Genomic DNA, 57,671 nt, shown 5'->3' with positions numbered 1-57,671 from the left:
TTATGCAGCGTAAAGGTATTCCATCTGAATTACTAATTTATCCAGATGAAAACCACTGGATCTTAAACCCTGATAACTTGGAGCAGTGGTACGCTAAAGTATTAGGTTGGATGGATCGCTGGACTAAAAAATAATATTTGAAACCCGATCACAATAAAGCCAGAACAGTTGTTCTGGCTTTTTTTATAAGATAGAGAATACCTTTTATGGGATCAGAGAATACCTTGATTTATTCGGTACCAACCCGTCAGGCTATACCTATCTTTTTTTGAAAGGGTGACTTCGTGAGGAAATTGTTCACTGAAAAAAATCACCATGGTGCCAAACCTAGGTTCTACTGTAGCAAAAGGCTGGGGCTGGTCACCTTGATAGATCAATAACTCGCCGCCATCTCCTTGTTGCCACTCTTTATTAAGATACAAAATGGACGTCAACTTACGGTTCGATTGTCCTTTAAAAGCATCCAAATGGCGTTTATAAAATGCTCCCGGTTCATAATAGGCAAACATGGTTTCGTAATCGAACAAGCCTAAAAAGAAGTGACGATTAACCGCTAATCTCAGTTGTTCAGACCATTCAAAGTAGGGCGATGCAAAGGTCATCGAATCATTTAACCAGCAAATCTTATCTCTTCTAATTGACTCAACCACTTGCTGATCATGTTGTCTTCCGATAGCAGCAGTTTTGAATTGATTGGCGTCCAGTTGAGTTAAATTATTGGCCAGTTGTTCGAGTAACTGATCTGAAAATAATTGATTGAGAATGACATAGCCTTTTTCGGCTAAACCGTCGCAAATATGATTTAAGTTCGCAGTATTATCTACGGCTGCTAAGCTATTCAATTAAATAGAAGATCCACGGGTAAAGGTGCGCCGTTATAGCCTGGATAGTCGGTCTTGGATAACTAATAATTTTTATGGTGTGGACAAAATGTATTTTATTTAGAAGAAGATGAGTGAGTGCCGCTAAAAAAAGCTTTTGTATTAGTATATTTAAGTCAAAGTTGTGAGTTACACCTGAAAATCTCATTTCCTGAAAATTAAACAATAATGTAAAGTAGCGTTTTTTTATCACCACTACTTTTAACACCTAGTCAAACTAGTAAAAGTCACTGAGGACATGGCATTGGATTTAACACTTTTTGTTAAATTTTTTCTTGGTTTAGTCGCTATCATAAACCCGATAGGTCTATTACCCGTATTTGTGAGTTTAACCAGCCACCAGAGCGAAGTTGAACGAAATCAAACGGCTAAACATGCCAATATCGCGGTGGTGATCATTTTGCTAGTGACGATTGTAGCGGGCCAGCATATTTTGAATATGTTTAGCATTTCGCTATCAGCCTTCAGAATTGCAGGTGGTTTCCTGATTGCTATTATCGCCATGTCGATGCTTCAAGGTAAATTGGGTGAGGTCAAACGTAACCAAGAGGAAGACCGTGAAGCATCTGGTATGGAATCAGTTGCCGTGGTTCCTCTCGCATTACCTTTGATGGCGGGACCCGGTGCAATTAGTTCGGTTGTTGTGTCTGCGGCGCAGCACAATACCATAACGGATCTGATAGGCATGTCGATAACCGTGGTGCTATTTGGATTAACCAGTTTTGCCTTGTTTAGAATGGCGCCGATGATTTTTAAATTATTGGGTAAAACCGGAATTAACGTGATCACTCGTTTGATGGGGCTATTAATGCTGTCAATTGGTATTGAAGTGATTGCCGCTGGTTTTAAAGGCTTATTTCCCAGTGTCATTGGCTCATAATTGGAACAACTTTATAGAGACAAAAAACGCGCATTAAGCGCGTTTTTTTGTCTCTATAATTCTGATTCAATCACTTCTTTAGTGAGCTATTTTACAGGCTTCACACCTGCCGATGTTTGAATGATTGGCTTAATGCTGCCGTCCTCATTGTAATACAGGTAGTCAATCGTTGTTGAACGACGGAAACTGCCACCAGTGTTCGGATGTTGCATCATGCCATTGTGATAAAAGAAATAAGTCTCACCTTTAAAATCAACAATTCCTTGGTGGATGGTATTACTGTTTGCTGCACCTTCTGCAATGACGCCTTGATAAGTCCAAGGACCTTGAATGTCAGTGGCGGTTGAATAAGCGGTTCTTTCTGGGAATCCAGTGGCATAAGTCAGGTAGTAAGTATCGCCACGTTTATGGACCCAAGGTGCCTCTGTAAAATCTTTCACCTGTGCATCTGGGATAACATGAATAGCACCATCTAATTCAATCATATTGGGTTTCAATTTAGCGTAATAAGCCTTTTGATTTCCCCAGAACAACCAAGCTTGGCCATCTTCATCGATATAAGCAGCCGGATCGATATCATCCCAGCTAATATCGGTGGCTTTGGTCATATCATTGGTGATTAATGCAGACCCGCGGGCGTCTTTAAATGGTCCGGTAGGAGAGTCACTGACCGCAACACCAATGGCCTTACCATGTATGGTTTTATGCTCACTGGTGGTATACCAATAGAATTTTCCCTCTTTTTCGATGACATGACCCGCCCAGGCTTCACCTGATGACCAGCTAAAGTCAGTGGGTTTTAAAGGAGATGGATAAGATTTCCAATTAACCATATCTGTCGAGGAGTACACCAACCACTCATGCATTGTGTATCCTTCATCTGGCTTAGCTTCATCGTGACCGACATAAACATAGACAGTATCACCATGTACCATAGGCGCCGGATCGGCGGTAAACACATCGGTTATCACAGGATTCGCAGCGAGAGCCGAGCCTGAAAATAGCAGGCCCAAAATAGCAACATATTGATTTTTCATTTAACTTCCCCAATTGTATTACAATACTTCAATATGTGCTTATACGGCCAAATTTCCCATTTAGCAACAATTGCTAAATAAAATTCAGATTAAGGCTCGAATTTTGTGCAGTGTATTTTTGATAAAAGCTAATGCTAACCATGCTGCAAATCAAACAATGAACCCGTTTTAGCACTGAATAGATGCTGATGTAACCGCGCAGCAAATTCATCGGTCATACCTGAAATGTAATCGGCAATCACACGATGACAGTTACCATTGTTGTCATTTGCTTCCTGCCAACGCTCTTGTGTATTAAGCGGTAATAAACGCTGAGGATCTGATGCAAACGCTTCAAACAGCTCCATGACGACTTGCTGGCCTTTATATTCGAGCATCTGGATCTCTGGTTTACGAATAACCCGCTTATAGACAAACTGCTTTAAGGTGTTGAGCGCATCTTTAAAGGGTTGTTCTAATGTCGCGTTATAGCGTAGCAATGGCTCACTAAATTCTGGATTATCATCAATAATAATTGCAGTAACAAAGCCATTAACTAAGGTTCCAATGGCATCTTTACGTTGATGACGTTCTAGTGAAAACAGTTTGTCGCCGATATTGGCAAATTCTTGTTTTATCCAATCATCACTACTTGCTGCTAGCGCATCAGCAACATCTTGTTGCCACATGGGTTGAGTGACAATCCCCATGGCGATGGCATCTTCAAGATCATGAATTGCATAAGCCGTATCATCTGCTAGCTCCATAATTGAGCAATCGAACGACTTATACAAAGTACGTTTATGCTGATGTTGATTGATGCTGGTTGTGGTTAAAAATAGCGATTTATCTTGTGGACTAAGAGGTGCTAAAACCCAATCGAGAATAGATTGATCTTCATCGAAGATCCCTTTTACGGGGGGCCATTGTGAAGGCTTTAATTGCCGGTAGCTACTGACCTCAGGTTTAGGCTGAGATTGATATAAGTTCGCATGATAATTGGGGTACTTTAAGATCCCTAGTAAGGTACGACGGCACAAGTTCATGCCAAAGGATTCTGTATACGGCTCTAATGCTGTCAAAATACGAAAGGTCTGGCCGTTACCTTCAAAGCCGCCATCGCTGCGCATCATATAATTGAGCGCCACTTCACCGCCATGGCCAAAGGGTGGGTGCCCTATATCATGAGCTAAACATAGAGATTCAATCAGGCTCATTGAGTCGAGCAAGTATTTAAGATCTGGATATTTTTGCTTCAGTTGGGCACGTATACCGGTACCTATCTGTGAGACCTCTAAAGAATGGGTGAGGCGGGTACGATAAAAGTCATTCATACCTACGCCTAACACTTGGGTTTTAGCTTGTAAGCGTCGAAAGGCGGCTGAGTGTAATATACGAGCTCTATCTCGTTGGTAAGGACTGCGGTGATCGTTACGGCGATGTTTATCTTCACCTAAGCGTCTTTCATGCCATTGAGTCGATGTCATCCTATTTCCTTCTAGATGTTAGCCAAATCAGTTAAGTTCAAGCTACAGCAGGCGATTAATATCATCCAAATTCAGTTCAAAACTAGGGATAAACTTGTCGATAAAATATTTAACGGCAGGATCGTCATTTTGTGCTAATGCTTGATGTAAACGTTTCTTTGCGGTATTGAACTCATGATTTCCTGCCCGCTGTTCTTCAAGACACTTAACATAAGCGCAAAGGGTGTCTGCCGATTTAACTATTTGTTTATATTCTTTATCTGTATTCTCGCTGGTCAATAATTCACGATAGTCATCTTGTAATTCTTCTGGCACCATCTCTAATAACCTGTGCTCGGCGATAGCTTCAATTTTTTTGTATTCAAACTCAATTTCTTTATTGAAATATTTCACTGGTGTGGGTAAATCACCGGTGAGCACTTCGCTGGCATCATGGAAGATAGCGATGGTCGCTGCACGTTCAGGGTTGAGGTTAGTGGCATAAAATTTATTACTGATCACCGCTAAAGCATGGGCAACCATAGCGACCTGTAACGAGTGCTCCTGCACATTTTCAGAGCGGACGTTGTACATCAAAGGCCAGCGCTGGATCAATTTCATTCTGGCTAAATGGGCAAATAGGTGACTCATATTAACTTCTATTTCTACTGCAGGTTTGATTACATTAACACAGCTAAACAGCGAAGAAATAGCGTATTGGAAATAAAAAAAGCGATCATTGTGATCGCTCTTTAAGGTCAGTAAATTGGGGTTATTGCTGATAATCTTCTAAGAAATTACCAAACTCAGTGATGGCTTTATTCAGCTCTTCTTTGTATGGAAGAAACACTACTCTGACATGATCCGGCTCTGGCCAGTTAAAGGCTGTGCCTTGAACTAACAGGATTTTCTTCTCTTTGAGTAAGTCGAGTACTAGTCGCTCGTCATCTCGCAGATTAAACTTTTTGGCATCCAATTTCGGAAACGCATAGAGCGCCCCTTGAGGTTTTTTACAACTTACGCCTGGAATTTGGTTAAGCAGTTCATAACAGGTATCACGTTGTAAAGTGAGGCGACCTTCAGGTGCGGTCAATTCTTTGATACTTTGATAGCCTCCTAACGCGGTTTGAATCGCATGTTGATTAGGCACGTTGGAACATAGGCGCATCGATGCCAACATATCCAAGCCTTCAATATAACTTCTGGCCGCTTTTAGGTTACCAGACAACATCATCCAGCCAACGCGAAAACCTGCTGCACGATAAGATTTTGATAAGCCATTAAAGGTTACAGTAAGAATGTCATCAGACAGGGTCGATGCAGGGATATGAACTGCATCATCGTAAAGAATTTTATCGTAGATCTCATCTGCGAACAGAATGATATCGTTTTGGCGACAGATCTCGATGATCTCAAGCAGTAACTCTTTTGAATATACTGCACCTGTTGGGTTATTGGGATTAATTAGCACAATCCCGCGGGTACGGTTGGTGATCTTAGATTTAATGTCGTTCAGATCGGGAAACCAATCTGACTCTTCATCACAGCGGTAATGTTTGGCGTTGCCACCAGAAAGATGCACTGCTGCTGTCCAAAGTGGATAATCTGGCGAAGGAACCAAGACTTCATCATCTGTATTTAAGAGTCCCTGCATGGCCATTACTATCAGTTCCGATACGCCATTGCCAATATAGATATCTTCGATATCGACACCAAACAATCCTAGGCTTTGGTAATACTGCACAATGGCTTTACGCGCCGAGAAGAGGCCTTTGGACTCGCTGTAACCCTGGGCACTCGGTAGGTTGAGGATAACGTCACGGACGATTTCTTCAGGTGCTTCAAAACCGAAAGGGGCGGGGTTACCTATATTAAGCTTAAGAATACGGTGGCCTTCATCTTCGAGGCGTCGTGCTTCTTTATGAACTGGACCGCGTATGTCATAACAGACAGTGTCGAGTTTATTGGACTTAATAATAGGGCGCATCTGTACCTCGTAAATACAAAACAGTGGCGAAATGATTCGACTAAGTCATCGAACAATAACGAAAAACAGCCTGCTTTAAAAGGGCTTCAAGCAATAAAAAAATACAGTAAATAGAAGATGTGGCTAAGGTTTGATGTTTAACACTGCCGCGTTGATTTTTAAAACTGCAAATATAAATTTATTTAGTGATTTATGTTGTTTCGGTAACACAAAAAAGCCAGCAATTAAGCTGGCTTTTGTTTATTCGCGTTTAATTGAAATTAAGCGCGTTTCTTGAATTCGTGAGTACGGGTATCGATTTCGATGAAATCGCCAGTCTTAACGAAGTCAGCAACACTTAATGTTGCGCCACCAGCAATCGTTGCTGGCTTCATGACTTTACCAGAAGTATCACCACGAGCTGAAGGCTCAGTGTAAGTCACTTCGCGTACGACACTTGTTGGTAATTCAACAGAGATAGCTTTGCCTTCATAGAAAGTTACTTGGCATTGCTCTTCCATACCGTCAACGATATAAGCCGCTGCATCACCTAAGTTATCAGCTTCTACGTCGTATTGGTTGTACTCAGCGTCCATGAAAACATACATAGGATCAGCGAAGTATGAATAAGTACAGTCAAGACGGTCTAGAATGATATCTTCCATCTTGTCATCACCTTTGAAGGTGGTTTCTGTAGATGAATCTTGAAGTAGGTTCTTCAGTTTCAATTTGACGATAGCCGCGTTACGGCCAGAGCGAGTTGTTTCAGTTTTTTGAACAACCCATGGGCTGCCATCTAACATGATCACGTTGCCAGGACGGATTTCATGAGCAGTTTTCATTTTGCTATTTCCTATTTGAGGTTTTTCTATATCAACGCACTATCTTAGCTATTTTTGACAAATTGAACTAGTCGTGTTGCAAGATCTGCGTCATTTAATGCATCTATCTGCCACTGCAGCACATGTTGTTGCAGCGGTTTGTTGGCATTGCCAACGTGCTCCCAAGCCGCTATGACGGTGTCAGTATCGCCTTGGTTAAAAGCTAAATTCAGTGCGGTCCAGCTATTTGCTATTTCCGGCGCTAGATTATGACAATAAAGTGCCATAAAGGCTCGTAATTTTATCAGGTGATAGTCATCTTCTTGCGGATAAATGTGCCAAATGAAGGGTTTCGCCGCCCATTGTGCCCGTAAAAAGGAATCTTCACCGCGAACAATGTTGAAATCACAGCTCCATAACAGCCGATCGAAGTTCTGTTGATCTGTCATTGGCAGTATATGCAAAGTGAGATTATCAATGGTCACTGACTGCCCAGCTTGTAGCTGAGTTAAATCGGGAAAGTAGTGCTTAAGGCTATTGAGGCTACGACCCAATGGGATCAAGGCGTGAATCTTCTTATCGCCTTGTTGCCAGTGTGAACATAACGCAGCAAGACTAGGGGATTCATAGCTGAAGATACTAATGACTTTGTCTTCTGGGGCTATGCCAGTGAGTCCAAGTTCAGCAAACAAGCTTTGCTTATGTTGTATATCGTTTTGCCATGCGGCTCTTTGAACCAATAAATCGGCCTCACAGATTAAGCCACCGGTTTTAGGGGTAAAACCTGGAAAATAAAAATATTTTTTTATACCGCTACTTTGCAGCGAAGGGAGTCCATGACAGCCTTCGACCCAATCTTCGGCGCTAAGATATTCAAGGTTTAACCACAATGGCGCTGTATGTTCAGAACTGCGATGGTAATGGTTAATCTGCTCAATAACCTGGGGCGGAAGCTCACAAGCGAATGCTTCTATCAATACTGCGCCAGGTTGATAATCTAGATCCAGCGGTTGATTCCACTGTTTAATGATCACCTGGTTGAAACTTTGAATGGCTTTACTTGGATCTAGCTCTGGCAAGATATGGGAAAAACTGTTGAGATCATCGACCCAAAGGATCATGCTGAGTTGATATTCTGCCGCAAGCTGTTTGGCTAGTCGCCATGTGACCCCTATATCACCATAGTTGTCGACCACAGCACAAAAGATATCCCAGTGCTGTGATGTTGCTAAATTTGTAGAGTCGGATTTAGTCATGGCTATTATCTAAAAAAAGCGGCTAAAAGCCGCTTCTTTATCATTAATTGAGCGAGGGAATTAATCCTCAAGCTCAGCAAGGCACATCTCTTCGTAGATCTGTTTAACCCAAGCGTCAACGCGTTCTTCGGTCAATTCAGGCTGACGATCTTCATCGATACCTAGACCAACGAAGTGTTTCTCATCGGCTAACCCTTTAGAGGCTTCGAAGTCGTAACTCTCTGTAGGCCAATGGCCGATAACTACAGCACCACGTGCTTCAACGATTTCGTTAACCATGCCCATGGCATCAAGGAAATACTCTGCATAATCTTCCTGGTCACCACAACCGAAGATAGCCACTAGTTTACCGTCGAAGTCGATTTGCTCAAGATCGGGGAAGAAATCATCCCAGTCACATTGTGCTTCACCGTAATACCAAGTCGGGATACCGAAAAGCAGCAGGTCGTATTCTGCGATCTGTTCTTTGGTGCTTTTGGCGATATCTTTAACATCGACCATGTGTTTACCCAGCTTTTTCTGGATCATCTTGGCGACAGCTTCGGTGTTACCTGTGTCACTACCGAAAAAAAGACCTACAGTTGCCATTGTCTTTCCTTTATCTATTCATTACTTGGTTAATCCAATATTGCTCAGTATTAGCGATTAACTTGCTGTAGCAAAATTGACTCGATTAATTGGCTGCGGCTGATGTTACTGGCCAATGCCTTCTCATTCAAGGCGTCATACAAATCTTGTGACACCTTTAACTCTATTCGTTTTAGTCCGTTGGCTTTATCGCGCTGGACCTGGTTACGTTTGTTGACCTTTAACTGTTGCTCTCTGGATAACGGATTGCTGCGAGGACGGCCTCGACGTTTTTCAGTAGCAAACAGGTCTATCGTTGTTCTGTCTGATGATTCTTTTGCCATTGAAACTTTGCTTTAACCGATGCCTGTACCTTCCCAAGACATCTGTATTAATCCCTTAGCTATAAACCCGGCGCAGCCGAGAAATAATACCAACCATACAATATAGCGACCAAACTTAGGCACCTTGCCTTGTTTCAAAACGTCATGTATCGCCATACCAATAAAGAAAAACAGTGAAGCGAAAAACAGATCTAAGCCTATCGCCTCAATTTGTTCCATGTACTGAGATAACATAACCACGTTTCCTCAGGTAAAAAATGAGGCGCGAATATAGCATAGTTAAGTCAAGTCGGCTATACGATTTACATGGCTGTTAACTAAAAATATCGCTGCAAATTAATCTCTAATCGATTCGATTTTACAGTGTATTATGATGATTAATCGGGCGAAAGATTTTAGCCCATTAATCATTGCTATCTATAAATTCTGCTATTAGCCGATTGAATATCGCCGGCTTTTGCACATGTAACCAATGTCCAGTTCCTGCCAGTGATTTAGCCTGAATTGCCGGAAACTGCTGGATAAAGGCTTGGCTGTGCGCTGCCGTGACATAATCGGAATCGGCACCGCGGATACACAGGGCTGGTCCACTGTAATTCAGTGTTTGTTGGCTGTTAAGTTCCCAACCAATCAACTTTTCATAACATGCCTGTAGGCCATTGAGGTTCATTTTCCAGCTAAAACCCGTAGCTTCTCGCTGTAAATTTTTGAGTAAGAATTGTGCTGTACCTTCATCGATGCCGCTTGCTACTAGTTGCCCCAGAGCTTCGCTGCGCCCTGATAAATGAGCGACATCTAAGCTATTTAGTCCATTAAACACGGTATCGTGTCTTCTATGGTAGGTCACAGGAGCAATATCGGCGACAACAAGACTCTTTACATAGGAAGGATGAAGCAGGGCGACTGCCATGGCAACTTTACCACCCATGGAATGACCAACAAAATGTGCCTGTTTAATGTTAAGTTGGTCAAGTAAGTTCACCATTGCCTGAGCCAAGCTGGGATAATCCATAGCATCCCAGTGAGGACTTTTACCATGATTAGGCAGATCGACTCGAATCACCTGATGCTCGCTTAAGCTATTACCTAAGGCCTTGAGATTGTCGAGGTCGCCAAATAAGCCGTGGATTAATATCACCGTAGTACCACTGCCAGTGATCTGGTAGTTAAGAGTTGACATGCTATTAATAGATTAAAAATTTGCTCAAATTGTGCCTGTAAATCGAGAAAAATAACAGAGGTATGAAGATAGCATTGATGAACTGCGCGGATTTTCATCAATTAAAAGTTAATTTGTTGATCGAGAAACGATCTAGGGTAATTATAGCGCGATCGCTCTTTATTATGGGCGCCTAGATGACATACACTGGCAGTCTAATAAAATAGGCTGGTGTGGACAGCCTAAAACAAAGTCACACAATAATAACACGTTGATTTTCACCATCTAAGGAAGATTTTGGCCATGAAATATATTGAGATTGATGAAGAATTGTATCGCCATATCGCAAGTAAAACTGAGCGCATAGGGGAGAGTGCTTCAGATATCCTACGTCGCTTACTTGGATTAGATGTTGAAACCGTGGAAGCGCCAGCACCTAAACATATTAGTCAGCCAAGTATCGAAGCTCAACAGGTGAATCCAACACCAAACCTTAATGTTTCTGCTACATCGCTAACCGTTGATGGTTTGATTGATAAAGACAACTTAGCCGAACAAAAAGGTGCGGTAGGGCGTTTTCTTTTCTGTCTCGAAGCGATTTATAACGCAACAGGCCAGCAGTTTGATCAGGTTTTGCAAGTACAAGGGCGCGATCGCCTTTACTTTGCGACATCAAAAGAATCACTGTTAAAAGCCAGCAAATCGGCTAACCCAAAAGAGATCGGTCAGAGTGGATTTTGGGTCACGACTAATAACAACACAGCTAAAAAGCGTACCATCTTAAGCGAAGTCTTGACCCAGTTTGGTGTTGATGCGGCGCAAATTGAACAAGTGGTTAACCACGTCTAATACAAGTAAAAGAAAGGAGTCAGTTTTGGCAGTTCACCAACGTGCCGGACAAGTTGCACAACAAACGGATTTGGTCAGTATTCCTAAGCTAATGAGCCATTATTACCGTTTGGCTCCCGATGTGACTGATGCGACGCAAAAAGTCACTTTCGGTACCTCGGGTCATCGAGGCTGTGCGTTTAATAAGAGCTTCAATGAAAAGCACATTCTGGCCATCGTTCAGGCCGTCGTTGATTATCGACAAGGGGCGAATATTAACGGCCCTATGATTGTGGGTTTCGATACCCATGCTTTATCCCAAGCCGCTTATATCACCGCGCTTGAAGTGCTAACGGGTAATGGTGTTACCGTACTGGTTGCTAAAGATGATGAATTTACCCCGACACCGGTTGTTTCTCACGGTATCATCCGCACCAATAGAGACAAGTCTGTCGCACTAACTGATGGCTTGATCATTACCCCTTCACATAATCCACCACAAGATGGCGGCATAAAATACAATCCGCCCCATGGTGGGCCTGCAGAAGGTGAGATCACAGCTTGGGTTGAAGCACGTGCTAATGAATATTTAGCCAAACAACTTGAAGGCGTAAAACGTTTAACGTATGGCGTTGCCATTAATACCAGTTTGATTGAGCCGGTAGATTTTATCTCTGCTTATGTCGATTCTCTCGAAGATGTCATCGATATGAAGGCCATTAGCCAGGCGGGGATCCGTATTGGTGTCGATCCTCTCGGTGGTTCGGGTATCCATTATTGGCAACACATTGCCAAACGTTATGAGCTTAATATTGAGTTGGTCAATAATAAAGTTGATCCTACCTTCAGTTTTATGACGTTAGATAAAGATGGCAAGATCCGTATGGATTGTTCATCACCTTATGCGATGGCTGGGTTGTTGGCGCATCAAGACAAGTTTGATATCAGTATTGGTAATGATCCAGATTATGACCGTCACGGTATTATCTGTCCGCAAACGGGTTTGATGAACCCTAATCATTATTTAGCGGTGGCGATCGAGTATCTTTTGACTCACAGGCCTCAATGGTCTAGCAATGCCATTATCGGGAAAACTTTGGTTTCCAGTGCGATGATAGACAAAGTCTGTCTTGAACAGTCGCGTTCGATGAGTGAAGTGCCTGTTGGCTTTAAATGGTTTGTTGATGGCTTGGCCGATGGTTCATTTGCCTTTGGTGGCGAAGAAAGTGCCGGTGCGGCATTTTTACAACATGACGGCCGTACTTGGTGCACTGATAAAGATGGCTTTATTCTGGCGCTACTTGCCGCGGAGATCGTGGCGGTAACGGGTAAAACGCCTGCACAACTTTATCAAGCGATGACTGAGCGCCATGGCGAAAGTTTCTATCGCCGCATCGACAGCCCGGTAAAACCTAAGCGTAAGACTAAGTTTAATCAGCTGGTTGCCGAGGGCGTTAGCCAATCACAATTAGGCAGTTCGAGTCTTGCCGGTGATGCGATCACTCAGGTACTGACTCATGCTCCGGGCAATAAGGCTGCAATAGGTGGCATCAAGGTGTGTTCGGATAATGCCTGGTTTGCGGCGCGTCCATCGGGCACAGAAGCCTTGTTTAAGCTTTATGGTGAAAGCTTTGTTTCTGATGAACATCTCGAACAGGTTTTAACTGAAGCCCAAACCATGATTGACGTTCTGCTTAGTTAATTGGCTAAAATTAGCCCAATGAATGTATAAAAAGCCAGTCTTATCACTGGCTTTTTAATACTTTTATCTCTGCTTAATAAGTTAAATGACAGCTAGGAAGGTTGTTTTTTTCTAGGTAGTTCTGGTGGTACTCTTCGGCGCGATGGAAGGTGAGCGCTGGCACAATTTCAGTAACAATTTGGCGTTGCCCCCATTTCCCACTCTTGGCCAAATCCAATTTAGATTTTTCTGCTACGGTTTTTTGTTGCTTATCATGGAAGAAGATCGCACTACGATATTGATGACCAATATCGCCGCCTTGCATGTTTAACATGGTTGGATTGTGGTTACTCCAAAATACCGCGAGTAGCTGCTCATAGCTGACTTGCTGCTCATCGTATTCCACTTGTACAACTTCAGCGTGTCCAGTATTACCTGCTTTCACTTGTTCATAAGTGGTTTGACTGTCATTACCACCCATATAACCAGAGGTCGCCGCGGTTACACCCTCAATTTGTTTGAAGAAGTATTCGACTCCCCAAAAACATCCTGCCCCAAATGTTGCTAAAGCCAATTTTTAATACTCCATGACTTAAATTGATCACCACAAATTCATTTTATCGGTCTAAATTTTTAGACGGCTAGATGTCTGTATTGTGGCGTGTCGATATTATTTATGCAAGTAGAATTGTTTCTTGAGACAAAAACGCTGCCTAAGTGATAAATGGCTGATTAAACCGTTAAGTGATAATATCTTTGCCAGTTTGATGCCGCGTTTAAAATAATGAAGGTATGCTTCCTCATGACGCAAAGGAATTCGCGTCTTAGGCATAATGTATATAAGGAGTTCTTGTGTCTCATCACGCACCGACGTTATCGACAGATTTTTTACAATTTACCTTGGCGCAACCCAAGACCATCGCCGAACCATTTTCATTTTCTATTAGCAATCATACCGATGTTTCAGTATGGGATACTGGGGTTATCGTGTTTGAACCTCGTGGATGGCCCACAGAAGAGGTGCACAACATTGTGTTGTCATCGGCGATTCATGGTAATGAGACTGCGCCGATTGAAATCTGCAATCAACTGATCACTGATCTATTAACCGGCAAGTTAGTCACCTCTCAACGGTTATTGTTTTTGTTCGGTAACCCGCCGGCAATTAATAATGGTACTCGGTTTATTGAAGAAAACCTTAACCGTCTGTTTAGTGGCGCGCACTCCGTTGGAGATGGTTTAATTAATGCTGAGCGGGTAAGAGCTAAAAAGCTAGAACACTATGTAGAGCGCTTCTTTTTAGAGGGTCATCCCGATGCACAAAGATGGCATTATGATCTTCACACCGCGATTCGTGGCTCTAAACATGAGAAGTTTGCTATTTATCCTTATCGTCACGGTAAAGCTTATAGTGGCGAGCAGTTAATGTTCCTTGCTGCCTGCGGTATTGAAACTGTGCTGTTTCATCATGAGCCGACAACCACCTTTAGCTACTATTCGTCTCATCAACATCATGCCCATGCTTTTACCATAGAGTTGGGTAAAGTCATGCCGATGGGACACAATGACATGACTCGCTTTATTGCTTTAAAACAGATGCTAACTCGTTTGATATCAGGAAAAGATCTGCAACTAGCTCCCTTTAGTGAAGCTGGCCTGCATCTTTATCAGGTTCATCGTTCAGTCAATAAACAAGCCGATGATTTCGAATTTACTTTTGCTAATGACGTGGAGAATTTCACTGCTTTCCCTAAAGGCTATGTACTTGCGAAAGAGGCAGGACAAGCAATAAAAGTGAATGAGCCCAACGAGACCATAGTATTCCCGAATGCGAACGTGCCTGTGGGTCAGCGTACTGTGCTATGTTTAATTCCAGCAACGAATTACAGAGTCGAATAAATTGCCAGTGTGGCTCGTTTGTAAAGCTAGATATACATCTGTGTATGACCTAGTTTTAGGCTTTACTCGGGTTAAACTTGCTAGCGAGTTTACGTTAACGTAATTTTATGGCGCTTATTTATAAACAGGGTGAGAAACGTCTGTTTTTCACACAAAGAACAAGAAAACTCAGCTGATAAGAGAAGAGTATGAGCAACGCAACCCGCAATACAGAGACTGTCCATCGTGTCAGCTTTCTTGATAAGGATTCATTGTCGATCCCTATTTTGAAGATTTTACAAGCAGACGGCACCACATACGAAAAAGCCGTATTACCTGTTATCGATCAGGCATTAGCCGAAAAAATTTATGACACTTGTGTATTTACACGAGTGTTAGACGAGCGCATGTTAGGCGCGCAGCGCCAAGGCCGTATCAGCTTTTACATGACATGTACTGGTGAAGAGGCTGCCGTTGTTGGCAGTGTTGCCGCCCTCGATGATGAGGACGTGATTTTAGCTCAGTACCGTGAGCATGCCGCAATCCGTTATAGAGGATTCACCACTGAACAGTTTATGAATCAAATGTTCAGTAATGAAAAAGATTTAGGCAAAGGCCGTCAGATGCCTATCCACTACGGAAGTCAGGCACTGAACTATCAAACTATTTCGTCGCCACTTGCGACTCAGATCCCCCAAGCAACAGGGGTCGGTTACAGCCTTAAAATGCAAGGCAAACGTAATGTTGCCGTATGTTATTTTGGTGAAGGTGCTGCATCTGAAGGTGATTTCCACGCAGGCATGAATATGGCTGCAGTACTTAATTCTCCGACGATTTTCTTCTGCCGTAACAATGGTTACGCGATTTCAACACCAACAAGCGAACAGTTTGCTGGTAATGGTATTGCTAGTCGTGGTGTGGGTTATGGCATGCATACCATCCGCGTTGATGGTAATGACATGTTAGCGGTATTAGCTGCGACTCAACAAGCCAGAGCCTATGCCCTTGAGCATAATGCACCAGTACTCATAGAAGCCATGACTTATCGTCTTGGTGCTCACTCGTCATCAGATGACCCATCAGGTTATCGCTCAAAAGAAGAAGAAGCGAAGTGGGAGCAACATGATCCAGTTAAGCGCTTTAAATTGTGGATGATCAACAAAGGCTGGTTAGCTGAAAATGATGACCTGGCGATGTATGAAAAATATCGTCAAGAAGTGCTTGCGGCAGTGAAAGTGGCCGAGAAAGTGTCTACTTCACATGTTGATGAATTGATCAATGATGTTTATGACGAGCCGACACCTCGACTAAAACAACAATTAACCACCTTGAAGCAGCATATTAAGAAGTACCCAGACTCGTATCCAAAAAGCGCAGGGAGAATATAAATCGTGGCAAAGATCAATATGTTACAAGCCATCAATCAAGCCTTGACTATCGCTATGGAAACCGATGATAAAACGGTTCTATTTGGTGAAGATGTCGGTCATTTTGGTGGAGTATTTCGCGCTACTTCTGGTTTACAAGAAAAATTTGGTCGCGATCGCTGCTTTAATACGCCGTTGACTGAACAAGGTATCGCAGGTTTCGCAAATGGTCTCGCTTCTAATGGCATGACCGCAATCGCAGAAATTCAGTTTGCTGACTATATCTTTCCCGCTATTGACCAGATAGTGAATGAGTCTGCCAAGTTTAGATACCGTAGTGGTAACGAATTCAATGTAGGTGGTCTGACGTACAGAACCCCTTACGGCGGCGGTATTGCTGGTGGTCACTATCACTCACAATCTCCTGAAGCCTATTTCACTCAGACTGCGGGTCTTAAAGTGGTTGTACCGCGTAACGCTTATCAAGCTAAAGGCTTGTTGTTAGCCTCAATTCACGACAAAAACCCCGTAATATTTTTTGAGCCTAAGCGACTTTATCGTGCTAGCGTGGGTGAAGTGCCAGAAGAAGCTTATGAAATTGAGCTTGGTAAAGCTGAAGTCGTTCAAGAAGGTACTGATATTACAGTACTTGCTTGGGGAGCACAGATGGAGATTATCGAAGAAGCGGCGCAAATGGCTGCAAAGAAAGGTATTTCTTGTGAGCTTATCGATTTACGTACCCTTGCACCTTGGGATGTTGAAACCGTTGCTGCTTCAGTAAAGAAAACGGGTCGTTTAGTGATTAACCACGAAGCACCATTAACCGGTGGTTTTGCTGGTGAAATTGCAGCAACTATCCAAGATGAATGTTTCCTTTACCTTGAATCACCTATTAGCCGCGTTTGTGGCTTAGACACACCATATCCATTGATTCATGAGAAAGAATACATGCCTGATGCGCTTAAGACCTTTGAAGCGATCAAAGCAGCGATGAAATACTAGGAGTGCAGGCAATGATTAAAGAGTTTATTTTGCCGGACATCGGTGAAGGTGTGATTGAGTGTGAACTGGTTGAATGGTTAGTTGCTGAAGGTGATGTAGTGATTGAAGATCAGCCTATCGCCGATGTGATGACTGACAAGGCCTTAGTGCAGATCCCAGCCCCTCATGCAGGTGTGATCAAAAAACTTCACTACAAAAAAGGCGATATCGCTAAGGTTCATGCGCCGCTATATTCAGTTGAGATGGACGGTGAAGGTGCTGTTGAACCGACAGTTGCAACTGAAGAACCAAAAAACGATGAAAATATTTCACAGCCTGCAGCAACGGGCAAAGTGATTGAAGAGTTCCTATTACCAGATATTGGTGAAGGCATTGTTGAGTGTGAATTGGTTGACTGGTTAATTGAAGAAGGCGATATGGTGGTTGAAGATCAACCTATTGCCGATGTGATGACTGATAAAGCCTTGGTTCAAATCCCTGCAATTAAAAACGGTAAAGTGGTTAAACTACACTACCGTAAAGGGCAGTTAGCTAAAGTTCACTCACCATTGTTTGCTATCGAAGTAGAATCTGAAGCTGGTGTAATTGCAGCGCCTGTTGCTGAAGCAGCTGGTGCTTCTGAATCTCAAGAGGAAACGGTTGAAGGCGTATTACCCACTAACGGTAAAGCTTTGGCGAGCCCAGCGGTTAGACGTTTGGCACGTAGCTACGACATCGACTTGGCTAAAGTGCCCGGTACTGGCAAACATGGACGCGTTTATAAAGAAGACGTTGAGCGTTTCCGCAGTGGCAAAGCCGTCGCAGCCTCTCAGTCAAGCGAGACCTCATCAGTTGTGACTACAGCACCTGTGGCTGCTAGTGGCGATCGCGTTGAGCCTATCCGTGGCGTTCGTGCTGTTATGGCGAAGATGATGACTGAGTCTGTTTCGACGATTCCGCACTTTACCTACTGTGAAGAGTTAGATCTTACCGAATTGGTGGCGCTACGTGAGTCGATGAAACAGCGCTATTCAAGCGATGAACTCAAGCTAACCATGATGCCATTTTTCATGAAGGCGATGTCATTGGCGTTGAGTCAGTTCCCAGATCTTAACAGCCGTGTGAATGCCGATTGCACTGAGCAAACCTTTGTTGCTTCACACAACATAGGTATGGCTGTGGACTCGAAAGTGGGTTTATTGGTACCCAATGTCAAAGACGTACAGAACAAGTCAATTCTTGATGTAGCAGCCGATATCACTCGACTGACTAAAGATGCCCGTAGTGGCCGTGTTAGCCCACAAGATCTCAAGGGCGGTACGATTTCGATCTCTAACATCGGTGCGTTAGGTGGTACGGTTGCAACACCTATCATCAACAAACCAGAAGTGGCGATTGTTGCGCTTGGTAAGTTACAAACCTTGCCACGTTTCAATGTCAACGGTGAAGTCGAAGCACGTAAGATCATGCAAGTGAGCTGGTCTGGCGATCATCGCGTCATCGATGGTGGAACCATTGCTAGATTCTGTAACTTGTGGAAATCCTATTTAGAACAACCACAAGAGATGTTGTTGGCAATGCATTAATTGAGTTCATGCTGAGGTTAACCTTAGCGATTCAATAGAAGAAAAGGGCGCTCTGCGCTCTTTTTTTTATCTAGAGTTAATCTTTGTCGACGAATTAAGTATAATGCCCGGATTAGTCGTATTTCATCGGTTTAATCATGAGTCAGATAGCCCCAAGTATTGAAAACATCCAGTACCCATACCCACCTAAGCCCATTCCTTTATCAGATACTGAAAAGCAGGCCTATAAGTCACGTATTAAGCAGCTGCTGAAAGAAAAAGAGGCGGTATTAGTGGCTCATTATTATACTGACCCTGAAATTCAGGCATTAGCTGAAGAAACGGGTGGTTGTGTTTCTGACTCACTGGAAATGGCACGCTTTGGTCGTGACCATCCCGCTAAAGCCTTGATTGTAGCTGGCGTTAAATTTATGGGGGAAACCTCTAAAATTCTCAGTCCTGAAAAAACCGTATTAATGCCAACATTAGAAGCAACTTGCTCATTAGATGTTGGTTGTCCCATCGAGACGTTTAGCGCCTTCTGTGACGCTCATCCCGATCATACTGTAGTTGTTTACGCTAACACTTCGGCTGCGGTTAAAGCCCGTGCCGACTGGGTTGTTACATCAAGTATCGCGCTTGAGATCGTTGAGCACCTAGACAGTGAAGGTAAGAAAATCATTTGGGGACCAGATCGCCATCTTGGCAGTTATATCGCTAAACAAACTGGCGCAGACATGTTGATGTGGCAGGGTGAGTGTATCGTTCATGATGAATTTTCTGCTAAAGCGCTAAAAGATATGAAAGCAGTCTACCCTGATGCTGCCATTTTGGTACATCCTGAGTCGCCTGCCAGTGTGGTGGACTTAGCCGATGCCGTTGGTTCCACCAGTCAGTTAATTAAGGCGGCTAAAGAGTTACCCAACAAGCAACTGATTGTAGCGACGGATAAAGGTATCTTCTTTAAAATGCAGCAATTGGTACCAGAGAAGGAGCTGATTGAAGCACCTACTGGTGGTAATGGCGCAACCTGTCGTAGCTGCGCCCATTGTCCCTGGATGGCAATGAATGGTCTTAAAGCCATTGAACAAGCCTTACTCAATGACGGTGATACTCAACACGAAATCTTCGTTGATGACGCATTAAGACACGATGCTTTAGTACCGTTAGACAGAATGCTTAACTTTGCTAAAACACTAAATATGCAAGTCAAAGGTAACGCGTAGCCGTAATACCATCAAAGCTAGTACATGATAAAAGCGCCCGGGATATCCACCTAAACGGCGCTTTTTTTGTCACTGCAATAGTGGGTTGGTGATCTATTATGCAAATGCCTGAGTTGGCTCTTTTTTAGCTTGACCCTGTAGGGTGATTTGCGTAAAGTAGCGCCCCGTTGTAAGGATAAAAGTCGCGATATTATCGTGTATTCTTCAACGTTTGGTGAGATGTCCGAGTGGCCGAAGGAGCACGCCTGGAAAGTGTGTATACGGAAACGTATCGAGGGTTCGACTCCCTCTCTCACCGCCATTTTTATTAAGGGAATCAGTAGCTTACTAGTTCCCTTTTTACATTTGGGAACTTTTGGGGAACTTTTTAATAGGTTTCCTCACTTTTTTGCTATCCATAATTTGTGTCTTAATTTCTTATCCATCTCAATTGTTAATGTTTCAGTTCTATTGCTTAACGTGTAGTTCTCTAGTTCTTTTCATATATATTTTATGGCTGGGGGCATTTTTTGTTAATACAAGTCATGTAGATCAGTAGATTGGAAGAAGTTTATCCAACTCAAGAAAAAGGTCAATTGAGCACATTAGGCATAATACAGGTGGTCTTATCAAGGAATATGCACTGGATTCTGAGACACGAATATTTTTATTTAACGTGAAAGATATTGGTGACTATCATTGGGTTGCATCTCTTGAACTTTACTTCGAGAAGGAGTTGAATCCAGTTTTGAAAGCAGGGCGGCAAGGTTAACATAACAATAAATTTAAGAGTGATTCACAACGCTTGGCGCCCTCATTCCAAGCCAGTTTAGTGTTTGTGGCACAATGGGTAAGGTGATAGCGTTGTTCACACCTTAATTTGGCGTTAGCCAATACAAAAATTAATCTTAAACTCTCATCTATAGGGCTAAAGCTCTAACTCACAAATGTCCATGTTCGAGTCAGCCTGATCTGAGCTAACTCATTTCTGACAAAGTGACTCAAGGACAAAATGACGATTCAGATTTAGGAAAAACAGCCATTTGGCACAAGCTTCAAATTTTAAACTAGCTATCTGTCTTCATTAGTAATTTCATTTTTTTCACTTTAGTAGACGAAATCAATGAGTGTCGGAATGTTGACGATGTCAAATTACTGTCTACTATTTAATCACTGCAGTATTGAATACAGCGGTATGACTAGTCACAGTGTTGTTATGGATTTCAAATTTTGACAAGGTATGGTATGCAAATGAAACACTTCAAATATGGACTTTTTGGTTGTGCACTTATCGGCACGTATGCGATCGCAGGTGCTAATGGCAATTCAGGTTTAACTAAAGACTATCTCGATTCTACGAATGAAGCTTACCCTGAGGCAATGGGTAAAATCACTTATGATTGTAACACGTGGGATTTTATTTTTAGAGGTCATGGCTTAGCAGCTGGTCACAACTATCAGCTTCGCTCAAATTATCAACTACTTTCAGATGGTGATAGTGTAGCTGTTGGTAACGGGATGGCGGGCCTTGGGAATAATGTCATTATCAAAGGGAATGTGGATTATACAATTCTAGGTAATAACTGGAATCTCTGGGATTTAGGTGAAAATGTGGAAAATTCTGGTGATGACTTTCGTGTCGCGCAAGGTTTGATCACGAAATGTACTGAGTGATAATGTAAAGAATTTAATGTGTTAAGTTAATGATTATCAAGAGCCACCAATTCGGTGGCTTTTTTGTACCTAATTAATTGTGTGAGAAGCCCAATGAAAGGAACCAGCACCGCCAGCTAAGTTTTGGAGAAAGATTAAACTCTACATTTGTGGGGTACCTTTACTCATGATTGACCTCTTATGGTTTAAGTTACAATTTTTACCATAAAAAGTGTCGATAAGTCTCAGGCCTTACCACTTGAAACTTTCCTCTTATTTCAGAATATCTTCTATCTAATCTGCATTTTTTCAGTAGTCCCTAATACTAATCAGCGTAACCACTGCCAATGGCGCTAAAAGGCAATTCTAATTTAAGTTCGGGAAGCTGTTTGCCGAGCCAAGCGGGAAAGGTGTTGCTGTTAGGGCCGGGAAATAGAGTGTACTCATTAGCCCAAGGGTACTGGTCCACTAACAGCGTGATTTTAGGTATTAGTTTATTTGCTTGCTCTCCTTCAATTGAAAGCAATTTTTCAGGTTTTGCACCATACCAGTAGCGATCGGGTGTGGGGTTTTGGTATTGATAAAGCGCTGGCTGTCCTCTGTCTACTCGCCAGCCCAGCACTTCATAGACGGTGTATTCATCAGCATTTTGCGGTTTGACTGCCACCCAAGTGTGCACCGCAAACCAACCGCGCCAGCTATAAGCATCTGCGGCATAAAATTCAATCACCGCTTGTTTATTATCTTGTGGATTAAGCGCAATGCCGGCAGGCTCGCGACTTGCGGATCGCCAGTCATTGTTTGCGCAACTTGTTAGTGATAGGCAAAGAAACAGCACAACTAGCTTAAAAGTGCTGTTCAACTTAAGGTGTTTCGTCATCTAAATCTCCCTAATATGGCTTTACTGATTTTAAATTAGATAAGAAAGATAATGGTTTATCTCAAACGATTACTAATGTACTAAGCGCAAGGTGATGAATCTTCAATTGTAAGCTTGTAAGTGGTTTGTTAACAATGCTAGGTTGTTTTGTGTTTCTATTTGCCAATATTACTCAAGATAAAAGGATTTATTACATGAAACAATCAATGGTTTTACTTGTAGGTTTAGCAATGAGCTTTGCTATATCGGCTGAAACTTATGATGTTGCGGCCTCCTACAAAGCGGGTGATGAATACACGGGGGCGTTAGCATTTCGTGTCGATGAAGGTAAAAGTGCCACTTATTCAGACGAACAACTGCAAAACTTCTCTGTGGTAGTTAATAGGCAGTCAGACACTCAAGTGCTGGTTAATTTCGACTTTGAAATCGATGGCTACCAAAGTGAGGCAGAAGTGGTGCTCGATCTCGATAAAGCAGCTGAACTGAGTTTTGGTGATCAAAGCTTCACCTTTATGATTAGAAACTACAAGAGTTAACCTAGAGTCAGTAGTACTGCAGAATTATGTGTTTGGACGTTAGCTAGACATGGATAATTTGTAATATGAAAAGGTTTTATCAATTTTAATGGCTGCTGCTCTTTTCGGTGGTTGTCAATTAAATCAACTTGAAGTCGCTCCTCAATTCAATTCAGAAGTTGTCGAAATTAACGTTGCTGAATTAGCTAATTACTGGGTTCCAAGTGATACCAAAATCAAAATGTTGAAGCGTCGTCCTAAGTGGTTCCCCAAAGGAAGTGGAGAGTGGACAGTATTAACAGTTATTGATTCCAACGGTATAGAAGTAGCAAAACCTTAATCAGTACTTCACCCGATGGATTTATGACTCAAGAGCTTGTCGATAAAATGCCGAAAAATACCTACAAAGCGGCTTCATCAAACCCAGATAGCGTGCCGGTTAGATTTTATGGCACAGGAAAAGTCGCCCCAAGAAGTGAGCTGGGAATTTGATTAAATCTATTCATTTGTCCTTATAGCAGAGCGATTTAAGGCGGCAAACTCAGATACAGCTAGCATTTTGGGTTAAAGCCGATAGCCGCTGATATGTTTAAGAGTTATAATCCTATAATTATTTGTGCTTAGAATGGTGCTTTATCGCATTAGTTTCTGGCGGTTATATTTTTAACGATTAAAGAGAGTTTGTGATGAGCGATACAATCCCACCATGCCCAAAATGTGAATCACCTTATGCCTATTCTGATGGGACATTACTAATCTGCCCTGAGTGCGGCAATGAGTGGAATCCGAATGAAGAGATCGTTGATCCTGATGCGATTATTCTTAAAGATGCTGTTGGTAACTTATTGGCTGAAGGCGATAAAGTAACTTTAATTAAAGATCTTAAAGTTAAAGGTTCTTCATTGGTGCTTAAAGTGGGTACTAAAGCGGTTATTAACCGCTTTGTCGATGCCGACCATGATATCGATTGTAAAGTCGATGGCCACGGCCAAATGATGCTCAAATCTAAATTTGTTAGAAAGCAAAACTAATCACATTTGTTTCTATAAAAATACCTGCCAAGTGCAGGTATTTTTTTGGACTTGCTACTTTAGCGTCGAATGGCCTCACTAGGTAATACCAATCGCAGTAATTATCTGATCATTCTTGCTAGTTAAAATCGCCGATAACTATGTTGTATATTCTGTAATTAGAATAATTAGTTACTGCAATTTATGCCTTGTTCTCGACAATTTTTCCTGTGCCCTTTTTTGTTACAAACGGGCTGATCACTGATTTACTTTGATTGGTATAATAACCTTTGCATCATTCATTTTCCTTGAATGAGTTGCCAAAAAAAACCTAGAGTAACGGGCTAAATAGATAAAAAAATTGCTCAATAAAGCGTTTAATAATGGAGCGTTTTTGCCATCTAGATAAGTCTAAAAATTCTGAGTTGGCTATATAATCCGCTTGTAGTTGCGCCATTTTGAGTGAAAAAAGTGGGTCATCTACTGCCAGTGTTAATTCGAAATTAAGCCACAGGCTTCGCATATCTAAATTAACCGAGCCTACCAGACAATGTTCATCGTCGATGACAACTGATTTGGTATGTAACAAGCCGCCAGTAAATCGATGGATTTTGACGCCTGACGTTAACAGATCGCTAAAGAAGGCGCGACTGGCCCATTTGACCATAGTAGAGTCATTCTTTCTTGGAATGATGAGGTTAACGTCAACACCGCGTTGTGCTGCTGTGGTCAATGCATCAAGTAAGTTTTCACTCGGTACAAAGTAGGGCGTTGTGATAACAATTTTATGTTTGGCTTCATATAGGCTTTGTAATAACACCTTATGAATCACCTCTGGTGGCATTCCTGGCCCTGATGGGATCACTTGCACCAATGAACCTTGATTTGTAGTGCAATCATCTGCTGGAGGTTCAGGCAGACTGCGTTGCTTCGTTTCTACTTCCCAATCCCATGCGCCGACGGTATTGATAACCGGTACGACAGGACCTGTGATCCGCAGCATAATATCAATCCATTGTCCTACACCATCACCTTGTTTAAAGCATTTAGGATCGACAAGGTTCATTGAGCCGGTGTAAGCGATATGATTATCGATCACCACAATTTTTCGATGTAGCCTAAGATCAAGACGACGAAACAACATACGCAATGGGCTAACAATCAAGGCTGGCACCACCATGATGCCAGATTGTTTCATCTTCTTAGGCCAGGGCGAATTAAAAAACTTACGACTACCTGCCGCATCTAATAGTAACTTGATGGTGACGCCACGATGGGCGGCATTGATTAGAGCTGTTGCAACATCATCGGCTTGGCCACCAGGATACCAGATGTAAAACTCCATATTGATACTAGCTTGTGCCTGGTTTATGTCATTGATGATGGCATCTAAGATCTGTTTAGGCGTGTGCTTGAGTGTGAGATGGTTACAGGTTAATGAGGGAATGGCTAATTGGCTATTACACAACTGACTTATGGATAACCCATAATAACTCTGACTCTGTGGACGATGGGCCTGATGTTGATATAGATTGGCAAACCATTGACGATAAGGCACAAACATGGCTTTAGAGCGGTCTGCTCTGCTGCTACCGAGATGTAGTTCGCCTATTAAAAGGTAGGCAAGTATCCCCACAATGGGTAGAAAGTAAATCACCAATAGCCAGGAAAAAGACACGCCGATAGTGCGGCGCTTAATGACAATTCGTACGGCTACAGCCGCTAAAATAAGCCAGTAGGCGATCACGCCCAGCAATGCCAGTAATTGGGTCAGTTTATCCATATAATCGTTTCAAGTTCCTTTGAGTTGATTATAGTGAGAGTTGGGTTATTGTACTGAGATATACTCAAGTGTGACATCTTTTTAAGTCTGGTTTTAAGCTGTTTTATAAGGATTTATTCCCCTGAAAATCAAATTAAAGTCCATTTTTGCCTTTGCAACACTCCTAGGATTAATTTGTTATCTAGGCTTAGTAACATGGTTTAACGGTGTTCCCGAGGTGATGATGAATGAAACACAGCCGATGTTTGTATCACAATGTATATCCAGCGATGATTTGTCACCACTGGACAGGCAGGGCGAATTGTCGGTGGCAGTATGGAATATTTATAAACAAAAGCGACCGCAATGGAGCCAAGTATTAACTGAACTTAATCAACAACATGATTTGTTGTTACTACAAGAGGCACGGCTAAATCATGTGTTTATCGATTGGTTACAGCAATCCCAAAGACATGTGGTGATGGCTAAAGGCTTTAAGATCCTTAACACCCCGATGGGAGTGATGAACATCGCTACTAATCAAGCACTCGATGCTTGTGCTTATCAAACCACTGAGCCTTGGATCCGTTTTGCTAAGTCAACATTAGTGGCAAATTACGCCTTATCAAATGGTCAGCAATTATTAGTGGTCAACCTGCATGGATTAAACTTTGATGTGAAACTGGCTCGCTATAAGGCTCAGTGGCAACATGTCGCTCATCGGATAGCCCTGCATCGTGGACCCATTATTTTAGCGGGGGATTTTAACACCTGGCGAGCAGGGCGGATGCAGGTGGTTACCGAACTCACCGATAAGCTCAAACTCAAAGAGATAAAATATCAAACCGATGTGCGTCAAAGGGTGTTTGGTTGGCCATTAGATCACATTTACTACCGTGGCCTGAATTTTGTTGATGCCAAGTCGATGACCACCAGCGCCTCAGATCATAATCCGATTATGGCAAGATTTACCCTTAATCCTGCGCCCGCAGACAAATAGCTAATTAGTTATATGGCATACGATTTATTTTACGTTAATGTTGTTAATCCTTGAGTCTTGGCTGTAATGCTTGCAGACTGACTGGGATATTTTTGTTTAAGGATGATGAGTGCAGCAATTATTACAAGGCTATTTCGGTTTTAATCAATTTAGACCCGGTCAATATGAGGTTATCTCTCGCATCGAGGTGGGTCAAAGTGCGGCAGCTATTTTTCCTACGGGCTCTGGCAAATCATTGTGCTATCAATTACCAGCATTGAGTCTGCCACACTTAACTATAGTGGTTTCGCCTTTACTGGCGCTAATCCAAGATCAACTGGCATTTTTACAAGATAAAGGTATCCCTGCAGCCAGTATTGATTCCACTCAAGACCGGCAGCAAACCCAATCCGTGATGGCGGCAGCGAGATCCGGTGAAATCAAAATTTTGATGGTATCGGTAGAGCGCTTTAACAATGAGCGTTTTCGAGAATTTATCAAGCAGGTTGCAATTTCATTGTTGGTAGTGGATGAAGCGCACTGTATTTCTGAATGGGGACATAACTTTCGTCCAGATTACCTGAAATTACCCCAATATCGGCAAGAGTTGGGGATCCCGCAAGTTTTGCTGTTAACGGCAACAGCGACGCCGCAGGTTATCTCTGATATGGGCGCTAAGTTTGCTATCGATAGCAACAATATCATTACCACAGGTTTTTATCGTTCTAATCTAAACCTCAACGTGGTCGGCGTTAAAGCACAAGACAAGAATACACTGTTAGTTGATTGGTTGGGCCAAAGACAAGATAAACACGGCATTGTCTATGTCACGCTGCAACAAACTGCAGAGTCGGTTGCACAGGCGCTTAATCGTTCCAATATCAATTCAATGGCTTACCACGCCGGAATGGACAGTGTTCAACGTCGGCAGATCCAGCAAGCCTTTATGTCAGGACAATGTCCAATCATTGTTGCAACTATCGCTTTTGGTATGGGGATAGATAAACAAAATATTGGTTTTGTGGTGCATTATGATTTACCAAAATCCATTGAAAACTATGCTCAAGAGATTGGCCGAGCAGGGCGTGATGGCAATGTGGCGGACTGCTTGGTTCTGGCCAATACCGATAATGTGAATGTATTACAAAACTTTGTTTATGGTGATACTCCAGATAAACAAGGTATTCGCACCGTTTTGCAACAAATCAGTCAGGCAAAACAGGAGTCTGTGCCGTGGCAAGTTGTGCTCAATCAATTATCGACAGAGTCGAATGTGCGCCTGCTCAGTCTTAAAACCTTATTGGTTTATTTAGAGATGCTCGATGTGATTACTCCGGCTTACAGTTACTTTGCCGAGTATCGCTTTAAACTATTGTGTAATGAATCTGAACTCATCGATCGTTTTAGCGGCGAGCGGCAACAGTTTGTGGCGGCACTATTGCAATGTTCTAGCAAGGCTAAAATCTGGTACAGCATCGATTTCGAAGAACTTAATCGCCATTATCCATGCGATAGAAGTCGTGCGGTTTCAGCTATCAACTATTTTGATGAAAAAGGGTTTATTGAACTGCAGACTAAACAGATGACTGAGGTTTACCGGGTTAATACTGATATTGATAATATTGAGTCAATGACGGATAAGCTGACGAGTCAATTTCATCAGAAAGAGCAGAGTGAAATAGCCAGAATACAAGCCATGATTAATTTGCTGGCAAGCGATCAATGTTTAACTCGTCAACTATCAGCTTACTTTGGCGATCAGCAATTAACTCAAGATTGCGGTCATTGCTCTGTGTGTATTCAGGGCCCAGTCGTGCTTGAAAGCAGCGCAGAGTTAACACCGCTGGTGCAACTGGATTTTTCAATCATTACTAATGAATTGCGCAATCAATTAGCGGCACACTGTGATGCCAATATGTTAGCGAGGGCACTATGTGGCTTAACTTCGCCTATTTTTACCCGCTTAAAACTACGCCGAGTAAAATCGTTCGCTGCATTAGAACCTTACCCCTTTGCCGATGTTAGACGTTGGTGTGAGGCTAATTTAACCTCTTAAGGCGCTTTATCGCGGTATCAATATTGTCAAGTTCAAGGATTGTAATGAGATTTGTAAGAATCTTTGTCAAATTAGCAGCTTTAGCTGATTTTTAGTGAACAACATGGTTAACTAAGTTGTTTTAATTAAGTTACATATCAAATTTAACCGTCAGCACTCAAAAATAAAAACTAGATTTAAATCAGGGAATTTATCATGAAAAAATCGCTCGTCGCCGTTACGGTCATTTTGGCTTTATCTGGGATCACCGCTTGCCAAAAGCAGGAAAGCCCAAGTCAAGAAACAGCAACTCCTGCTGTTACTGAAGTGAGCAAAGAGACAGTTACTGCCGCTGAACAAGTAAAACAGCAAGATTTTGCACAGTTTTCACAACAGTTTATTGATGCACTTTGGCAAGACTCTCCTACATGGGCGCTTTATAGCGGTTATCACAAATATGATGGTATTTTAAAAATCCCTAATGCGGCTAATAGAGCGGAATCATTAGCGTTTATCGATCATCAGCTGACTTTACTGAAAAAGTTCGATTTTAAGTCATTAACCCCAAGTGAGATCATCGATTATCGCTTAATTGAAAACTTGCTTGAACAAGATAAATGGCAGATTAATACCTTTAAGTCATGGCAATGGAATCCATCCTCTTACAATGTGGCCGGTGGATTTGCACAAATCATCAATGAAAACTTTGCGCCACTGGATGAGCGTCTCCGTTCCTTCCTTGCGCGTATGGAAAATGTGCCCGCCTATTATGTCGCAGCGAGAGAAAACATCGTTGACCCCACCCTTGAGCATACGCAATTGGCAATTATGCAGAACCAAGGTGCTTTCAGCGTGTTCTCAGATGATTTACTGGAGAAAGTAAAGCAGTCGGGTTTAACTGAAGAAGAAAAAGTACTATTTACTGAACGCTTCAATGGCGTGACTGCAGCGATAAATGAACATATTGAGTGGCTAAAAGCGCTTGAAACTAAGCTTTCGAAAGAGGGGGCTCGTAGTTTCAGAATTGGTGAAGAACTATACGAGCAAAAGTTTGCTTTTGATATTCAAGCCGGTATGACGGGTAAGCAGTTATATGAAAAGGCCCTAGCCGACAAAGACGCAATCCAAGGGGAAATGGCAAAGATCACCACTAAGATCTGGTCTAAGTATTTTGATACGCCAATGCCTACAGATACGACAGTGGCGACGCGTCAACTTATCGATAAATTATCCGCTAAGCATGTGAAGCGTGAAGACTTCGTCGATGAAGTTCGCGCCCAAATTCCACAGCTGATCAAGTTTGTTAACGATAAGCAACTGGTGACACTCGATCCTGAAAAACCTTTGGTGGTACGTGAAACTCCTGAATATATGCGCGGCTTTGCTGGCGCCTCAATCAGTGCTCCTGGTCCTTATGAAAAATCAGGTAACACTTACTACAACGTTACGCCGCTGGATGGTATGAGTGATGAGTCTGCAGAAAGCTATCTACGTGAGTATAATCACTGGATCTTGCAGGTACTTAATATTCATGAGGCCATTCCAGGCCATTACACTCAATTGGTTTATTCAAATGAATCACCTAGTTTAGTAAAAAGCTTATTTGGTAATGGCGCCATGGTCGAAGGCTGGGCTGTATACGCCGAGCGTATGATGCTAGAAGAAGGTTATGGTGATTTTGAACCTGAAATGTGGCTGATGTACTACAAGTGGAACTTACGTGTCATCGTCAATACCATCCTTGATTACAGTATTCAGGTCAAAGGGATGACTCAAGAAGAAGCGATTAAGCTGATGACAGAAGAAGCATTCCAACAGCAAGCTGAGGCGGAAGGTAAGTGGCGCAGAGCAACATTGAGCCAAGTGCAACTGACAAGTTACTACTCAGGTTATAGAGAGATTTATGATTTCCGAGAAGAGCTAAAACAAAAGCAGGGTGATGCGTTTGATCTGAAGCAGTTCCACGAGACTTTCTTAAGCTATGGCAGTGCTCCAGTGAAATATATTCGTCAGTTAATGCTGGGTGAATAACAGTTTTAAGCTGAATTGATTAAAAAAGGCTGCCTATGCAGCCTTTTTTGTGCGTGTTAGTTCTCAATTTTTAATACTTAACGTCAAAGTTCTAGCATCAAATTCACAAACAAGATAACATTAATGAGAATTGTTCGTATTTAGGTTTGTCAATGAATAAAGTATTACTGGTCGATGACGATTTTGCTACAAGAGCCATGTATTCAACTGCAATGACTAATGCTGGATTTAAGGTCAATTGCGCAGGTGATGGGCAACAGGCATTAGCGCAAATGGAACATGATTTACCTGATATTATCATCTTAGATGTTGATATGCCGAATCTTGACGGCTTTGGGTTTCTAAAATCTCGTGTTGACAAGCTACCAGTGATAATGATTTCTGCCACTAACAATGAGTCTACTCGAGTAAAAGGCTTTGAGTTAGGTGCTGACGATTATTTGTGTAAACCTTTTAGTGTAAAGGAGCTCACTGTGCGTATTGCAGCATTACAACGTCGTGTTGATATTGTTAAGGCTGAACAGCAAAGAAAATCAGTCAGATTCAACCCAATAATTTCACTTGATGAAGCCAGTTATAGTGTCGAATTTGAACAATCCAAAGTGGTTTTAACAGAAACCGAATTCAATTTATTTAAATATCTGTTTGATCGTCAAGGCGAAGTGATCAGTAAAGCTGAGCTGCAATGGGGCGTGCTGAAAAAAGAGCTAGGTCAATTCGATCGTAATCTTGATATGCACATTAGTAACACCCGCAAGAAGCTGGCAAATATGGCCATTCCTAAAAGCATTATTAATACCGTTAGAGGCAAAGGCTATAGCTTCTGTGTCAATTAAAGTCCTCTAGCGGATCATAAATTTGGCGGTTCATTCGTCATCGATTTATATCTATTACCAAAGCGCCTAATCCAGGTGTAGCAAGGATTTGTTGCGTTTATTTACCATTTTCACAGCGAAATATCAGTAGAATTAGTTTATCCTATAGCCACTAATAGAGCCGAGTGTTTTGTGCTTAATAAAATAAGATAGGAATGGATATGCTGATCAGTGCCAATTTCGATGGCGGAAATATTGAAGTCATCAATCAAGATAGTCTGGATAACATTCAACTTGCGATAAGACCCGATGAAGGTGGTGAGTTTTACCAATGGTTTAACTTTAAATTGCAAGGTGCGGTTGGCCAGCGATATACGCTGAATATCGTTAATGCTGGTAGCGCCTCATATGTAAAAGGTTGGGAAGATTATCAAGCCGTTGCAACTTACGATAGACAACAATGGTTCCGTCTACCGACACGTTATCAAGATGGCACTTTGACAATCGATGTAGAGCTCGATTGTGATGCCATTCAAATTGCTTATTTTGCACCATACAGTTACGAGCGTCATCAAGACCTGCTCAGTGCAGTTCAAGTACATCCATTGGTCTCGTTAGAGCATTTAGGTCACACCTTAGACAATCGCGATCTGACTTTAGTGAAAGTGGGCGACGGTGATGAAGAAAAAGCCAATATCTGGATCACCGCGCGCCAGCATCCAGGTGAAACCATGGCTGAGTGGTTAGTAGAAGGTTTACTTAATAACCTGCTTGATAGCGATAGTCCAACGGCTAAAGCCTTACTTGATAAAGCTAATTTTCATATTGTGCCAAATATGAATCCAGATGGTAGCGTTCGTGGTCACCTGCGTACCAATGCTATTGGTGTTAACCTTAATCGTGAATGGCTCAATCCCTCACTGGAGAAGAGTCCGGAGGTTTATCACGTCGTCAATAAGATGAAGCAAACCGGTGTCGATCTTTATTATGATGTGCATGGTGATGAAGGTCTGCCTTATGTGTTCCTTGCTGGTTGTGAAGGTGTGCCAAGCCATACAGATAAAATGGCGCAGTTGCAGCAGAAATTTGTAGATTCATTGCTGATGGCCAGTGCCGATTTTCAAAATGAGTTTGGTTACGACAAAGACCAGCCAGGTCAGGCTAATTTAACCGTGGCATCTAATTGGGTTGCTGAGACCTTTGGTTGTTTATCAAATACTTTAGAGATGCCATTTAAAGATAATGCCAATATGATCGATCCTATGTCTGGCTGGTCTCCTGAGCGGTCAATCTATTTAGGTGAAGCATCGCTATTAGCCATGCTCGCGGTTGTTGATGATCTGAGATAGAGGTTGTTACATGGCGTTGATACAATGCCCAAGCTGCAATAAACGTATTTCAAGCTTGGTAAAAACTTGTCCCCACTGCGCACAGAAAAATAGCGCTGAAAATGAGTCGCTCAATAAGATCACTCATATCAAGCGTAGTAATCAGTTAATGAACCAAAGCTTCTTTGCCATGACACTGTTTATTGCTGGTGTGGTGATTTGGTTTTGGGGCGGTGAACCTGCAGAAGGAATGCGCGCTAATATCGCGGCCATTTGTTCTGTTTTTGGCTTTACTGGCTACTTAATCGCCAGAGTGCGAATTGTGTTACATAAGCGGAAAAGTGTATGAGTGATATCAATAAAGTGATTGATGAGATGCCTGATGAGGTTTATCACAAGCTGGTTAGTGCTGTTGAGCTGGGGAAATGGCAAGATGGTACTGTGCTTACAGAGCAGCAGAAAGAGTCGACATTACAACTGGTGATGTTGTATCAAGCGAGGCGATTAAATCAAACCGATCATTTCACTATAAACAATCAAGGTACGTTAAACGAATTGTCAAAAGCTGAGCTTAAAAAACAGTTCAAAGGCGAGACCATTGCCGCGTTTCAAGAGCAAGATCTATAACGGTTAATCCGTCGAACATCAGCCTCGCAGTAATATGCCGGCAAAATGATTAAAAACGCCCTTAACCAGTTTGGTTAAGGGCGTTTTTTTAGTCTTCGCTTAATTCGCCAAACAGATCTTTTTGCATTAACTCGCGGATTTGCTCAGGTGTATACGATGTGGATAACAGGTAATGCAACTTGGTTAACGCCGCTTCTGTCGTCATATCAAAGCCGCTGATCACACCGGCTTTTGCTAATGCGTTACCCGTGGCATAACCGCCCATATTGACCTTACCTTGCATACATTGTGTAAGGTTGACCAAAATGATGCCACGCTCGTTAGCGCGCTTTAAACAATCGAGTAATTCTGGATTTTGCGGCGCATTACCCACACCATAGGTTAGTAGAATTAAAGCTTTTACCGGTTGCTGCAAGATGTTGTCGATGATCTTATTAGTGATACCTGGATAGAGGGTCACAACGCCAATGGGTTGTGGACTGATATTCACCACTTGCAGCTTATTCTCCTGAGAATGACAGATTTTACCTGCTTTCATTCTGATTTTAATCCCAGCTTCTAACAGTATAGGGAAGTTAGGTGAAGCAAAAGCATCGAAACCATCGGCATGAGCCTTAGTGGTTCGGTTGCCTCGAAATAGTTTGTTGTTAAAAAATAAACAGACTTCAGCTACGGGATAATTTGCCGCAATGTATAGTGCATTTAGCAGGTTAGTTTGGCCATCGGAGCGTAGTTGAGCCAATGGGATCTGTGAGCCCGTCACAATGACCGGTTTGGTTAAGCCTTGCAGCATGAACGACAAAGCCGACGCGGTAAACGCCATGGTGTCAGTGCCATGTAAAATCACAAAGCCATCGTATTTGTCGTAATTGGCTTTAATATCGTTGGCAATCATCTGCCAATCAGTAGGGGCCATGTTGGAAGAGTCGATTAACGGTTGGTATTCGTTGATGACGAAATTTGGCATTTCTTGATGAAAAAACTCCGGCATTGCGTTTACACAATCGGTTAGAAAACCAGGCACAGGAACAAAACCATTTTCCGTTTTTTGCATTCCGATTGTACCGCCGGTATAGGCGACGTAGATTGAACGTTTGCTCATAATGATTTTATTTATTTTTCAACAAGTGCCGCGATTATACTGGGGATCTAACCAATAAAAAAGCCCGTATCTACGGGCTTTTATTGAAGAGTAATCACTTAACTAGAAGTTACAAGTATCACAGTAGAGATAGATGCCATTAGGATCATCAAATGCACTGTACTCTTGCTCAAATTGACTCCATTGAGCGCTGAGTCTGTTAAATAAGCTATTGGAACTGCTTGGCAAAGGTAGATATGCGCTGGCAGAAGCAAACAGCTGTTGCACAAATTTCTCTTGTGGTGACAACTCTTGCTCTATCACTTTGGTGTCGAATTTATCCAATTTGGCCATCTCAGCAGCCTTAGTAATAGCTTGGTCAATATCTCCAAGTTCATCGACTAAGCCCAGTTTAATGGCTTTTTTACCAGACCAGACTCGGCCTTGAGCTATGTTATCTACCTGTTCTAGCGTCATATCACGCTCGGTTGCGACCAAAGAAATAAAGTCATGGTAGCCACGTTCAATATGACGCTGGAAGATTTCTGTCATCTCAGGAGAAATCCCTTGAGTAAGCGAAAAAGCATTCCAATTTGAGGTAGATACTCCGTCGGTATTCACACCGATAGCGGCTAAAGAATCTTCAAAGGTGGTGACCATACCGAAGATACCAATGGAACCTGTAAGAGTGGTTGGCGTAGCAAAGATGTAATCGGCACTGGCTGAAATCCAGTATCCACCCGAAGCTGCATAGCTACCCATACTGGCAACCACAGGTTTACCAGCGACTTTAAGGGCTAGTAGCTCTTGACGGATCTGCTCAGAAGCAAAGGCACTGCCACCTGGGCTGTCGACTCTAAGCACTACCGCCTTAACCTTATCGTCAAAACGTGCTTGTCGTAATAGGGCTGATGTACTGTCTCCACCAATATCACCAGGGGCTTGTTGGCCATTACGTATGGTGCCCTTGGCAACGATAATGCCCACGGCATCTTTAATTTCAAGAGAAGGTAGCTGTTGAATGGCAGTTTGATAATCGAAGTAATCAACCTGTTTAAATTGATTGCCATCTTTTGCCTTTCCTATGCGTTCAATCATGGCTACACGGAATTGCTCTGCTGAGGCTAATTCGTCAACTAAGCCCAAGTTGATCGCCATTTGAGAGAAGCTGCCATCGGCTTTATCTAACTCACTAATATAGTTATCGGCAGATAAGCTTAATGCATCATTATTGATACCACGGTTATTACTGACGGTTTGCTGGTAACTTGACCAAATATCAGCAAGCAATTGGCTATTGGCTTCTTTAGCCGCTTCAGACATATTATCGCGTAGATAAGGTTCTACAGCCGATTTAAAAGTACCGACACGGAATACATGGGCCTTCACTTTAAGTTTGTCTAGTGCAGATTTGTAGTATTGGCGATAACGGCTTAAGCCTTCTATATCGATACGGCCCTGAGGGTTTAAGTAAATCTTATCGGCAAAGCTCGCTAAAAAGTATTGGTTTTGTTGATACCAGTTGCCATGAGCAATAATCGGCTTTTCTGATGCTTTAAAACGTGTTAATGCTTCACCAATACTTTGCAGCTTGCTGATCCCGGTACCACCGAGTTGTCCTAACTCGAGTACAATAGCCGAGATCCGCTTATCTGTTGTCGCATTATCAATCGTTTTAATGAGTTCTGACAATAATATTTCCCGTTCGCCATTACTATTTTTGCCTTGGTTCATAGCCGTGGCAATAGGATCGACAGGACGTTTCTGCTCCACGATTGAACCAGAAAGATCAAGCACTAATGCTGAACCTTGTTCAATGACAGGAGCTTCTTCGCTAACTAATGCCACCACTATAAGGGCGAGGATACCAAAGAAGATAAGATTAAGAATAACTTTACGAGTGCCGTTAAGTAGATTCCATAAGATGGATAAGATCCTTTTAAATATTGATGGTTTAGCGGACATCATCCACTCCTATATGACCTAGATATCCCTATGCTAACTGAAAATTACCACAGGGGTGAAACACAATTGTAAATGAATCTTTTTCAGTAGTTAGCATTGAGTATTGAGCTTAAATAAACTTAAAGGTATGCTAGTTTAAATCACTTGTTTAAAAAGGATGTTTGAATGTCGTTTCCCCATCTATTAGAACCCTTAGATCTAGGCTTCACTCAACTAAAAAATAGAGTGTTGATGGGCTCAATGCATACTGGGCTTGAAGAGGAAAAGGGCGGCTTTGAGAAACTGGCAGCATTTTATAAAGAGCGTGCTCTTGGCGGTGTTGGCCTGATCGTTACTGGTGGAATTTCACCTAACTTACGCGGACGATTAACGCCTAATGCATGTCAATTGAGTTTTCCTTGGCAAGTAGCGAAACATAAGTCAGTAACTAATGCCGTACATCAGGCTGGCGGTAAAATCTGTATGCAAATCTTGCACGCGGGTCGTTATGGATATCATCCATTTTCACAGGCACCAAGTAAGATTAAATCGCCTATTACCCCTTTTACTCCCTCACCGATGTCGTCAAGACAAGTAAGAAGTACCATCAAGGATTATGCTAATAGTGCGGCTTTGGCTAAAAAGGCTGGCTATGACGGTATTGAAGTTATGGGTTCTGAAGGTTACCTGATTAACCAGTTCATCTGTTCTAGAACCAATCAACGTACTGATGAATGGGGTGGTTCATTTGAAAACCGTGCTAAATTTCCTGTAGAAATAATCAAAGCCATTCGTAATAAAGTTGGCAGTGACTTTATTATTATCTTCCGACTTTCAATGTTGGATCTGGTGGATAAAGGTTCAACATGGGATGAAGTGGTGGCGCTGGCAAAGCAACTGGAACAAGCCGGTGTTAGCATTATCAATACGGGAATTGGTTGGCATGAAGCCCGTATTCCAACTATCGCTACCAGTGTACCTCGCGCCGCTTTTTCTTGGGTTACTGAGCGGCTTAAGCAGGAAGTGAATATCCCGCTGATCGCAACTAACCGTATTAATACCCCTGAGATTGCTGAAAATATCATTGCATCAAAACAGGCTGATATGGTGTCGATGGCCAGGCCTTTTCTGGCCGATGCTGAATTTGTGAATAAAGCAGCAATGGATCAAAGTCATTTGATCAATACCTGTATTGGTTGTAATCAGGCGTGTTTGGACCATACCTTTGCGATGAAACGGTCTACCTGTTTGGTTAATCCCAGAGCCTGTTATGAAACTGAGCTTAATTTTACGCCGACCACAAAACCTAAACGCATTGCGGTGATGGGCGCAGGCCCTGCAGGAATGGCATTCTCTATTTATGCAGCTACTCGAGGTCATAAAGTGGTGGTGTTTGAAGCTAAATCAGAAGTAGGTGGTCAATTTAATCTAGCGCGTAAAATTCCGGGTAAAGAAGAGTTCAATGAGACCATCCGTTACTTTACCGAGCAGATGAAATTAAACCAGGTAGAACTTCGACTCAATACACGTCTCGATGCTTCTGTGGTTAATGATGAAGCTTTTGATGAAGTGGTTATTGCTGCTGGTGTCGTGCCGCGTAAATTGGACTTGCCCGGTTTTAATGATCCTAAAGTGGTGACATATCAGCAGGTGTTAACCGGCGAAGTTGAAGTCGGTCATCGTGTTGCACTCATCGGTGCCGGCGGGATCGGTTTCGACATGGCGCATTACTTAGGTGAAAGTGAGTCAAGCACTCTGCAGCCAGATAAATGGCTCAAACAGTGGGGGATCGACAAAAACTATAGTGATCGCGGGGGCCTTATTCAGGCAGATCATCAACAAGCTGAGCGTCAGCTCTATCTATTGCAAAGAAAAACGAGCAAGATGGGCAAAGGTTTAGGAAAAACCACTGGCTGGATCCATCGAAGTGTCTTGAAACAACATAATGTAAATATGCTCACCGGTGTGAGCTACGAGAAGTTTGATCATCAAGGTCTGCATATATTGGTTAATGGTGAACCACAAATTTTGGCAGTTGATAATGTGGTGCTGTGCGCCGGACAAGAATCTAATCGCAGCCTGGTCGACGAAATGAAATCAACAGGGTTACCTGTACACCTAATTGGTGGTGTTGATGTTGCCGCAGAACTTGATGCGAAACGTGCCATACGACAAGGTGCAGAATTAGCTATCTCATTGTAATATCGATACAAGCGTGCTTATTTATTAAAAGCTAACTGTTGCCCAGTTAGCTTTTTTATTGGTAACGCTTTGTTTATGACTATGCTGTAGATGATTAATAAACTTAATTGGAGTCGATATGAAAATAACAATTAGTGCTGTCATTGCCACATTAGCTTTGGTCTGCCATTCGGCTTATAGCGAAACTTACGATGTAGAATTAGCCAACAAGCTTGGCGCCGATGAATATGGTATGAAAGCTTATGTGATGGCTTTTTTAAAAAGTGGCCCACATCGCGATCAAGGAGAAGATGAGGCTAAAGCGCTTCAAAAGGCCCACCTTGATAATATTGGCCGTTTAGCTCAAGAGGGAAAGTTGGTATTAGCCGGACCTTTTCTCGACGATGGTTTACTGCGTGGTATCTATATTTTTAATGTCACCACCATTGAAGAAGCAAAAATGCTTACAGAGTCTGATCCTGCCATAAAAGCGGGACGACTTGTGATGGAATTACACCCTTGGTATGGCAGCGCGGCTTTGATGCAGGTTAATCAAATTCATCAAAGTATTGCCAGTAAAGGCATTTAAGATTTGTATTATTAGAAGTGTCTGCTTTACGAGAGAAGATTAAATTATTGCTATTTAAACTTCTTCAACCTGATATTGCTGTAACTTTTCACGGTATTGAATGGAATGTTTAGATTCAATGATATCAGCGCCTTTAGGCGAGAGATCCAAATCAATATCACTTTGTGGATGACAGCAGCAGGGAAGGCATTCATCTTGCTCAAGTTCAACCAGAGGTTCAGTGTGATAAGTCACACTGCCTCGGTTGATCTTGGTTTTACAGGCGCCACAGAATCCGTTTCGACACTCAGAAAATATCTTAACTTGTTTCTGCTCTAAAGCTTGTAAAAGACTCTGATGCTCCGTGGTATACAGGAGCACCGGTTGTCCTTCAAGGCTGACGATAGGCGCCTTGTTAAAGGGCGCTTTACAGGTCAAAGTCTGCGAACTCACTTTCATCGATAGAAGAATCGATTTGGCCGACAAGGTAAGAAGAGACTTCTACTTCTTGTGGTGCTACTTGAACTGAATCACTTTCCAACCAGTTTTTCATCCAAGGAAGCGGATTGCTTTGTTCGGCATAAGGGCTGGTTAGGTTTACTGACTTCATGCGTTCGTTAGTAATGTACTCAACATATTGGCATAAGATCTGTTCGTTAAGACCAATCATAGAACCATCTTTAAACAGATATTTTGCCCATTCTTTCTCTTGCTCTGCGGCTTTAATAAATATATCGGTTGCTATCTGCTTACACTCTTGAGCTATTTCACCCATTTCTGGGTCGTCTTTACCCGCTTGCATCAACTTGAGAATGTGCTGAGTGCCGTTTAAGTGCAGTGCTTCATCACGTGCGATAAGACGAATGATTTTAGCGTTACCTTCCATGACACGTCGTTCTGCGAAGGCAAACGAACAGGCAAAACTGACATAGAAACGAATTGCTTCTAACACGTTTACCGAAACCATACAGAGATAGAGGGCCTTTTTGATTTCACGTTGAGTGACGTTAATCATCTTGCCATCAATTTCATGTGTGCCTTCACCGAACAGGTGAAATGCCTGACTCAGAGTAATTAAGTGGTCGTAATATTCAGCAATATCACTGGCACGTTTTAAGATCTCTTTATTTTCAACGATATCGTCAAACACCACCGACGGGTTATTCACGATATTGCGAATAATATGAGTGTAAGAGCGTGAGTGAATGGTCTCAGAGAATGACCAAGTTTCAATCCAAGTTTCAAGCTCAGGCAAGGACACTAAAGGCAAGAAAGCCACGTTTGGTGAGCGACCTTGAATAGAGTCCAGCAAGGTTTGGTATTTTAGATTGGAAATAAAAATATGTTTTTCATGCTCAGGTAATGCAGCATAGTCAATCTTATCTTTACTGACATCAACTTCTTCAGGACGCCAGAAAAATGATAGTTGCTTTTCGATGAGCTTTTCAAAGACTTCATACTTTTGAATATCATAACGTGCAACGTTGACCGATTGGCCAAGAAACATGGGCTCGAGTGATGCATCGTTAGGTGTTTGACAAAATGTAGAGTAGGCCATTTTTCTATCTTCCGATAATGGGGGACAAGCCCCCTTAAATTAACGTGAATACTGGTTCAACATCGAAGATGTTAAATCTTACATGCGCCGCCTGCGCAACTGTCATCTTCTTTCTCAATGGCAGTGATATCGTCGTGACTATCCGAGGCGCCGTCTCGAGTATTGTGATAGTAAAGTGTCTTCACACCATATTTGTAAGCGGTTAACAGATCTTTAAGCAACACTTGCATTGGTACTTTTGAACCTGGGAAGCGCGTAGGATCGTAGTTAGTGTTAGCCGAAATTGATTGGTCGACGAACTTCTGCATTAAACCAACAAGTTGTAAGTAACCTTCGTTACCTGGCATCTGCCATAACAGCTCATAGCTATATTGGTACTTTTCGAAATCTGGCACCACTTGCTTTAGCTGACCATCTTTACTGGCTTTAACGCTAATCAAGCCTCGTGGGGGTTCAATACCGTTAGTCGCATTAGAAATTTGCGACGAAGTCTCAGATGGCATTAATGCCGATAAGGTCGAGTTACGTAAGCCATGAGTCTTGATCTCTTGACGTAGGAATTCCCAATCGAGATGTAATGGCTCATCACAGATTTTATCCAGATCACGCTTATAGGTATCAATAGGTAAGATACCTTGAGCGTAAGTGGTCTCATGGAATAATGGGCAAGCACCTTGCTCTTTAGCCAAGTTTACAGAAGCTTTCAATAAATAGTATTGAATCGCTTCGAATGTTTTATGGGTAATGGCATTAGCAGAACCATCTGAATAACGTACGCCTTCTTTGGCTAAATAATTAGCAAAGTTAATCACACCTATACCCAGAGTACGACGGTTCATCGACGCTTTATGGGCTGCAGTGATGGGATAATCTTGGTAATCGAGTAGATTATCAAGGGCACGCACGGCAAGATCTGCTAGAGGCTCAAGTTCAGCTAAGTTTTTAATCGCGCCTAAGTTAAGTGCTGATAAAGTACAAAGTGCAATTTCACCGTCTGGATCATCGACATTGTTTAATGGCTTAGTTGGCAGTGCGATCTCTAAACATAAGTTAGATTGACGAACGGGTGCTACTTTTGAGTCAAATGGGCTATGGGTATTACAGTGATCGACGTTTTGAATATAGATACGTCCTGTAGAAGCACGTTCTTGCATCATTAACGCAAATAAGTCGACAGCTTTAATCTGCTTCTTACGAATACTTTCGTCTGCTTCATACTTAAGATAAAGACGTTCAAACTCATCCTGATCTTCAAAGAAAGCATCATACATACCCGGTACATCAGAAGGACTGAATAAGCTGATCATGCCGCCTTGAATAAGACGCTGGTACATCAACTTGTTTATCTGAACACCGTAATCCAAATGTCGGATACGGTTGTCATCGACACCACGGTTATTTTTAAGTACTAACAGTGATTCAACTTCTAAATGCCACATTGGGTAGAATAGGGTAGCTGCGCCACCACGAACACCACCTTGTGAACAAGACTTAACTGCCGTCTGGAAATACTTATAGAAAGGTAAGCAACCCGTATGGAAAGCTTCACCGCCACGAATTGGGCTACCTAGGGCACGGATACGGCCTGCATTGACGCCAATACCCGCACGTTGTGAAACATACTTAACAATAGAAGAAGCTGTAGCGTTGATAGAGTCTAGGCTGTCACCGCATTCAATTAGTACACAAGAACTAAATTGACGTGTTGGCGTGCGAACACCGGCCATAATAGGAGTCGGTAATGAGATCTTAAATGTCGAAGTGGCATCATAGAAATCTTTAACGTATTGCAGACGGGTTTCTCTTGGATATTTAGCAAACAGACAAGCCGCCACTAAGATATATAGGAACTGAGCACTTTCATAAATTTCATGGCTAACACGGTTTTGAACTAAATATTTACCTTCCAACTGTTTAACAGCAGCATAAGAGAAGTTCATATCGCGCCAATGGTCGATATAACTATCTAGGATATCCAACTCTTCGCGGCTATAGTCTTCTAGAATATGGCGATCATATTTGCCCATCTCAACTAACTTGCTGACATGATCAAACAGACTTGGTGGTTCAAATTGGCCGAAAGCTTTCTTACGCAAATGGAATATCGCTAAGCGAGCGGATAAAAACTGGTAATCTGGAGACTCAGGAGAGATCAGATCTGCTGCAGCCTTAATAATGGTTTCATGAATCGTTTCAGTGGGAATACCATCATAAAACTGAAGATGAGAACGTAATTCAACCTCAGATACCGAGACGTTATTAAGTCCTTTTGCCGCCCAAGTGATCACTCGGTGGATCTTATCAAGATCGATGATTTCACGTTCGCCGCTGCGCTTAGTGACTTGCAAATTGCTATTCATTGAAGATAAGCCTTGAGTTAAATATTGCTATCGAGATGAGCAGAAGATTCATCTCACGTTTCCTTGTAAAAACAACCAAAGCCCTAAAAAATTGCTTATTTGCAGCCGTTTCTCTAGTGGCTTTGATTACCGTTTATACACAATATATGGTGTTTAATAATTTATAAGATACAAGATAGTGAGGTTGTAGATATATTGCAAGCAAGAATTCAGAGGACAAGTTGTGGATATCTTGGGGGTAAACAATAGGGTTAGTAATGGCTAACCCTTAAACCTTGTTTTCCATTGAATTAACAACATTTGATTAACAAGTACACAGCTAAAAATAGACGGATAGATCGATAGTTTTCTAATCGATCCTTGGTGATCGAAAATGATCGGAAATATTGGTAGTTGTCTATGAAGCTGACTTGTTACTCATATATCGTTTTTGAGCAGGCTAATAAGTTCAAGCGGGTGTTGCAGCATAAAATCTTGTGGCCAAAAGTTAGGATCGTCATTTTTCCCAATATAGCCCCACATTGCTATTGCACCTAACATGTTACTGTTTCTCGCCGCTTCAAGGTCGCGCTTGGCATCACCAAGGTAAATGATTGACTCTGGTTGGCGTTGAATTTGCTGCGCAGCTAATAACATAGGTGCAGGGTGAGGTTTGCTGTATTTGGTTGAATCACCACTCACAATCGCGGGCATTTGATGAATCAGATTAAGTCTTTGCAACAATGGTCTGGCAAAACAGGCCGCTTTATTTGTCACTATTCCGCAAGGGATCTGCTGACCTTTTAAGTAGTCCAAGAGGGGTTCTATACCATCAAAAAAAACAGCCTGCTCACCATTAACGGTTTGATAATGATGTAGCAGTGCTTGTTGAAGTAAGCGCTTTTCATCATTATTTAAATGAGGCTGAGCAGCATTAACTAAGGCGAGGCTACCATTAGAAGCTGCATCTCTAACTTCATCGAGAGATTTTGTGGGGTAACCGTATTGCTTAAGCGCTAGATTGAGCGCACAGACGAGATCTGGAGCTGTATCGACCAGGGTGCCATCAAGATCAAATAGCACCCCATTAATTCTTGAATTACCGATTTGCTTAGACATCGTCTTGCTTAACTGTGGCAATCATATAGTTAACATCAAGACTCGAGGTATAGCGGAAAATTCCCGTCAATGGATTGTAAGTGATCCCAGTTGCATCGATGCAATTTAACTCTGCGTGATCGGCCATTGTAATCAACTCAGCAGGTCTTAGATACTTACTGTGATCATGTGTACCAACAGGCAGCATCTTCAATAGATATTCTGCACCGAGAATGGTTTCTATATAAGCACGGATATTACGGTTAATGGTCGAGAAAAAAACATGACCGCCAGGCTTTACCATATCGCTGCAGGCTTTTATTACCGAAGCTGGGTCGGGGACATGCTCGAGCATCTCCATGCACGTGACTACATCGTAATGACCTGTGTGTTTCTCACTGTGCTCTTCAGCGGTGCTTTGGATATAGTTGAGCTCAACACCCATTTCTAATGCATGTAACTTAGCGACTTCTAGAGGTTCACCACCCATATCCAAACCATCGACGTTAGCACCGATACGCGCCATACTTTCAGAAAGAATACCGCCGCCGCAACCGACATCTAAAACCCGTTTGCCAAATAATCCACCTACGGTTTGATCAATAAAGTTTAGCCTCAGTGGATTGAGCTTATGTAAGGGTTTAAATTCACCTTCGGGATCCCACCAAGTTTCAGCCATCTTTTCAAATTTAGCGATTTCTTGTGGATCGACATTTAACTGCTTAGACACGGTTATTCACCTCTATATGAGACCTTGTTTTGCGGTCATTATACCGATAGCAATAGATAAACAAAGGATATTTAGCCGTGGATTGGTTAGATAATCAACACATCTTAAAATATACGCTTACATGCTTGATATGAGTCAATGTTTGATACCCGAAACAACTATTTTTAGGTAAAGCTCAATAGGGTCTAGCGACAAAAATTTTCTGTGTTAGAATGCAAAATCACGTTTTCAGGCTTGATGTTGTACTGCCTGTTTATTAAGCAGTATTTTGTCAGCTAAATTTCAAGGGATCGAGCAGTTTATGACTGATCTGGCTTCATCAATAACACCAATTAATATTGAAGACGAATTAAAGAATTCATATTTAGATTACGCCATGAGCGTGATCGTAGGACGAGCTCTTCCAGATGTAAGAGATGGACTTAAACCCGTTCACCGTCGCGTTCTGTTTGCCATGAACGAACTTAAGAACGATTGGAATAAGCCTTATAAAAAATCGGCACGTGTTGTCGGCGACGTGATTGGTAAATACCACCCTCATGGTGACACTGCCGTTTACGATACTATTGTTCGTATGGCGCAGCCATTCTCACTACGTTATACCCTAGTCGATGGACAAGGTAACTTCGGTTCTGTCGATGGCGACTCTGCAGCGGCGATGCGTTACACCGAAATCCGCATGGAGAAGTTAGCCCATTCATTATTAGCTGACTTAGATAAAGAAACCGTCGACTTCGTACCTAACTATGATGGTACTGAATTTATTCCTGCCGTATTACCAACACGTGTTCCTAACCTGCTGATCAATGGTTCATCGGGTATTGCTGTGGGTATGGCTACCAATATTCCACCACATAACCTCAGTGAAGTCGTTAAAGGTTGCTTGGCATTGATTGAAGAGCCTAGCCTCTCAATTGAGCAGTTAATGGAATATATTCCAGGTCCAGATTTCCCAACGGCAGCGACCATCAATGGCCGTAAGGGCATTATCGATGCTTATATGACTGGCCGTGGTCGTGCGGTAATGCGCGCTAAAGCGGAAGTGGAAACCGAAGAGAGCGGCCGTGAACGTATTATCGTTCATGAAATTCCATATCAAGTTAACAAAGCGCGTTTGATTGAAAAGATCGCCGAGCTAGTAAAAGATAAAAAAATTGAAGGCATCAGTGGTTTACGCGACGAATCTGATAAAGATGGTATGCGTATTGTTATTGAAATCAAGCGCGGTGAAGTGGGGGAGGTTGTATTAAACAACCTTTACGCACAGACTCAGATGCAGTGTTCTTTCGGTATAAACATGGTGGCATTGACTAATGGTCAGCCTAAACTGTTTAACCTAAAAGAGATGTTGGAATGCTTTATTCTACATCGCCGTGAAGTCGTTACCCGTCGTACGGTATTTGAACTTCGTAAGGCCCGTGAACGCGCGCATATTCTTGAAGCATTAGCAATTGCACTTGCCAATATTGATCCTATTATCGCGTTAATCAAGGCTTCACCGACCCCAGCAGAAGCTAAGGTTGAGTTAGTAGCCCGCGGTTGGGATTTAGGCAATGTTCAAGGCATGCTCGAAAAAGCAGGTGATGATGCTGCTCGTCCAGAGTGGTTAGAGCCTGAATTTGGCATCCGTGACGGCCAATATTTCCTAACAGAGCAACAAGCTCAGGCAATTCTTGAGTTGCGTCTACACCGTTTAACTGGTCTTGAACACGAAAAGATTCTATCTGAATATGAAGAGCTATTGGTCCTGATTGCAGGCCTACTGCTAATTCTTCGTAGTCCAGAACGTTTGATGGAAGTCATCAAAGAAGAGCTTGAAGAGATCTTAGAGCAATATGGTGATGCTCGTCGCACTGTCATCAATGCCAATGAAATTGATATGAGTCTTGAAGACTTGATCAACGAAGAAGATGTCGTGGTAACCCTATCTCATTTAGGTTATGCCAAGTATCAACCGCTATCTGATTACCAAGCTCAACGACGTGGCGGTAAAGGTAAAGCGGCAACTAAAGTAAAAGATGAAGATTTCGTCGAAAAGCTGCTGGTTGCCAACACTCACGATACTATTTTGTGCTTCTCTGATTTCGGTAAAATGTATTGGTTAAAAGTGTATCAGTTACCATTAGCAAGCCGTACAGCGCGTGGTCGTCCCATCATTAACTTATTACCTTTGGCCGAAGGTGAACGTATTACCGCTATTTTACCTGTTCGTGAATATGCTGAAGATAAGTATATTATCATGGCAACCTCCCACGGTACGGTAAAGAAAACGGCACTAACGGCATACAGTAATCCTCGTGCTAACGGTATTATTGCCGTTAACCTCAAAGATGGTGACCAACTTATTGGTGTCGACATTACCGAAGGTAGTGACGATATCATGCTGTTCTCCAATGAAGGCAAAGTGGTACGCTTCAATGAGAAAGCGCGTGACTCTGAAACTGGTGAAGTTAAGATTGACTCTGAGACTGGTGAAGAGGTGATTGCATTACGAGCCATGGGACGTACTGCAACCGGCGTTAGAGGTATTAAGTTAGAAGAAGGTCAAAGTGTTGTATCGCTTATCGTACCTAAAGGTGATGGTGCAATCCTCACGGTAACCGAAAATGGTTACGGTAAGCGTACCGCACTGTCTGAGTACCCTGCGAAGAGCCGTGGTACTAAAGGCGTGGTTTCAATCAAAGTCAGCGAACGAAACGGTGCCGTTGTTGGTGCTGTTCAGGTTGGTGAAAATGATGAGATCATGCTGATCAGCGATAAGGGGACCTTGGTACGTACCCCTGCTACTGGTGTGTCGAGCATTGGTCGTAACACACAAGGTGTAACCATTATTCGCACCGCAGAAGATGAAAAAGTTGTTGGTTTGCAACGTATCGAAGAAATCCAAGATGAAGTCGAGTTAGATGAAGAGGGGAATCCTATCATCGTCGAGACAACAAATACGGCTGAAGTTGATACCGAAGCAGACACTGGCGAAGCGTCAGAGACTGAACCAACCGAGTAGTCATAGCATCAATTAACGGGCGTCCTATTGGACGCTCGTTTTGTTTCAGCAACCTAAACTAAGTTCATGATATCGAGCTGATGAGCGAAAGATATTGTTGAAGGAGAAATAATAAGTGAGCGCGACATATAATTTCTGTGCAGGTCCTGCAATGTTACCGCCAGCTGTTATGCAAAAGGCAAAAGCAGAATTACTCGACTGGAATGACCAAGGTGTCTCTGTTATGGAGCTAAGTCATCGCAGTAAAGAGTTCATCGCATTGGCTGACCAATCTGAAGCAGATCTGCGGGAGCTGATGTCGATACCTGATGATTATCACGTGCTATTTATGCACGGTGGTGGACGTGGTCAGTTTGCCGCTGTTGTGAATAATTTTTTAGGTGAGAATGGTCGTGCGCTATATTTAGTCGATGGCAGCTGGTCTTCTTCTGCCGTGGACGAAGCGATTAAATTAGCTGGCGAAGATAAAGTTGATACGCTCAACATTGTTGATAAATCAAATGAAATCAGTAAGGTAAGTATACCTAACCTGCACGAGGTTAAACAGGATTACCGTTATCTACACTATTGTCCAAATGAAACAGTTGATGGTATCGAAATATTTGATGAAATTGATTCACCTTGGCCAATTATCGCCGATATGTCATCAAATATTATGTCTCGTGAAATCGATGTAAGCCGTTACGGATTGATTTACGCTGGTGCGCAAAAGAACATTGGTCCTTCTGGATTAAGCATTGTCATCGTCAAAGATGAACTACTTAAATTGCCACAGTTACCACAGGCATCGATCATGGATTACCGTCTTGCGGTTAAACATGACTCTATGTTTAACACGCCCCCGACTTTTGCTTGGTATTTGGCGGCTGAAGTCTTTAAGTGGCTTAAAGACAACGGTGGAATTGCAGCCATGGCTAAAACCAACACTCAGAAGGCTGAGCTGTTGTACTCGTTTATCGACAGTGGTGACTTTTATGAGAACCGAGTCGCCGTTGAGAATCGTTCACAAATGAATGTAACCTTCTATCTAAAAGATGAATCGTTAAATGAGGCCTTTTTAGCTGAATCAAAGGCCGCAGGATTAGTTGCGTTGAAAGGCCATCGTAGTGTTGGTGGTATGCGCGCCAGTATCTATAACGCAATGTCATTAGAGGGTGTCGCCGCGCTGGTTGAGTTTATGAAAAAGTTTGCAGATAAGCATCAATCTTAATGATTTAGAGCAAGCAATAAAAAGGCGCCGAGCTTTAATACTCAGCGCCTTTTTTGTTTAGCTTTCTTTGCTAAACCGATAAAACCTTAGCAATCGATTCGGCAAGGTAATCAACATTTGTTTTACCAATACCTGCAATGCTGATCCGGCTTGAATCCACCATATAGATACTGTGATCTTGTTGTAACTTAGCGACTTGTTCGGGTGTAATACCGAGGAAAGAGAACATGCCTTTTTGTTCTGCGATAAAGCTAAAGTCACGTGTAACCCCTTTTTCTATCAATTTATTAACCAGCATAGCTCGGTTACCATTGATACGATCACGCATCACTTTAAGTTCATCCAACCATTGCTGTTTTAGTTCGCTTGAACCCAAAATGGTTTCAACAATTGCCGCACCGTGAGCTGGCGGCATAGAGTAGAGGCAACGTACTACATAAAGTATCACTGAGTAGGTAATGTCAGCCGCATTACTGTCTTTAGCGACAATAGAGCAAGCGCCGATACGTTCACGATATAGACCAAAGTTTTTCGAGCAAGAGCTACATAAAATCATGTCGTCGACGTTAGCAGCCATTTGACGAACGCCATAGGCATCAACATCTACACCATCACCAAACCCCTGATAAGCCATATCGATCAACGGTGTAAAGCCTTGCTGCTTAGTAATATCAATCACTCTATCCCACTGTTCGGTGGTCAGATCCATACCGCTTGGGTTATGGCAGCAAGCATGTAATAAGACCACATCATCACGACAAATTTGACTCAGTGTAGCTAACATCTCATCAAACTTTAGTGCTTTATTTTGATGATCATAATAGGGATAAGTCTTTACTGTGATACCAGCAGCTTCGAATAAGCCAATGTGATTTGCCCAAGTAGGATCGCTTACCCAAATAACACTATTGGGATTGATTCGTTTGATAAAATCAGCAGCAACGCGTAGAGAACCTGTTCCACCAGGTGTAGAAACGGTACGTACACGGTTGGCAGTGATAGCAGGGTTATCATTACCAAAAGCCAAGTCTGCAATCAGTTTATTAAACTCTGGCGAACCTGTTGGACCGATGTAAACTTTGGTTTCCTCTGTATCAATACGATGCTGCTCTGCCTGTTTGACACAGGCTAAAATAGGCGTATGGCCCGCTTCATCTTTGAATACACCTACGCCTAAATCGATTTTATTCGGATGTTGATCTTGGCGGTATTTTGCCATTAAGCCTAAGATAGGATCTGCAGGCATGGGGCTGAGTTTCTCAAACATTTTATAAACAACCTTGTTATCTGTTTTTAAGCCTTAACGGCCAATGCGGGTATTTAACTTAGAATAAACGAAATTGATTGCGGAATAACAGATGAAACCGTCATTTTTATTAACAATAAAACTGGAACATTTTACTGCCAATGGAAGTTTTTTAATTTATTTACCACCCAAAACCACTTTTACTTTGAATTCGAAAAAAAATGACATTTTTAGCCTAAAATTTTCAAAAAAGTGTTGAATACTCTGTCTCAATCAGTAATTTTATAACCACGAGGTTCAATGTCTATTTGAACAGATCGCCATTTTGTCGTGATGGTAATTAATATTAACAGTAACCCCATAGTAAGATTTTTACTATGCAATGATAAAAGAAGTGATTAATGAAGCAGTTACGACTAGAACCCATCAGTAAAGTCCAAGGTACCATCAATATTCCTGGCTCTAAAAGTATATCTAACCGCGCACTCTTGTTAGCCACCTTAGCCAAGGGCACAACAAAACTGACCAATCTGCTCGACTCAGATGATATACGCTATATGCTCAAATCTCTTGAGCAGCTTGGTGTTAACTATCAATTATCTGCCGATAAAACAGAATGTACACTCGATGGTTTAGCAGGCGTTATAAATAGCGAGCAGGCTCAGGCTCTTTTCTTAGGTAATGCTGGTACTGCGATGCGACCACTATGCGCAGCATTAACCTTAGGTTGTGGTGAATTTACCTTAACCGGTGAACCTAGAATGGAAGAGCGTCCAATTGGTGACTTGGTCGATGCATTGCGTACTCTTGGCGCGGATATTCAATATCTGAAAAACGAGGGTTATCCACCCTTGACCATCAATGCAACGGGATTAAATGGCGGCGACGTTGAGATTGCTGGCGATCTATCGAGTCAATTTTTAACTGCATTATTAATGGTTGCTCCCTTGGCTAAGAGCAGCGTTAATATCCAAATTAAGGGTGAGTTGGTTTCTAAACCCTATATTGATATTACGATTGCGATGATGGAACAATTCGGGGTTAATGTTGTAAATCATAATTACCAACGTTTTGAGGTCGTTGCAGGTCAAAGTTATGTGTCACCGGGCACTTTTTTAGTAGAAGGTGATGCCTCATCTGCATCTTATTTCTTAGCCGCTGGCGCGATTCAAGGTGGTGAAGTCAAAGTGACCGGTGTCGGACTAAAAAGCATTCAAGGCGATGTTAAATTTGCCGACGTGCTTGAGAAAATGGGCGCCGAAATAGAATGGGGCGATGATTACATTATCGCTCGTGCAGGTGAGCTGAGTGCCATTGATTTAGATCTGAACCATATTCCTGATGCGGCGATGACGATTGCAACGGCAGCACTGTTTGCAAAAGGTACCACGACAATTCGCAATATTTATAACTGGCGTATTAAAGAAACCGACCGTTTAGCAGCGATGGCGACTGAATTACGCAAAGTCGGCGCAATTGTCGATGAAGGTTATGATTACATAACGGTCACACCTCCAGAGGAGCTTAATACTGCTGCAATTGATACTTATAACGATCATAGAATGGCCATGTGTTTTTCCATGATGGCATTTGCCGATTGTGGTATCACCATCAACGATCCTGACTGCACCTCTAAAACCTTCCCTGGTTATTTTGACAGCTTTACCGCATTGGCTGTGTAGTTTGTCTTACCAAGTGAGGCCCTTACCTAGGCCTCACTTTATCCATTGATCCGATCACTTAGTCATAACTCGAAGTTTTTGCCGCTTTATAGGTGAATTTAGTTTATAATGCGCGCGCACTTTTCAATGGATGACTTTCAAGATCTTTCGGGAAGCTAGATTAATTTTGGAGAAATATATGTCACAAAGGGCTCATATCGTCACTATTGACGGCCCCAGCGGTGCAGGTAAAGGTACAGTAAGTCAAATACTTGCCAGCCGATTAGGCTGGAAATTACTCGATAGTGGCGCCATTTATCGCGTACTTGCCCTTGCAGCAATTCACCACAATGTTGAACTAGACAACGAAGCCTCATTAACCTTGTTAGCGGCGCATCTTGATGTGCAATTTATTACGACTAACGCTAATGGCATCAAAGTTGTTTTAGAAGGTGAAGACGTATCCCACGCCATCCGTAGTCAAGAATGTTCTACGGCAGCTTCCAAAGTGGCGGCTTTTCCAAGTGTTAGAGAGGCATTATTGCGTCGTCAACGTGCGTTTGCCGAAGCGCCAGGTTTGATTGCTGACGGTCGTGACATGGGGACGGTGGTTTTCCCATCAACACCCGCTAAACTTTATTTAACGGCAACAGCTGAGGAAAGGGCGCAAAGACGCTATAATCAGTTGCAGGACAAGGGCTTCGATGTTAATATCGACCGTCTTTTAGTCGAGGTCATCGAACGTGATGAGCGCGATATGAATCGCCCAGTCGCTCCTTTGGTACCTGCTGAGGATGCCCTTGTTATCGATACGACAACAATAGGCATTGATGAAGTAGTCGAGCTTGCGCTCGCTCACATCAAACAAAAATTACCCGACGTTAGCCTGTAAGGGCTGGCGTTTTACTATTTGTCATACGGATGCGACAAATGATTAATCTGACTCCACGTCTAGGATGGGCTGTGGTTTATTACTTAAAGTAAATTAACATGACTGAATCTTTTGCTGATCTATTTGAACAATCCCTTCAACAACTTGAGTTCCGTCCAGGTTCTATCGTTCGTGGTACTGTAGTATCAATCCAGAACGGTATGGTACTTGTTGACGCAGGTCTTAAGTCTGAAAGCCCAATCCCAGCTGAACAATTCAAAAACGCTCAAGGCGTTTTAGAAATCGCTGTTGGTGATGAAGTTGACGTAGCCCTAGACTCTGTTGAAGACGGTTTCGGTGAAACACAACTTTCTCGTGAGAAAGCTAAGCGTCACGAAGCTTGGATCGTTCTAGAAAAAGCGTACGAAGATGCTGAAACTGTAATCGGTATCATCAATGGTAAGGTTAAAGGCGGTTTCACTGTTGAATTAAACGGTATCCGTGCATTCTTACCTGGTTCTCTAGTTGACGTACGCCCAGTTCGCGATACCGCTCACCTAGAAAACAAAGAATTAGAATTCAAAGTTATCAAGTTAGACCAGAAGCGTAACAACGTTGTTGTTTCTCGTCGTGCTGTTATCGAATCTGAAAGCAGTGCAGAGCGTGATGCTCTTCTTGAGAACTTACAAGAAGGTCAAGCTGTTAAAGGTATCGTTAAGAACCTTACTGACTACGGTGCATTCGTTGACCTTGGTGGTGTTGACGGTCTACTACATATCACTGATATGGCGTGGAAGCGTGTTAAACACCCATCTGAAATCGTAAACGTTGGTGACGAAATCAATGTTAAAGTTCTTAAGTACGATCGTGAGCGCACTCGTGTTTCACTAGGTCTTAAGCAACTTGGCGAAGATCCATGGTTAGAAATCAGCAAGCGCTACCCAGAAAACACTAAGTTAACTGGTCGCGTAACTAACCTAACTGACTACGGTTGCTTCGTTGAAATCGAAGAAGGCGTTGAAGGTCTAGTACACGTTTCTGAAATGGATTGGACTAACAAGAACATCCACCCATCTAAGGTTGTTAACCTAGGTGACGAAGTTGAAGTTCTAGTGTTAGACATCGATGAAGAGCGTCGTCGTATTTCTCTAGGTCTTAAGCAGTGTAAAGTTAACCCATGGGATGATTTTGCAGAACGTTTCCAAAAAGGTGACAAAGTTACTGGTAAGATCAAGTCAATCACTGACTTCGGTATCTTCATCGGTCTTGACGGTGGCATCGATGGTCTAGTTCACCTATCTGATATTTCTTGGAACGGTACTGGCGAAGAAGCGGTATCTGAGTACAAGAAAGGCGACGAGATCAGTGCAGTTGTACTATCTGTTGACCCAGAGCGTGAGCGTATCAGCTTAGGCGTTAAGCAAACTGAAGACGATCCATTCAATGCTTATCTTGCAGATAAGAAGAAAGGTGCTATCGTAAACGGTACTGTTGTTGCTGTTGATGCGAAAGGTGTGACTATTGAGCTAGCAGAAACTGTAGAAGGTTATCTACGTGTTGCTGATATCTCTCGTGAGCGCATCGAAGACGCATCTACTGTATACTCAGTAGGTGACGCTGTTGAATCTAAGTTCATGGGTGTTGATCGCAAGAACCGTACTATCAGCCTGTCTATCAAAGCGAAAGACGAAGCTGATGAGAAGGAAGCGATGGCTAACCTGAACAAGCAAGATGACGTTGCTATGAGCAATGCCATGGCTGAAGCGTTCAAAGCAGCTCGTAAGTAAATCGCCTGAAATTTGGGGATGGATTACATCCCCATTAGGTGACTGTGTTTGGCTTGATTATAGAGGGTAAAGGATGACTAAATCCGAACTGATCGAAAAACTTGCCACAGGGCAGTCGCAGCTGTCGGCAAAAGAAGTTGAAGGTGCAATCAAAGAGATGTTGGAGCAAATGGCGACAACATTAGAAAGCGGTGATCGTATTGAGATCCGTGGCTTTGGTAGTTTTTCTCTTCATTACCGTGCGCCTCGTGTTGGTCGTAATCCAAAAACGGGTACTTCTGTTGAATTGGAAGGCAAATATGTTCCGCACTTTAAGCCTGGCAAAGAACTGCGTGAGCGCGTTGATGCTGTCAACTCGTAAATGACATCGTTTTAAAAGCCTCCTTTTGGAGGTTTTTTTATGCCTAAATTCTAGGTATGGCTAGCTAGTTCGTTAAAATTCTTAGATAATCAATCCACCACCACGCGTTTATGGAGTGTAACGTGAAGTCATTTATCGCGACTGTACTTGTCGCACTGTTTTTTGTATTGGCCTTGCTCTTTGGTGCGCGTAACGAGCAGATGGTAACCGTCAGTTATTTTGTCGCTCAAGGCGAGTATCGTCTTCCTGTCGTCCTCGGTGTAGTATTCCTTGCAGGTTTTCTCGTCAGTTGGTTATTTGCGTTTTATCATATTGTGAAAATGAAACTACTGGTACGCCAAGCCAATAAAAAAATTGATCAACTTCAAGCACAACTCCCTCAAACTGACATACATAAGTTAGTCAGCGATACCGATTCTAAAGCGAAGGAATTGACCGCCTAATATGTTAGAGATCCTGTTTCTGTTGTTACCTATTGCTGCTGGCTATGGCTGGTATATGGGGCGTCGTAGTATTCGACAAAAACAGAAACGCAGTCGTAAGCAGTTAAGCCGAGATTATTTTACAGGTCTCAATTTTTTACTTTCTAATGAATCAGATAAAGCGGTGGATCTGTTTATCTCAATGTTAGATGTTGATGACGATACTATCGACACCCATCTTTCGCTTGGATCCTTATTTAGAAAACGTGGTGAGGTTGACCGCTCCATCCGTATTCACCAAAATCTCATAGCACGACCCAGTCTTACCAATGAGCAACGTGATATTGCGATGATGGAACTGGGTAAAGATTATCTGGCAGCAGGCTTTTATGACCGAGCTGAAGAGATTTTTCTTAATCTGGTTCAGCAAGATGATCATAGTGAAGAAGCTGAAGATCAATTAATTGCTATCTATCAAGTTACTAAAGATTGGCTTAAAGCGATTAATATCATTAAATCACTCAAGCGTAAGCGGCAACAATCTTTAAAGCATCTGTGTGCTCACCTTTATTGTGAACTTGCCGATGAACAAACCGATCCTGATTTAAAATTCAAAACTCTTACTTTGGCATTAAAGCAAGATAGTGATTGCGGCCGTGCATTGCTCAATTTAGCTAAGCTTTATCTTGCGCAACAAGATATTGGTCGCAGTAAAGAGATGCTGCATCGCCTCAAGAAAGCCGATATCGAGTTGTTTCCTGAAGCTTTGACAATTGCCAATCAAGCATACCAGGCGAAAGCCGATCAGCAGGCTTATCGTGAGTTACTGCATGAAGCTATATTAACTGGAGCCGGGGCGAGTGTGGCCATAACACTTGCCCAACACATGATTGAACAGGGGGATGTTCAAGATGCTGAGAAATTAATCTTAGATGGCCTTTATCGTCACCCAACAATGAAAAGTTTTCAGCATCTAATGAAGATGCAGCTACAACAAGCAGAAGACGGTCAGGCTAAAAAGAGTCTGAATATGCTCGCTGAATTAGTTGAACAACAGATAAAATTTCGTCCAAGTTATCGCTGCCTCGAGTGTGGTTTTCCATCCCACACTCTTTATTGGCACTGTCCTTCTTGTAAGAGTTGGGGCACGATTAAGCGGATCCGTGGACTCGATGGAGAATAAGTACAATATGCAAAGCATCAGGAGAGTTAGATGAGCACCAAACCGATTATAGTCGCGCTTGATTACGATAAAAAAGATGAAGCTTTGCAGCTGATTGACAAGCTAGATCCCGACATGTGCCGTTTAAAAATTGGCAAAGAGATGTTTACTCTGTTTGGTCCACAAATGGTTAAAGATATTCATAGCCGCGGTTTCGATCTTTTTTTAGATCTTAAATTCCATGATATTCCAAACACTGTCGCCAAAGCGGTAACTGCTGCGGCCGAGTTAGGAGTTTGGATGACAAACGTTCATGCCAGTGGTGGTCTTGCGATGATGCAAGCTGCACAAAAAGCATTACAACCTTATGGTGTTGATGCTCCTTTATTAATTGCGGTGACGGTTTTAACGTCGATGAGCGATGAAGAGCTGGCCCTCATTGGCATTAATGTCACTGCCGCTGAACATGTTCAGCGACTAGCAGCATTAACTCAGCAAGCAGGTCTACACGGTATTGTGTGTTCGGCTCAAGAAGCCAGCATGTTAAAGGCTGAATTTGGACAAGATTTTAAATTGGTTACACCGGGTATTCGCCCAGTCGGCGCCGATAAGGGCGACCAACATCGTGTGATGACACCGCCTCAAGCGATTGCAGCAGGTTCTGATTACTTAGTTATTGGTCGACCGATCACCAAAGCTGCAGATCCTTTAACCGCACTGAGTGATATCCACGCCTCATTGAAGAGCTAATTAGATTAAAATGATAACCATGACGTTATCTAAGATGTGAGAGAGAAAATGGCCAATCCATTTCAAGAACAACTGCTAAAAGCGGGTTTAGTCAGCAAACAGAAAGTACGCGACACTAAAACCCAAAAACGACGGGATCGTAAAGCCAAAGTTGATGATGGCTCTGAAGCATTAAAGCAAGAAATCGCCGCAAAGAAGCAGG

At 42.5% G+C, this 57,671-nt stretch carries 55 protein-coding genes and 1 tRNA gene (2 of these 56 cut by a window edge); 34 read left to right on the top strand and 22 right to left on the bottom strand.

Annotated features, from left to right (window positions below; genetic code table 11):
* Positions 1-134, top strand: partial view of a S9 family peptidase gene (locus L1D21_RS07305; RefSeq protein ID WP_239844579.1) — the 3' end only. It extends 1,915 nt beyond the left edge of the window; the window shows 134 of its 2,049 coding nt (coding positions 1,916-2,049); its start codon lies off the left edge, out of view; the stop codon is at positions 132-134.
* A gap of 78 nt (positions 135-212) precedes the next feature.
* On the opposite strand, the gene L1D21_RS07300 is transcribed toward L1D21_RS07305, so the two are convergent.
* Positions 213-842 (bottom strand): 2OG-Fe(II) oxygenase, encoded by a 630-nt coding sequence (locus L1D21_RS07300; protein ID WP_239844578.1) that lies wholly within the window; start codon positions 840-842, stop codon positions 213-215.
* Positions 843-1,125: 283 nt separating this feature from the next.
* Between L1D21_RS07300 and L1D21_RS07295 the strand changes: the two genes are divergently transcribed.
* Positions 1,126-1,761 (top strand): YchE family NAAT transporter, encoded by a 636-nt coding sequence (locus L1D21_RS07295; RefSeq protein WP_239844577.1) that lies wholly within the window; start codon positions 1,126-1,128, stop codon positions 1,759-1,761.
* 86 nt (positions 1,762-1,847) lie between these two features.
* On the opposite strand, the gene L1D21_RS07290 is transcribed toward L1D21_RS07295, so the two are convergent.
* From L1D21_RS07290 to L1D21_RS07245, 10 genes are all read right to left on the bottom strand, one after another.
* A complete protein-coding gene (locus L1D21_RS07290) occupies positions 1,848-2,798 on the bottom strand; it encodes a glycoside hydrolase family 43 protein (RefSeq protein ID WP_239844576.1) in 951 nt (316 codons plus the stop codon).
* A 134-nt stretch (positions 2,799-2,932) separates the two neighbouring features.
* A complete protein-coding gene (locus L1D21_RS07285; RefSeq protein WP_239844575.1) occupies positions 2,933-4,264 on the bottom strand; it encodes an anti-phage deoxyguanosine triphosphatase in 1,332 nt (443 codons plus the stop codon).
* A 42-nt stretch (positions 4,265-4,306) separates the two neighbouring features.
* Complete coding sequence (gene yfbR / locus L1D21_RS07280; protein WP_239844574.1) at positions 4,307-4,894, bottom strand: 5'-deoxynucleotidase; 588 nt, start codon at positions 4,892-4,894, stop codon at positions 4,307-4,309.
* A gap of 121 nt (positions 4,895-5,015) precedes the next feature.
* The gene (locus L1D21_RS07275) at positions 5,016-6,230 is read right to left on the bottom strand and encodes a pyridoxal phosphate-dependent aminotransferase (protein WP_239844573.1); all 1,215 of its coding nucleotides are present in this window, start codon (positions 6,228-6,230) and stop codon (positions 5,016-5,018) included.
* A gap of 260 nt (positions 6,231-6,490) precedes the next feature.
* Positions 6,491-7,051 carry an elongation factor P gene (gene efp, locus L1D21_RS07270; RefSeq protein ID WP_239844572.1) on the bottom strand — a complete coding sequence of 187 codons (561 nt, stop codon included), beginning with the start codon at positions 7,049-7,051 and terminating at the stop codon, positions 6,491-6,493.
* A 44-nt stretch (positions 7,052-7,095) separates the two neighbouring features.
* Complete coding sequence (gene earP / locus L1D21_RS07265; RefSeq protein ID WP_239844571.1) at positions 7,096-8,286, bottom strand: elongation factor P maturation arginine rhamnosyltransferase EarP; 1,191 nt, start codon at positions 8,284-8,286, stop codon at positions 7,096-7,098.
* A gap of 60 nt (positions 8,287-8,346) precedes the next feature.
* Positions 8,347-8,874, bottom strand: coding sequence for a flavodoxin FldA (fldA, locus tag L1D21_RS07260; protein WP_239844570.1), 528 nt, complete (start codon positions 8,872-8,874; stop codon positions 8,347-8,349).
* Positions 8,875-8,924: 50 nt separating this feature from the next.
* Positions 8,925-9,197, bottom strand: coding sequence for a LexA regulated protein (gene ybfE, locus L1D21_RS07255; RefSeq protein WP_239844569.1), 273 nt, complete (start codon positions 9,195-9,197; stop codon positions 8,925-8,927).
* A 12-nt stretch (positions 9,198-9,209) separates the two neighbouring features.
* Positions 9,210-9,431 (bottom strand): DUF2788 domain-containing protein, encoded by a 222-nt coding sequence (locus L1D21_RS07250; protein WP_239844568.1) that lies wholly within the window; start codon positions 9,429-9,431, stop codon positions 9,210-9,212.
* 169 nt (positions 9,432-9,600) lie between these two features.
* Complete coding sequence (locus L1D21_RS07245) at positions 9,601-10,377, bottom strand: alpha/beta fold hydrolase (RefSeq protein ID WP_239844567.1); 777 nt, start codon at positions 10,375-10,377, stop codon at positions 9,601-9,603.
* Positions 10,378-10,659: 282 nt separating this feature from the next.
* Between L1D21_RS07245 and seqA the strand changes: the two genes are divergently transcribed.
* Together seqA and pgm are read left to right on the top strand one after the other, a co-directional pair.
* Complete coding sequence (gene seqA / locus L1D21_RS07240; RefSeq protein WP_239844566.1) at positions 10,660-11,205, top strand: replication initiation negative regulator SeqA; 546 nt, start codon at positions 10,660-10,662, stop codon at positions 11,203-11,205.
* A 25-nt stretch (positions 11,206-11,230) separates the two neighbouring features.
* A complete protein-coding gene (gene pgm / locus L1D21_RS07235; RefSeq protein ID WP_239844565.1) occupies positions 11,231-12,886 on the top strand; it encodes a phosphoglucomutase (alpha-D-glucose-1,6-bisphosphate-dependent) in 1,656 nt (551 codons plus the stop codon).
* Positions 12,887-12,959: 73 nt separating this feature from the next.
* Here pgm and msrA read toward each other — a convergent pair whose 3' ends face one another.
* Entirely contained in the window at positions 12,960-13,439 is a 480-nt protein-coding gene (gene msrA / locus L1D21_RS07230) for a peptide-methionine (S)-S-oxide reductase MsrA (protein ID WP_239844564.1), read from the bottom strand.
* A gap of 278 nt (positions 13,440-13,717) precedes the next feature.
* Here msrA and astE point away from each other — a divergent pair, with 278 nt between their 5' ends.
* The 7 genes from astE (at position 13,718) to L1D21_RS07195 (ending at position 21,535) form a co-directional block, all read left to right on the top strand.
* A complete protein-coding gene (astE, locus tag L1D21_RS07225; RefSeq protein ID WP_239844563.1) occupies positions 13,718-14,764 on the top strand; it encodes a succinylglutamate desuccinylase in 1,047 nt (348 codons plus the stop codon).
* Between the two features lie 188 nt (positions 14,765-14,952).
* Positions 14,953-16,131, top strand: a complete 1,179-nt coding sequence (locus L1D21_RS07220) for a thiamine pyrophosphate-dependent dehydrogenase E1 component subunit alpha (RefSeq protein ID WP_239844562.1) — start codon at positions 14,953-14,955, stop codon at positions 16,129-16,131.
* Between the two features lie 3 nt (positions 16,132-16,134).
* Complete coding sequence (locus L1D21_RS07215; RefSeq protein ID WP_239844561.1) at positions 16,135-17,112, top strand: transketolase C-terminal domain-containing protein; 978 nt, start codon at positions 16,135-16,137, stop codon at positions 17,110-17,112.
* A gap of 11 nt (positions 17,113-17,123) precedes the next feature.
* Positions 17,124-18,677 (top strand): dihydrolipoyllysine-residue acetyltransferase, encoded by a 1,554-nt coding sequence (locus L1D21_RS07210; protein WP_239844560.1) that lies wholly within the window; start codon positions 17,124-17,126, stop codon positions 18,675-18,677.
* Between the two features lie 137 nt (positions 18,678-18,814).
* Complete coding sequence (gene nadA / locus L1D21_RS07205; RefSeq protein WP_239844559.1) at positions 18,815-19,882, top strand: quinolinate synthase NadA; 1,068 nt, start codon at positions 18,815-18,817, stop codon at positions 19,880-19,882.
* Between the two features lie 213 nt (positions 19,883-20,095).
* A tRNA-Ser gene (locus L1D21_RS07200) sits at positions 20,096-20,183 on the top strand.
* A 923-nt stretch (positions 20,184-21,106) separates the two neighbouring features.
* Complete coding sequence (locus L1D21_RS07195; protein WP_239844558.1) at positions 21,107-21,535, top strand: hypothetical protein; 429 nt, start codon at positions 21,107-21,109, stop codon at positions 21,533-21,535.
* A gap of 304 nt (positions 21,536-21,839) precedes the next feature.
* Here the strand turns inward: L1D21_RS07195 and L1D21_RS07190 are convergent, their stop codons facing one another.
* The gene (locus L1D21_RS07190) at positions 21,840-22,394 is read right to left on the bottom strand and encodes a DUF3750 domain-containing protein (protein WP_239844557.1); all 555 of its coding nucleotides are present in this window, start codon (positions 22,392-22,394) and stop codon (positions 21,840-21,842) included.
* Positions 22,395-22,588: 194 nt separating this feature from the next.
* On the opposite strand from L1D21_RS07190, the gene L1D21_RS07185 reads away from it, so the two are divergent.
* The 4 genes from L1D21_RS07185 to L1D21_RS07175 all read left to right on the top strand — a co-directional run bounded on the left by L1D21_RS07185 (position 22,589) and on the right by L1D21_RS07175 (position 23,940).
* Positions 22,589-22,930: a hypothetical protein gene (locus L1D21_RS07185; protein WP_239844556.1), complete on the top strand. Its 342-nt coding sequence runs from the start codon at positions 22,589-22,591 to the stop codon at positions 22,928-22,930.
* An 88-nt stretch (positions 22,931-23,018) separates the two neighbouring features.
* Complete coding sequence (locus L1D21_RS07180) at positions 23,019-23,249, top strand: hypothetical protein (protein ID WP_239844555.1); 231 nt, start codon at positions 23,019-23,021, stop codon at positions 23,247-23,249.
* Positions 23,250-23,272: 23 nt separating this feature from the next.
* A complete protein-coding gene (locus L1D21_RS16535) occupies positions 23,273-23,401 on the top strand; it encodes a hypothetical protein (protein ID WP_275658934.1) in 129 nt (42 codons plus the stop codon).
* 194 nt (positions 23,402-23,595) lie between these two features.
* On the top strand, positions 23,596-23,940 hold the full coding sequence (locus L1D21_RS07175; RefSeq protein WP_239844554.1) for a zinc ribbon domain-containing protein YjdM: 345 nt from the start codon (positions 23,596-23,598) through the stop codon (positions 23,938-23,940).
* A gap of 310 nt (positions 23,941-24,250) precedes the next feature.
* Here L1D21_RS07175 and cls read toward each other — a convergent pair whose 3' ends face one another.
* The gene (gene cls / locus L1D21_RS07170; RefSeq protein ID WP_239844553.1) at positions 24,251-25,702 is read right to left on the bottom strand and encodes a cardiolipin synthase; all 1,452 of its coding nucleotides are present in this window, start codon (positions 25,700-25,702) and stop codon (positions 24,251-24,253) included.
* Positions 25,703-25,817: 115 nt separating this feature from the next.
* Between cls and L1D21_RS07165 the strand changes: the two genes are divergently transcribed.
* From L1D21_RS07165 to L1D21_RS07135, 7 genes are all read left to right on the top strand, one after another.
* Positions 25,818-26,681, top strand: coding sequence for an endonuclease/exonuclease/phosphatase family protein (locus tag L1D21_RS07165; protein WP_345773513.1), 864 nt, complete (start codon positions 25,818-25,820; stop codon positions 26,679-26,681).
* A gap of 109 nt (positions 26,682-26,790) precedes the next feature.
* A complete protein-coding gene (locus L1D21_RS07160) occupies positions 26,791-28,716 on the top strand; it encodes a RecQ family ATP-dependent DNA helicase (RefSeq protein ID WP_239844552.1) in 1,926 nt (641 codons plus the stop codon).
* Between the two features lie 195 nt (positions 28,717-28,911).
* Positions 28,912-30,726 carry a DUF885 domain-containing protein gene (locus L1D21_RS07155; RefSeq protein WP_239844551.1) on the top strand — a complete coding sequence of 605 codons (1,815 nt, stop codon included), beginning with the start codon at positions 28,912-28,914 and terminating at the stop codon, positions 30,724-30,726.
* 152 nt (positions 30,727-30,878) lie between these two features.
* The gene (locus L1D21_RS07150) at positions 30,879-31,562 is read left to right on the top strand and encodes a response regulator transcription factor (RefSeq protein ID WP_239844550.1); all 684 of its coding nucleotides are present in this window, start codon (positions 30,879-30,881) and stop codon (positions 31,560-31,562) included.
* Positions 31,563-31,762: 200 nt separating this feature from the next.
* Positions 31,763-32,890, top strand: coding sequence for a M14-type cytosolic carboxypeptidase (locus L1D21_RS07145; RefSeq protein ID WP_239844549.1), 1,128 nt, complete (start codon positions 31,763-31,765; stop codon positions 32,888-32,890).
* Between the two features lie 10 nt (positions 32,891-32,900).
* Positions 32,901-33,218 carry a zinc ribbon domain-containing protein gene (locus tag L1D21_RS07140; protein WP_239844548.1) on the top strand — a complete coding sequence of 106 codons (318 nt, stop codon included), beginning with the start codon at positions 32,901-32,903 and terminating at the stop codon, positions 33,216-33,218.
* The gene (locus L1D21_RS07135; protein WP_239844547.1) at positions 33,215-33,496 is read left to right on the top strand and encodes a DUF1315 family protein; all 282 of its coding nucleotides are present in this window, start codon (positions 33,215-33,217) and stop codon (positions 33,494-33,496) included. The genes L1D21_RS07140 and L1D21_RS07135 overlap by 4 nt, the downstream gene beginning before the upstream one ends.
* An 88-nt stretch (positions 33,497-33,584) precedes the next feature.
* On the opposite strand, the gene ansA is transcribed toward L1D21_RS07135, so the two are convergent.
* Together ansA and sppA are read right to left on the bottom strand one after the other, a co-directional pair.
* Positions 33,585-34,598, bottom strand: coding sequence for an asparaginase (gene ansA / locus L1D21_RS07130; protein ID WP_239844546.1), 1,014 nt, complete (start codon positions 34,596-34,598; stop codon positions 33,585-33,587).
* Between the two features lie 102 nt (positions 34,599-34,700).
* Positions 34,701-36,542 (bottom strand): signal peptide peptidase SppA, encoded by a 1,842-nt coding sequence (gene sppA, locus L1D21_RS07125; protein WP_239844545.1) that lies wholly within the window; start codon positions 36,540-36,542, stop codon positions 34,701-34,703.
* Between the two features lie 165 nt (positions 36,543-36,707).
* Between sppA and L1D21_RS07120 the strand changes: the two genes are divergently transcribed.
* Together L1D21_RS07120 and L1D21_RS07115 are read left to right on the top strand one after the other, a co-directional pair.
* Complete coding sequence (locus L1D21_RS07120) at positions 36,708-38,723, top strand: NADPH-dependent 2,4-dienoyl-CoA reductase (RefSeq protein WP_239844544.1); 2,016 nt, start codon at positions 36,708-36,710, stop codon at positions 38,721-38,723.
* Positions 38,724-38,841: 118 nt separating this feature from the next.
* A complete protein-coding gene (locus L1D21_RS07115) occupies positions 38,842-39,291 on the top strand; it encodes a YciI family protein (RefSeq protein ID WP_239844543.1) in 450 nt (149 codons plus the stop codon).
* Between the two features lie 54 nt (positions 39,292-39,345).
* On the opposite strand, the gene yfaE is transcribed toward L1D21_RS07115, so the two are convergent.
* From yfaE to ubiG, 5 genes are all read right to left on the bottom strand, one after another.
* Positions 39,346-39,729 carry a class I ribonucleotide reductase maintenance protein YfaE gene (gene yfaE / locus L1D21_RS07110; RefSeq protein ID WP_239844542.1) on the bottom strand — a complete coding sequence of 128 codons (384 nt, stop codon included), beginning with the start codon at positions 39,727-39,729 and terminating at the stop codon, positions 39,346-39,348.
* Positions 39,698-40,828, bottom strand: coding sequence for a class Ia ribonucleoside-diphosphate reductase subunit beta (gene nrdB / locus L1D21_RS07105; RefSeq protein ID WP_239844541.1), 1,131 nt, complete (start codon positions 40,826-40,828; stop codon positions 39,698-39,700). Before nrdB ends, yfaE begins: the two co-directional genes overlap by 32 nt.
* A 71-nt stretch (positions 40,829-40,899) precedes the next feature.
* Positions 40,900-43,188 carry a class 1a ribonucleoside-diphosphate reductase subunit alpha gene (gene nrdA, locus L1D21_RS07100; RefSeq protein ID WP_239844540.1) on the bottom strand — a complete coding sequence of 763 codons (2,289 nt, stop codon included), beginning with the start codon at positions 43,186-43,188 and terminating at the stop codon, positions 40,900-40,902.
* A 417-nt stretch (positions 43,189-43,605) separates the two neighbouring features.
* Positions 43,606-44,286: an HAD-IA family hydrolase gene (locus L1D21_RS07095; RefSeq protein ID WP_239844539.1), complete on the bottom strand. Its 681-nt coding sequence runs from the start codon at positions 44,284-44,286 to the stop codon at positions 43,606-43,608.
* Positions 44,279-44,995: a bifunctional 2-polyprenyl-6-hydroxyphenol methylase/3-demethylubiquinol 3-O-methyltransferase UbiG gene (gene ubiG / locus L1D21_RS07090; protein WP_239844538.1), complete on the bottom strand. Its 717-nt coding sequence runs from the start codon at positions 44,993-44,995 to the stop codon at positions 44,279-44,281. The genes L1D21_RS07095 and ubiG overlap by 8 nt, the downstream gene beginning before the upstream one ends.
* A gap of 301 nt (positions 44,996-45,296) precedes the next feature.
* On the opposite strand from ubiG, the gene gyrA reads away from it, so the two are divergent.
* Both gyrA and serC read left to right on the top strand, forming a co-directional pair.
* Entirely contained in the window at positions 45,297-47,999 is a 2,703-nt protein-coding gene (gene gyrA, locus L1D21_RS07085) for a DNA gyrase subunit A (RefSeq protein WP_239844931.1), read from the top strand.
* Positions 48,000-48,114: 115 nt separating this feature from the next.
* Complete coding sequence (gene serC / locus L1D21_RS07080) at positions 48,115-49,209, top strand: 3-phosphoserine/phosphohydroxythreonine transaminase (RefSeq protein ID WP_239844537.1); 1,095 nt, start codon at positions 48,115-48,117, stop codon at positions 49,207-49,209.
* A gap of 70 nt (positions 49,210-49,279) precedes the next feature.
* On the opposite strand, the gene L1D21_RS07075 is transcribed toward serC, so the two are convergent.
* The gene (locus L1D21_RS07075; protein ID WP_239844536.1) at positions 49,280-50,476 is read right to left on the bottom strand and encodes an amino acid aminotransferase; all 1,197 of its coding nucleotides are present in this window, start codon (positions 50,474-50,476) and stop codon (positions 49,280-49,282) included.
* 380 nt (positions 50,477-50,856) lie between these two features.
* Here L1D21_RS07075 and aroA point away from each other — a divergent pair, with 380 nt between their 5' ends.
* The 8 genes from aroA to L1D21_RS07035 form a co-directional block, all read left to right on the top strand.
* Positions 50,857-52,137, top strand: coding sequence for a 3-phosphoshikimate 1-carboxyvinyltransferase (aroA, locus tag L1D21_RS07070; RefSeq protein ID WP_239844535.1), 1,281 nt, complete (start codon positions 50,857-50,859; stop codon positions 52,135-52,137).
* Between the two features lie 178 nt (positions 52,138-52,315).
* Positions 52,316-53,008, top strand: a complete 693-nt coding sequence (gene cmk, locus L1D21_RS07065; protein ID WP_239844534.1) for a (d)CMP kinase — start codon at positions 52,316-52,318, stop codon at positions 53,006-53,008.
* Between the two features lie 98 nt (positions 53,009-53,106).
* Entirely contained in the window at positions 53,107-54,774 is a 1,668-nt protein-coding gene (rpsA, locus tag L1D21_RS07060) for a 30S ribosomal protein S1 (protein WP_239844533.1), read from the top strand.
* A gap of 73 nt (positions 54,775-54,847) precedes the next feature.
* Positions 54,848-55,135: an integration host factor subunit beta gene (gene ihfB, locus L1D21_RS07055; protein ID WP_239844532.1), complete on the top strand. Its 288-nt coding sequence runs from the start codon at positions 54,848-54,850 to the stop codon at positions 55,133-55,135.
* A 122-nt stretch (positions 55,136-55,257) separates the two neighbouring features.
* The gene (locus tag L1D21_RS07050) at positions 55,258-55,578 is read left to right on the top strand and encodes a LapA family protein (protein ID WP_239844531.1); all 321 of its coding nucleotides are present in this window, start codon (positions 55,258-55,260) and stop codon (positions 55,576-55,578) included.
* A gap of 1 nt (position 55,579) precedes the next feature.
* Positions 55,580-56,740, top strand: a complete 1,161-nt coding sequence (gene lapB, locus L1D21_RS07045; protein ID WP_239844530.1) for a lipopolysaccharide assembly protein LapB — start codon at positions 55,580-55,582, stop codon at positions 56,738-56,740.
* 30 nt (positions 56,741-56,770) lie between these two features.
* Positions 56,771-57,469: an orotidine-5'-phosphate decarboxylase gene (gene pyrF / locus L1D21_RS07040; RefSeq protein WP_239844529.1), complete on the top strand. Its 699-nt coding sequence runs from the start codon at positions 56,771-56,773 to the stop codon at positions 57,467-57,469.
* A 48-nt stretch (positions 57,470-57,517) separates the two neighbouring features.
* Positions 57,518-57,671, top strand: the start of a protein-coding gene (locus tag L1D21_RS07035) for a DUF2058 domain-containing protein (RefSeq protein ID WP_239844528.1). 389 nt of this gene lie beyond the right edge of the window; only the first 154 of its 543 coding nucleotides appear in the window; its start codon is at positions 57,518-57,520; its stop codon lies off the right edge, out of view.

Source organism: Shewanella sp. Isolate11 (assembly GCF_022398315.1).
Taxonomy (GTDB): Bacteria; Pseudomonadota; Gammaproteobacteria; order Enterobacterales; family Shewanellaceae; genus Shewanella.
Note: the sequence above shows the minus strand (reverse complement) of the source record. Positions and strands in the feature narration are given on the sequence as shown.

What these genes read in the sequence shown, in the direction of transcription:
- L1D21_RS07290 (WP_239844576.1), bottom strand. Translation starts at nt 2,798, where the DNA reads ATGAAAAATCAATATGTTGCTATTTTGGGCCTGCTATTTTCAGGCTCG.
- L1D21_RS07285 (WP_239844575.1), bottom strand. Translation starts at nt 4,264, where the DNA reads ATGACATCGACTCAATGGCATGAAAGACGCTTAGGTGAAGATAAACAT.
- yfbR (WP_239844574.1), bottom strand. Translation starts at nt 4,894, where the DNA reads ATGAGTCACCTATTTGCCCATTTAGCCAGAATGAAATTGATCCAGCGC.
- L1D21_RS07275 (WP_239844573.1), bottom strand. Translation starts at nt 6,230, where the DNA reads ATGCGCCCTATTATTAAGTCCAATAAACTCGACACTGTCTGTTATGAC.
- efp (WP_239844572.1), bottom strand. Translation starts at nt 7,051, where the DNA reads ATGAAAACTGCTCATGAAATCCGTCCTGGCAACGTGATCATGTTAGAT.
- earP (WP_239844571.1), bottom strand. Translation starts at nt 8,286, where the DNA reads ATGACTAAATCCGACTCTACAAATTTAGCAACATCACAGCACTGGGAT.
- fldA (WP_239844570.1), bottom strand. Translation starts at nt 8,874, where the DNA reads ATGGCAACTGTAGGTCTTTTTTTCGGTAGTGACACAGGTAACACCGAA.
- ybfE (WP_239844569.1), bottom strand. Translation starts at nt 9,197, where the DNA reads ATGGCAAAAGAATCATCAGACAGAACAACGATAGACCTGTTTGCTACT.
- L1D21_RS07250 (WP_239844568.1), bottom strand. Translation starts at nt 9,431, where the DNA reads ATGTTATCTCAGTACATGGAACAAATTGAGGCGATAGGCTTAGATCTG.
- L1D21_RS07245 (WP_239844567.1), bottom strand. Translation starts at nt 10,377, where the DNA reads ATGTCAACTCTTAACTACCAGATCACTGGCAGTGGTACTACGGTGATA.
- seqA (WP_239844566.1), top strand. Translation starts at nt 10,660, where the DNA reads ATGAAATATATTGAGATTGATGAAGAATTGTATCGCCATATCGCAAGT.
- L1D21_RS07220 (WP_239844562.1), top strand. Translation starts at nt 14,953, where the DNA reads ATGAGCAACGCAACCCGCAATACAGAGACTGTCCATCGTGTCAGCTTT.
- L1D21_RS07210 (WP_239844560.1), top strand. Translation starts at nt 17,124, where the DNA reads ATGATTAAAGAGTTTATTTTGCCGGACATCGGTGAAGGTGTGATTGAG.
- nadA (WP_239844559.1), top strand. Translation starts at nt 18,815, where the DNA reads ATGAGTCAGATAGCCCCAAGTATTGAAAACATCCAGTACCCATACCCA.
- L1D21_RS07195 (WP_239844558.1), top strand. Translation starts at nt 21,107, where the DNA reads ATGCAAATGAAACACTTCAAATATGGACTTTTTGGTTGTGCACTTATC.
- L1D21_RS07190 (WP_239844557.1), bottom strand. Translation starts at nt 22,394, where the DNA reads ATGACGAAACACCTTAAGTTGAACAGCACTTTTAAGCTAGTTGTGCTG.
- L1D21_RS07185 (WP_239844556.1), top strand. Translation starts at nt 22,589, where the DNA reads ATGAAACAATCAATGGTTTTACTTGTAGGTTTAGCAATGAGCTTTGCT.
- L1D21_RS07180 (WP_239844555.1), top strand. Translation starts at nt 23,019, where the DNA reads ATGGCTGCTGCTCTTTTCGGTGGTTGTCAATTAAATCAACTTGAAGTC.
- L1D21_RS16535 (WP_275658934.1), top strand. Translation starts at nt 23,273, where the DNA reads ATGACTCAAGAGCTTGTCGATAAAATGCCGAAAAATACCTACAAAGCG.
- L1D21_RS07175 (WP_239844554.1), top strand. Translation starts at nt 23,596, where the DNA reads ATGAGCGATACAATCCCACCATGCCCAAAATGTGAATCACCTTATGCC.
- cls (WP_239844553.1), bottom strand. Translation starts at nt 25,702, where the DNA reads ATGGATAAACTGACCCAATTACTGGCATTGCTGGGCGTGATCGCCTAC.
- L1D21_RS07155 (WP_239844551.1), top strand. Translation starts at nt 28,912, where the DNA reads ATGAAAAAATCGCTCGTCGCCGTTACGGTCATTTTGGCTTTATCTGGG.
- L1D21_RS07150 (WP_239844550.1), top strand. Translation starts at nt 30,879, where the DNA reads ATGAATAAAGTATTACTGGTCGATGACGATTTTGCTACAAGAGCCATG.
- L1D21_RS07145 (WP_239844549.1), top strand. Translation starts at nt 31,763, where the DNA reads ATGCTGATCAGTGCCAATTTCGATGGCGGAAATATTGAAGTCATCAAT.
- L1D21_RS07140 (WP_239844548.1), top strand. Translation starts at nt 32,901, where the DNA reads ATGGCGTTGATACAATGCCCAAGCTGCAATAAACGTATTTCAAGCTTG.
- L1D21_RS07135 (WP_239844547.1), top strand. Translation starts at nt 33,215, where the DNA reads ATGAGTGATATCAATAAAGTGATTGATGAGATGCCTGATGAGGTTTAT.
- ansA (WP_239844546.1), bottom strand. Translation starts at nt 34,598, where the DNA reads ATGAGCAAACGTTCAATCTACGTCGCCTATACCGGCGGTACAATCGGA.
- sppA (WP_239844545.1), bottom strand. Translation starts at nt 36,542, where the DNA reads ATGTCCGCTAAACCATCAATATTTAAAAGGATCTTATCCATCTTATGG.
- L1D21_RS07120 (WP_239844544.1), top strand. Translation starts at nt 36,708, where the DNA reads ATGTCGTTTCCCCATCTATTAGAACCCTTAGATCTAGGCTTCACTCAA.
- L1D21_RS07115 (WP_239844543.1), top strand. Translation starts at nt 38,842, where the DNA reads ATGAAAATAACAATTAGTGCTGTCATTGCCACATTAGCTTTGGTCTGC.
- yfaE (WP_239844542.1), bottom strand. Translation starts at nt 39,729, where the DNA reads ATGAAAGTGAGTTCGCAGACTTTGACCTGTAAAGCGCCCTTTAACAAG.
- nrdB (WP_239844541.1), bottom strand. Translation starts at nt 40,828, where the DNA reads ATGGCCTACTCTACATTTTGTCAAACACCTAACGATGCATCACTCGAG.
- nrdA (WP_239844540.1), bottom strand. Translation starts at nt 43,188, where the DNA reads ATGAATAGCAATTTGCAAGTCACTAAGCGCAGCGGCGAACGTGAAATC.
- L1D21_RS07095 (WP_239844539.1), bottom strand. Translation starts at nt 44,286, where the DNA reads ATGTCTAAGCAAATCGGTAATTCAAGAATTAATGGGGTGCTATTTGAT.
- gyrA (WP_239844931.1), top strand. Translation starts at nt 45,297, where the DNA reads ATGACTGATCTGGCTTCATCAATAACACCAATTAATATTGAAGACGAA.
- L1D21_RS07075 (WP_239844536.1), bottom strand. Translation starts at nt 50,476, where the DNA reads ATGTTTGAGAAACTCAGCCCCATGCCTGCAGATCCTATCTTAGGCTTA.
- aroA (WP_239844535.1), top strand. Translation starts at nt 50,857, where the DNA reads ATGAAGCAGTTACGACTAGAACCCATCAGTAAAGTCCAAGGTACCATC.
- cmk (WP_239844534.1), top strand. Translation starts at nt 52,316, where the DNA reads ATGTCACAAAGGGCTCATATCGTCACTATTGACGGCCCCAGCGGTGCA.
- rpsA (WP_239844533.1), top strand. Translation starts at nt 53,107, where the DNA reads ATGACTGAATCTTTTGCTGATCTATTTGAACAATCCCTTCAACAACTT.
- ihfB (WP_239844532.1), top strand. Translation starts at nt 54,848, where the DNA reads ATGACTAAATCCGAACTGATCGAAAAACTTGCCACAGGGCAGTCGCAG.
- lapB (WP_239844530.1), top strand. Translation starts at nt 55,580, where the DNA reads ATGTTAGAGATCCTGTTTCTGTTGTTACCTATTGCTGCTGGCTATGGC.
- pyrF (WP_239844529.1), top strand. Translation starts at nt 56,771, where the DNA reads ATGAGCACCAAACCGATTATAGTCGCGCTTGATTACGATAAAAAAGAT.